Source organism: Kitasatospora sp. NBC_01300 (assembly GCF_041435235.1).
Taxonomy (GTDB): domain Bacteria; phylum Actinomycetota; class Actinomycetes; order Streptomycetales; family Streptomycetaceae; genus Kitasatospora.
In genome coordinates this window covers 2,323,149-2,378,580 of record NZ_CP108408.1, presented here as the reverse complement: position 1 = coordinate 2,378,580, position 55,432 = coordinate 2,323,149, and the positions used below count along the sequence as shown (strand labels likewise).

Below are 55,432 nucleotides of genomic sequence, written 5' to 3'. Positions count from 1 at the left end.
CCTGTTCTCGCGCCTCAAGGACGCGTTCAACGGCCGCTAGGCCCTAGGCCGGGGCCGCTCTACTGGGCCCTGGCCGTCCGCGCGGGGGTGCCGGGTTCCGCCCGGCGCCCCTTTCGCGTTCCCGATCCGCCCCACCCCCCGGAGGTTCCCCGCATGACCGCCCCCGTCTTCGTCGTCGAGACCGAGCGGATCGCCGCCGCCGCGCCCGGCTCGGTGGTGCGCCTCGACGGGCCGGAGGGGCGGCACGCGGCCGCGGTGAAGCGGCTGGCGGCGGGCGAGGCGGTGACCCTCGCCGACGGGCTGGGCCTCGGGGTGGACGGGACGGTCGCCGCGGTGCTCGGCAAGGACGCGATCGACGTCACGGTGGCCGCCGTCCGCCGGGAGCCCGAGCCGGCGCCGCGGATCGTCGTCGTCCAGGCGTTGCCCAAGGGCGACCGCGGCGAACTCGCGGTGGAGACCATGACCGAGGTCGGCGTGGACGTGATCGTCCCGTGGGCCGCCTCGCGCTGCATCACGCAGTGGAAGGGCGACCGGGGCGCCAAGGCGCTCGCCAAGTGGCGGGCCACCGCCCGGGAGGCCGGCAAGCAGTCCCGCCGGCTGCGCTTCCCCGAGGTGCGCGAGCCGGCGACCACCCGGCAGCTGGCGCCGCTGCTGGGCGGGGCGGCGTTCGCCGCCGTGCTGCACGAGGAGGGCGCCGAGCCGCTGGCGCTGGCCCCGCTGCCCGCGGCCGGGGACGTGGTGCTGGTGGTCGGCCCGGAGGGCGGGGTCTCCCCGGAGGAGCTGGCCGCGTTCGCCGAGGCGGGCGCCGGGCCGTACCGGCTGGGCCCCTCGGTGCTGCGCACCTCCACCGCCGGGGTGGCCGCCGGTGCCCTGCTGCTGGGGCGCACCGGCCGCTGGTCGTAGCCGGCCCGCCCGTGCGGGCGGAGTCCGCCCGATCGCGCACCTGGCCGACGGCACCCTCGTCACCCGGCCCACGTACGCGTACTGGCTGGAGAACTGCGGTTGGGGCGTGCAGAACCACGGCGTCGACCCGGACGTCGAGGTGCCGATGGCCCCGCCCCGCACGGCCCCGCCGATGCCCCGGGCGCAGGGCGCGCCCCCGCCGCCCCGGCGGGCGGGAGAGCGGCCGAACGGGAGGTCGGCCGGGCCGACTTCCCGCTAGGCTGCGCCCGTACGGCCCCAGACCAGACACGAACCGAGGAGAAGCCGATGGCCGGCGAGCCGCAGCCCGACTGCCTGTTCTGCAAGATCGTTGCGGGCGAGATCCCGGCGACCGTGGTGCGCAAGACCGAGCGCGTCCTCGCCTTCCGCGACATCGCCCCCAAGGCGCCGCTGCACGTCCTGGTCATCCCGCACGTCCACTACCCGAACGCCGCCGCGCTGGCCGCCGCCGAGCCGGAGATCGCCGGTGAACTCCTCGCCGAGGCGGGCGCGGTGGCCAGGGACGAGGGCGTCGAGGACTACCGGCTGATCTTCAACACCGGCGCCGGCGCCGGCCAGACGATCTTCCACGCCCACGTCCACGTGCTCGGCGGCAAGCCGATGACCGAGAACATGGTCTGACCTACGTGTCACAGCGCGAACTCGTCGTCCTCGGCACCGCCAGCCAGGTGCCCACCCGGCACCGCAACCACAACGGCTACCTGCTCCGCTGGGACGGCGAGGGCCTGCTGTTCGACCCCGGCGAGGGCACCCAGCGGCAGATGCTGCTGGCCGGCGTCTCGGCCACCCAGATCACCCGGATCGCCGTGACGCACTTCCACGGCGACCACTGCCTGGGCCTCGCCGGGGTGATCCAGCGGATCAACCTGGACCGCGTCCCCCACCCGGTGGACGTCTACTTCCCGGCCTCCGGCGAGGTCTACTTCGAGCGGCTGCGGCACGCCACCGCCTACCACGAGACGGCCGTCCTGCGGCCCCGGCCGATCGACGAGCCGGGCCCGCTGCCCGCGCCCGGCGCCCGCTTCGCGCTGGACGCCGTGCGGCTGTCCCACCCCGTGGAGTCCTTCGGCTACCGGCTGTCCGAGCCGGACGGCCGCCGCCTGGTGCCCGAACGCCTCGCCGCGCTGGGCGTCTTCGGCCCCGCGGTCGGCCGCCTCCAGCACGAGGGGGCGATCGAGGCGGACGGCCGGCGGGTCACCCTGGAGGAGGTCAGCGAGCCCCGGCCGGGCCAGCGCTTCGCCTTCGTGATGGACACCCGGCTCTGCGACGGCGTGTACGAACTCGCCGAGGGCGCCGACCTGTTGGTCGCCGAGTCGACCTTCACCGACGCCGACGCCCGGCTCGCCGAGGAGCACGGCCACCTCACCGCCGGGCAGGCCGCCAAGGCCGCCGCCGAGGCCGGCGTGCGCACCCTGGTGCTGACCCACTTCTCCCAGCGCTACCCGGACCTCGGCCAGCACCTGGCCGACGCCCGCAAGCACTTCGACGGCGAGCTGGTGGTCGCCGCCGACCTCACCCGGGTGCCCGTCCCCGTCCGGCGCCAGCCGTGAACCCGGCCCGCACCCCGTGAAAAGCGCTCGCGCCGCTCCCCGATCTGCCGCAGCATCGTCGGGTGCGGCCCCGCCGCCCGCCGCGACGGCCACGTGCGCGGCGTACCCTGGTGCCCCGGAGAGACCGATCGGCACACGACACCACGGATGGGATGAGGCAGGCCCAGCGCCGACCTATGAGTGACACATCGCAGACCCGTACGAACGGACAGTCGCGCCCCGAACCGGCCGAGGACGGTCGTGTCAGCGCCCGGATCGTCATCCCCGAGAAGCACCCGATGGTCACCCTGCTCGGCACGGCGGACTCGCTGCTGCGCGTGATCGAGCAGGGCTTCCCCGCCGCCGACATCCACGTCCGCGGCAACGAGGTGACCGCCACCGGAGCGCGCGCCGAGGTCGCCCTCGTGCAGCGGCTCTTCACCGAGATGATGCTGGTGCTGCGCACCGGCCAGCCCTTGACGGAGGATTCCGTGGAGCGCTCCATCGCCATGCTCCGCGGTGCCGCGGAGGACCCGGACAGCCCGGCGCCGTCCAAGGTGTTCACCGCGAACATCCTGTCCAACCGGGGCCGCACGATCCGCCCCAAGACCCTCAACCAGCAGCGCTACGTCGACGCGATCGACAAGCACACGATCGTCTTCGGCCTCGGCCCGGCCGGCACCGGCAAGACCTACCTCGCGATGGCCAAGGCCGTCCAGGCCCTCCAGGCCAAGGAGGTCAACCGGATCATCCTGACCCGCCCGGCCGTCGAGGCGGGGGAGCGGCTGGGCTTCCTGCCCGGCACCCTCTACGAGAAGATCGACCCGTACCTGCGCCCGCTGTACGACGCGCTGCACGACATGATGGACCCGGACTCCATCCCGCGCCTGATGGCGGCCGGCACCATCGAGGTCGCGCCGCTGGCGTACATGCGCGGCCGCACCCTCAACGACGCCTTCATCATCCTGGACGAGGCCCAGAACACCTCGCCCGAGCAGATGAAGATGTTCCTCACCCGCCTCGGTTTCAACTCCCGGGTGGTGGTCACCGGCGACACCAGCCAGATCGACCTCCCGGGCGGCACCCGTAGCGGCCTCAAGGTCGTCCAGGACATCCTGGTCGACGTGCCCGACATCCACTTCTCCGTCCTCACCAGCACCGACGTGGTCCGCCACAAGCTGGTCGGCCGGATCGTGGACGCCTACGAACGCTGGGACGCCAAGCAGGAGGCCGAGGAGAACCCCTCGCCCGCCCGCAAGCCGGCCCAGCGGCGCGGCTCCCGCGCACCCCGCCAGTCCCATCGCACCGAAAGCTGAGTACGCAGCCCGTCATGTCGATCGACATCGCCAACGAGTCCGGTTGGGACGCCGATGAGGAAGCCATCCTCGACGTCGCCCGCTTCGCCCTGGACAAGATGCGGATCCACCCGCAGTCCGAACTGTCCGTGATCCTGGTGGACGGAGCGGCGATGGAGGAGCTGCACATCCAGTGGATGGACCTCCCCGGCCCCACCGACGTGATGTCCTTCCCGATGGACGAGCTGCGCCCCGGCAAGGAGGGCGAGGAGCTGCCGCAGGGCCTGCTCGGCGACATCGTGCTCTGCCCGGAGGTCGCCGAGCAGCAGGGCAAGGCGGCCCCCTCCAAGCACTCGATGGACGAGGAGCTCCAACTGCTCACCGTCCACGGAGTGCTGCACGTCCTCGGGTACGACCACGAGGAGCCCGAGGAGGAGGAGGAGATGTTCGCCCTCCAGAAGCGCATCCTGGACGACTGGCGGGCGGGCCGGGGCCTCGGTGGTCTCTCCCCGGCCCCCACCACCCACTGAGCGCGGAGCCCGAACCCCTGTGAGTGGTGAAAGTACGAGCTTCATCCTGGGTGCCGTGCTCCTCGTCGTCCTCGGCTGGCTGGCCGCGTGCGCCGAGGCGGGCATCTCCCGGGTCTCCCGGTTCCGGGCGGAGGAGGCCGTGCGGGCCGGGCGGCGCGGCTCGGCCCGGCTGCTGACCGTCGCCTCCGACCCGATCCGCTACCTCAACCTGGCGACCCTGATCCGGGTGGCCAGCGAGATGGCGGCGGCCGTCCTGGTCACCGTGGTGTGCGTGCGCAACGTGGAGCCGATCTGGCAGGCCGTGCTGCTGGCGTTCGGCGTGATGGTGCTGGTGTCCTTCGTCGCGGTGGGGGTCTCGCCGCGCACGATCGGGCGCCAGCACCCGCTCACCACCGCGACCGCCGCCTCCTTCGTGCTGCTGCCGCTGGCCGCGGTGCTCGGCCCGATCCCGCGGCTGCTGATCCTGCTCGGCAACGCGCTGACCCCGGGCAAGGGCTACCGGGAGGGGCCGTTCGCCTCCGAGGCCGAACTGCGGGCGCTGGTCGACCTCGCCGAGAAGGACGACCTGATCGAGGACGAGGAGCGCCGGATGGTGCACTCCGTCTTCGAGCTGGGCGACACCATCGTCCGCGAGGTGATGGTGCCGCGCACCGACCTGGTGATGATCGAGCGGCACAAGACCGTCCGGCAGGCGCTCACCCTGGCGCTGCGCTCGGGCTTCTCGCGGATCCCCGTGGTCGGGGACAGCGAGGACGACGTGGTCGGCATCGTCTACCTGAAGGACCTGGTCCGGCGCACCCACATCAACCGGGAGGCGGAGTCCGAGGAGGTCGGCGCGGTGATGCGCCCGGCCGTCTTCGTCCCGGACTCCAAGCCGGCCGGCGACCTGCTGCGCGAGATGCAGCAGCGCCGCTCGCACGTGGCGATCGTGATCGACGAGTACGGCGGCACGGCCGGCCTGGTCACCATCGAGGACGTCCTGGAGGAGATCGTCGGCGAGATCACCGACGAGTACGACCGGGAGATCGCGCCGGTCGAGGACCTCGGCGACGGCTCGTACCGGATCACCGCCCGGCTGCTGGTGGAGGACCTGGGCGAGCTGTTCGGCATCGAGCTGGAGGACGAGGACGTCGAGACCGTCGGCGGCCTGCTGGCCAAGCACCTCGGCCGGGTACCGATCCCCGGCTCGGCCTGCGAGATCCCGCTGCCCGAGCCCGCCGGCACCGGGCTGACCGGCATCCTGCTGACCGCCGAGTCCTCGGCCGGGCGCCGCAACCGGATCGGCTCGATGGTCGCGACCCCGGTCCGCAAGGCCGCGGAGGCCGGGGTCGAACCCGGCGAGTAGCGGTCGCGCCCGGGCGGAGCGACCATGGACAGCATGACGCATCAACTTCGCGCGGAGTACGGCCCGCAGGGTGCGACCGGCGGGGTCAAGGTCTGGCACGTGGTGCGCGACGGAGACCCCGCGGTGGCGCTCTGCGGCCGCAGCCTGGCCGACGACGCCGAGACGCGGCCCGAGCAGGAGTGGGGCACCGGGCTGCGCTGCTGCCAGCAGTGCGGTTCGCTCTACATGCACGAGGTGCCGCACATGCAGGGGAGCCATCCCTACAGCTAGGCCGGCGTGGCCGGTAGGCCGGCCAGGCCATGGTGGAGGTCACCATGAAGCTGCAAGACGAACTGCCCGTGAACAGCCGGCTCGCCACGGTGTGGCGGATCGGGGCGGGGCTCGGGGGGATCTTCCTGATCGTGTTCGGGTGCCTGGGGCTGGCCGATCACCCGGGCTTCCTCGCCACCCACGGCGACCGGATCGCCGGGCTGTCGACCAACGGGGCGCTGAGCATCCTGTCCATCGTGGCGGGCGCGATCCTGGTGGCGGGGGCGGTGGTCGGCGGCAACTTCGCGTCCAACCTGAACATGGTGGTCGGCGTGCTGTTCGTGCTGTCCGGCTTCTACGGCCTGACGGTGCTCGGGCGGCCGGACGCCAACATCCTGAACTTCCGGATGTCGAACGTGCTGTTCGCCTTCATCTTCGGAGTGATCCTGACGACCTTCGGGATGTACGGCCGGGTGAGCAGTCACCTGCCGCACGACAACCCGTTCTGGCGCGAGCGCACGGAGCACGAGGCGGCGCGGCCGTCCGGCCCGAAGACCTTCGTCAAGGTCCTCAACCCGAACCCCGGTCCGACCCACCCGGTCGGCCACTGAGCGGCCGCGGGGGCCGCCTATGCTCGGCGGCATGAGTGACATCGTCGAGCTCGACCCCGAAGACAAGAAGATCATCACCCTGGCCCGCTCGGCCCGCGCCCGCAACGGCGTCGCCGAGGGGGCCGCGGTGCGTGACGAGACCGGCCGGACGTACGTGGCCGGGACGGTCGCGCTGGAGTCGCTCCGGCTGAGCGCGCTGCAGACGGCGGTGGCGATGGCGGTGGCCAGCGGCGCGAAGTCGCTGGAGGCGGCGGCCGTGGTGAGCGAGGCGGAGCAGCCGGCCGAGGCCGACCTGGCGGCCGTCCGGGACCTCGGCGGGGCCGGGACGCCCGTGCTGCTGGCCGGTGTGGACGGGACGCTGCGGGTGGCGGCCGAGGCCCGCTGAGGGCTGCTGGGGCCGCCGGGGGCCCGCCGGGGGCTTGCAGGGCCCGCTGCGGCGGGCGACGGCGGCGGCCTGGCGAACACCTGCCCGAACCGAGCCGATAGTCTCACCGGGGGAGTGAACTCGGTGAGGGGGCTGGGCACATGGGGGCGGTGGCGTTCTTCGCCGGGCTGCTGCTGTTCGTGATGGGGATGGGCAAGTGGCAGGAGACCGGCTCGCCGTACTGGCTCTGGGGTTCGGTCGCCTTCCTGGTGCTGCTGGTGGTGATGTCGGTGGTCTCGCGGGGCGGCCGCAAGGGCTGATCGGGCGGTGCGGGCGGGCCCGGACAGCGCGACTCCGGTGATCAGGGAGAATGGAGCACATGAGTGCCCCTTCCTCCTCGTACCGCTCCGGCTTCGCGTGCTTCGTCGGCCGACCCAACGCGGGCAAGTCGACCCTGACCAACGCTCTGGTGGGGACGAAGGTCGCGATCACCTCCGACCGCCCGCAGACCACCCGGCACACCGTGCGCGGCATCGTGCACCGCCCGGACTCCCAGCTCGTCCTGGTCGACACCCCCGGCCTGCACAAGCCGCGCACCCTGCTCGGCGAGCGCCTCAACGACCTGGTCCGCAGCACCTGGGCCGAGGTCGACGTGATCGGCTTCTGCCTGCCCGCCGACCAGAAGCTCGGCCCCGGCGACAAGTTCATCGCCAAGGAACTCGCCGAGGTCAAGAAGACCCCCAAGGTCGCCATCGTCACCAAGACCGACCTGGTCGACTCCAAGCGGCTCGCCGAGCAGCTGATCGCCATCCACCAGCTCGGTGAGGAACTGGGCATCGAGTGGGCCGAGATCATCCCGGTCTCGGCCGTCGGCGACAAGCAGGTGGAACTGGTCGGCGACCTGATCACCAAGCTGCTGCCGGAGGGCATGCCGCTCTACCCGGACGGCGACCTCACCGACGAGCCCGAGCAGATCATGGTCGCGGAGCTGATCCGCGAGGCCGCCCTGGAGGGCGTCCGGGACGAGCTGCCGCACTCGCTGGCCGTCGTGGTCGAGGAGATGCTCCCGCGCGAGGGCCGCCCGGCGGACCGCCCGCTGCTGGACATCCACGCCAACGTCTACATCGAGCGGCAGAGCCAGAAGGCGATCGTCATCGGCGCCAAGGGCGCGCGGCTCAAGCACGTCGGCACCACCGCCCGCAAGCACATCGAGGCGCTGCTCGGCACGCCGGTCTTCCTGGACCTGCACGTCAAGGTCGCCAAGGACTGGCAGCGCGACCCGAAGCAGCTGCGCAAGCTCGGCTTCTGAGCCCCGGCTCCCAGCGAAGGCCCGCCCCGGATCCGTCGACTTGGGTTCTAGGAGTCGTTGCAACACCCCAGTTCAGGGGATGCATTGGACTTCGAGATCCGCAAGGACCGGACGGCTCAGGGGCCCGTGAAGCTGAGCCGGGAGCGAGCGGCATACTCCCGGCTCATGCAGCAGGGCTACAGCAACACCGAGGCGTGCAGGATCGTCGGGATCACCCCCCGGACAGGCCGTAGGTGGCGCAACGGCCGCAGCGCCGACCGACGGCAGAAGGCGGCACCACCGATTCACGCGGTGGTGCCGCCTTCCGGTCCCTCCCGTTACCTGTGCGAGGACGAGCGCATCCACATCGCCGACAGGCTTCGAGAGCGGGCGGCGGTCCGTACGATCGCCGCCGAGCTGGGCCGCAGCCCCTCCACGGTCAGCCGCGAGATCAAGCGCAACCGGCACCCCGAGAGCGGCGCCTACCGCCCACACGCGGCCCAGGCCCGGGCCGACGCCCGCCGGCCACGTCCCAAACCCCGCAAGATCGGCCGGATACCCGGGCTGCGGGACTTCATCCAGCACCACCTCGACAGGAAATGGAGCCCGGAGCAGATCTGTCACGCTCTACGGGCACAGTTTCCCGAGCGGCCGGAGATGCACGTGGTCCACGAAACCGTCTACCAGGCCCTCTACGTCCAGGGCCGCGGCGAACTGCGCCGCGAACTGGCCGGTGCCCTGCGCAGTGGCCGGGCCCGCCGCAGACCCCAGCGGCAGGCCAACTGCCGCCAGCCCCGCTTCACCGACCCCATGGTCATGATCAGCGAGCGGCCGGCCGAAGCCGAGGACCGGGCCGTCCCCGGCCACTGGGAAGGCGACCTGATCCTCGGCAAGGACGGCAAGTCCGCCATAGGAACCCTGGTCGAACGCGCCACCCGCTACGTCATGCTCCTACACCTGCCGAACGGCCGCACCGCCGACCAGGTCCGCGACACCCTCGTGGAAACCGTCCAGACCCTGCCCGCGCACCTGGTGCGCTCGCTCACGTGGGACCAGGGCTCCGAGATGGCTGCCCACAAGAGCTTCACCATCGCCACCGACGTCCCGGTCTACTTCTGCGACCCCGCCAGTCCCTGGCAGCGCGGCTCGAACGAGAACACCAACGGCCTGCTGCGGCAGTACTTCCCCAAGGGCACAGACCTGTCCGTCCACGCTCCCGAACATCTGGCCTTCGTCGCCGCCGAACTCAACGGCCGCCCACGCAAAACGCTCGGCTGGGAAACCCCAGCCGAGCGCCTGCATAAACTAATCGCGGCTTGATCAACTCACCACGTGTTGCAACGACCCCTGGAAACCGCCCGATCGGGCGGGCCTTCGGCGTGTCCGGGAGCCGGTGGGGTCAAGCAGGATCAAGCGGGATCAGGCAGGATCAGGCGCCTTCGCGCAGGACCAGCGACACCAGTTCGCGCTGCGAGTCGGTGAGCTTCGGGTCGGCGCAGTAGACCGTCCGGCCGTCGACGGTGATCTCGTAGTGGAAGCCGTCCGGCACCCCGTACGAGGGCGCCCGCAGCCCGCCCGCGACGGCCTCGCGGGCGAGCGCGTGGACGTGCGGGGCGTCCGTGCGGTCGACGGTGTCGAGTTCCGCATGGCGGACGATCCCCGCGAAGCCGCCGGTCCGGGTCACCTGGATACGCATGGTGTCCATGGTGCTACCAGGGGAGGGAGTTTGCCGGTCTTTTCCCGGACCGTGACCTTAAGCGCGGCTCAACCCGGCCTCAACCGTCCTCGCTCGGGGCCGTCTGAGGGGTTCGGCCGAGGCCTGAGGGGTTCAGCCGGGGCCTGATGGGGTTCAGCCGGGGCTGACGCCGACCTGCGCCCAGGAGGCCGTCACGGTGTCCGCCACCGAGGACTGGTCGGGGTAGCGGGCCTTGGCGGCGGCCACGGTGGCCCGGGCGAAGGCGGTGAAGTCGGCGCCGGCGGTGAGCCGGCCGCCGGTCAGGGCGTCGTACCAGATCCGCCCGGCGCGGTCCCAGGCCTGGCCGCCGAGGGCGGTGGCCAGCAGGTAGAACGCGTGGTTGGGGATGCCGGAGTTGATGTGCACGCCGCCGTTGTCGTCGGTGGTGTCCACGTAGTCCCGCATGTGCGCGGGCTGCGGGTCCTTGCCGAGCCGGGGGTCGTCGTAGGCGGTGCCGGGGGCCTTCATCGAGCGCAGCGCCACGCCCTGGACGCCGGGGGCGAGCAGGCCGGCGCCGATCAGCCAGTCGGCGTGGGCGGCGTCCTGGCCCAGCGAGTACTGCTTGACCAGCGAGCCGAAGACGTCGGAGACCGACTCGTTGAGCGCGCCGGGCTGGTCCTGGTACTGCAGGCCGGCGGTGAACTGGGTGACGCCGTGGGTGAGTTCGTGGCCGATGACGTCGACGCAGGCGGTGAAGTCGCCGAAGATCTCGCCGTCGCCGTCGCCGAAGACCATCTGGTGGCCGTTCCAGAAGGCGTTGTCGTAGTCCTGGCCGTAGTGCACGGTGGCGTCCAGGCGCAGCCCCCGGTTGTCGATCGAGCGGCGGCCGAAGACGGTGGCGTACAGGGCGAAGGTGTCGCCGAGGCCGTCGTAGGCGTGGTTGACGGACTGGTCGGCGACCGGGGCCTGGCCCTCGGTGCGGACGGTCCGGCCGGGCAGCCGCTGGCTGTGGGCGGTGTCGGCGATCAGCCGGCTGGGGGTCGGGCCGGTGCTGACGGGCGGGGGAGGGGCGAGGCGGGCCGCGCGGTGCGCGGTGTCGAGCAGGAGGGAGCGGACGGCGGGCTCGTGACCGGCCTCGGCGAGGCGGTCCAGGACGTACGGCGGGACGATCGCGCAGATCGGAACTGCTGCAGTCATGTGGCCCAGGGTGAGGCCTCGATGACCGGTTGTCACCACTCTTGGCGCGACCGGTCGGTGTCTCAAGGGGTGGAACGGTGGCCCGGATCACTTCGGGGGCGCGCGGCCCTGGGTTACGCTGGGGCCATCATGCGCAACGGGCTGCTTCTTCTTAGCTGCCGCGTCGAGGGCCTGTAGTCCACAGGGCCGGCTCCCTCGCCGCGGGGATCGAGCTGTGCGCGTCATCCGGCGATCCAACGGAGGGTCGCGAGCGGCAGCTGCCGGCCAGTCGGTGTCGACCACCCCGACCCGCCCCCGCACCACGCATCACAGGAAGCCGAGAGTCATTCCATGACCGAGCAGAGCTCCGCCGCGCCCATCCCCGCCGGTCGCGCCTTCGTCGACCGCCCCACCCCGATCACCGCCGCGTCCGTGCGCCAGCTGCCCTCCGGCATGCGGTACGGGCGCTACCTGCCGTTCGACACCGTGGACCTGCCGGACCGCACCTGGCCGAGCAAGGTGATCACCAAGGCGCCGCGCTGGCTCTCCACCGACCTGCGGGACGGCAACCAGGCGCTGATCGACCCGATGTCCCCGGCCCGCAAGCGCAAGATGTTCGACCTGCTGGTCGCGATGGGCTACAAGGAGATCGAGGTCGGCTTCCCGTCCTCCGGCGCCACCGACCACGCCTTCGTGCGGTCGCTGATCGAGGAGGGGGCGATCCCCGAGGACGTCACCATCTCGGTGCTGACGCAGGCCCGCGAGGAGCTGATCGAGAAGACCGTCGAGTCGCTGGTCGGCGCCCCGCGCGCGACGGTCCACCTGTACAACGCGACGGCGCCGCTGTTCCGCCGGGTGGTGTTCCGCAACGACCGGGCCGCCACCAAGGCGATCGCCACCGACGGCACCCGGCTGGTGATGGAGTACGCGGAGAAGCTGCTGGGCGAGGAGACCGTCTTCGGCTACCAGTACTCGCCGGAGATCTTCGTGGACACCGAGCTGGACTTCGCGCTGGAGGTCTGCGAGGCGGTCATGGACGTCTGGCAGCCGGGCGAGGGCCGCGAGATCATCCTGAACCTGCCGGCCACCATCGAGCGGGCCACCCCGAACGTGCAGGCCGACCAGTTCGAGTGGATGTCGCGCAACCTGTCGCGCCGCGAGTTCGTCTGCCTGTCGGTGCACCCGCACAACGACCGCGGCACCGCCGTCGCCTCCGCCGAACTGGCCTACATGGCGGGCGCGGACCGCATCGAGGGCTGCCTGTTCGGCCAGGGCGAGCGGACCGGCAACGTCGACCTGGTGACCCTGGGCATGAACCTGTTCTCGCAGGGCATCGACCCGCAGATCGACTTCTCCGACATCGACGAGGTGCGCCGCACCGCCGAGTACTGCAACCAGATGGAGGTGCACCCGCGCCACCCGTACGCCGGCGACCTGGTGTACACCTCCTTCTCCGGCTCGCACCAGGACGCGATCAAGAAGGGCTTCGACGCCCTGGAGGCGGACGCCGCGGCGGCGGGCGTCCCGGTGGGGGAGCACACCTGGGGCGTGCCGTACCTGCCGATCGACCCGAAGGACGTCGGCCGCACCTACGAGGCGGTCATCCGGGTCAACAGCCAGTCCGGCAAGGGCGGTGTGGCGTACGTCCTGAAGAACGACCACAAGCTGGACCTGCCGCGCCGGATGCAGATCGAGTTCTCCCGGATCATCCAGGCCAAGACCGACGCCGAGGGCGGCGAGGTCACCCCGGCCGAGATCTGGCGGGTCTTCGAGGACGAGTACCTGCCGACCCCGGACAACCCGTGGGGCCGGATCTCGCTGAGCGGTTCGCGCACCCTGACCACCGAGGACGGCCGGGACGCGCTGATCGCCGGCGCGCTGGTGGACTCGGTACCGGTGACCCTGACCGGTGTCGGCAACGGCCCGGTCTCCGCCTTCACGGACGCGCTGGCCCGGATCGGCCTGGACGTCCGCGTCCTGGACTACGCCGAGCACGCGCTGAGCGAGGGCGGCGACGCCCAGGCCGCCGCGTACGTCGAGTGCGCGGTGGACGGCAAGGTGCTGTGGGGCGTCGGCATCGACGGCAACACCGTGCTGGCCTCGCTGAAGGCGATCATCAGCGCCGTCAACCGGGCACAGCGCGGGTAGTTCGTACGAGTGAGATGTGGCGGGGCCGTCCTCCGGGGCGGCCCTTCGCCGCGCCTGGGGCCAGTTGTGTCCTGCGCCACATTTTTTCGGGTCGGAAGCCGTTCGAGGTACTGACACGTGCCGGTAACCATGGCAACATCGATCCACCGGAAAGCCGGGTCGGTGGGACGGCCTCGGTGTCCGGTCGCGTGACCTGCCCATTGTTGTGCAGGCCGTCTGCCATGTCTGGGGAGTGGCGCCGTGACCAGGTTGTGGGGTGTTCGCCCGCGGTGGCGGACTGACGTTCTCGGTGACTTCTTCTGCCCGGGCTGTGGCGGGGACCGCAACTACCGCCGGCAGCACGGTCGGCGGTGGCTGCGGTTGCTGGGGACCCCGGTGGCCCCGCTCGGCCCGGTGATCGGCAGCGTGCAGTGCACCAGCTGCCACGGCCGCTACGGCGTCGAGAGCCTGGAACAGCCCACCTCCGTACGGCTCGGTGCGATGCTGCGGGACGCGCAGTACACCATCGCGCTCGCCCTGCTCGCGGCCGGCGGCACCGCGCACCGCGCGGCCCGCGAGGCGGCCTGCACGGCGGTGCGCGAGGCCGGGTTCGAGGACTGCGGCGAGGCCCAGGTGCTGGCCGCGCTCGCCGCGCTGTCCGGGCTCGGCGGCGAACTCTACGACGCCCACGGGATGGCCGGCGGCCTGGCCGTGGAACTGCACGCGGTGCTCGAACCGCTCGCCCCGCACCTGGCCCACCAGGGCCGGGAGCGGCTGCTGCTGCAGGGCGCGGCGATCGCCCTGTCCGACGGGCGCTACCTGCCGCAGGAGCGCGAGGCGCTGGCCGCGGTCGGGCGCTGTCTGGATCTACCGCAGTCGCGGGTCGGGGCGCTGCTGGAGGCGGCGACCCGGGCTCCGTACTAGACCTTCTCCGCAGCAACCCGGACCCTCTCCGCAGCAACCCGGACCTCCTCCGCAGGGCGGACGTCCTCCGCAGTACCGGGCCCGCTCCGCGGTGCCGGGCCTGCCGCGCAACCCCCGAGCCATCTCCGATCCCCCACAAAACGGGCCCGCAATCCCCCTCCGGGCCCGCCGTGACCCGCACCGCTCGGTCCTCCCCCACGGACTCGGTGCGGGCAACACGGCTGTCGGCGGCCGGGGCGCGCCGTGGGGGAGAATGGCTCCCATGAGTCTTTTCCGGGACGACGGCGTCGTGCTGCGGGCGCAGAAGCTCGGCGAGGCCGATCGGATCATCACCCTGCTGACCCGGCACCACGGCAAGGTGCGGGCGGTGGCGCGCGGGGTGCGCAAGACCAAGTCCAAGTTCGGCGCCCGGCTGGAGCCGTTCTCGCACGTGGACGTGCAGTTCTTCAGCCGGGGGAGTGAGCTGATCGGCCGCGGGTTGCCGCTGTGCACCCAGGTGGAGACGATCGCGCCGTACGGCGGTTCGATCGTCACCGACTACGGCCGCTACACCGCCGGGACGGCGATGCTGGAGACGGCCGAGCGGTTCGCCGAGAACGAGGGCGAACCGGCCGTCCAGCAGTACCTGTTGCTGGTGGGCGCCCTGCGCACGCTGGCGGCCGGGCTGCACGAGTCGCACCTGGTGATGGACGCCTTCCTGCTGCGCTCGCTCGCGGTGAACGGGTACGGCGCGAGCTTCACGGACTGCGCCAAATGCGGGCTGGAGGGGCCGAACCGTTTCTTCTCCCTGCCCGCGGGCGGGGTCCTCTGCCCGGACTGCCGAGTGCCCGGATGTGCCGTACCCTCCCCTGAGACACTGGTACTGCTCGGGGCGCTGCTGTCAGGGGACTGGCAGACGGCCGATTCCTGCGAGCCGAGGTACTGGCGGGAGGGCAGCGGCCTGGTCGCGGCCTATCTGCAGTGGCATTTGGAGCGGGGCATCCGCTCGATGAGATACGTGGAGAAGTGAGCACATGGCAGCGCGACGGCTCTTCGGCGGCGGCAAACAGAGGGAGTACCTCCCCCCGACCCCGCACCCCAGTGGCGCAAAGCCCCCGAAGATTCCCGGTGAGCTGGTCCCCGACCACGTCGCCATCGTGATGGACGGCAACGGCCGCTGGGCCAAGGAGCGCGGACTGCCCCGCACCGAGGGCCACAAGGTCGGCGAGTCGGTCGTGCTGGACGTCCTCAAGGGCGCGATCGAGCTCGGCGTGAAGAACATCTCGCTGTACGCGTTCTCCACCGAGAACTGGAAGCGCTCGCCCGACGAGGTGAAGTTCCTGATGAACTTCAACCGGGACGTCATCCACCGCCGGCGCGACGAGATGGACGCGATGGGCGTGCGGGTCCGCTGGGCGGGCCGGATGCCGAAGCTGTGGAAGAGCGTCGTCCAGGAGCTCCAGGTCGCCGAGGAGCAGACCAAGGACAACGACGCCGTCACGCTCTACATGTGCGTCAACTACGGTGGCCGGGCCGAGCTCGCGGACGCCGCGGCGGCCCTCGCGGCCGACGTCGCCGCCGGGAAGCTGGACCCGAAGAAGGTCAACGAGAAGACCCTCGCCAAGTACATGTACCACCCGGACATGCCGGACGTGGACCTGTTCCTGCGCCCCAGCGGCGAGCAGCGCACCTCCAACTTCCTGCTCTGGCAGTCCGCGTACGCCGAGTTCGTGTTCCAGGACGTGCTCTGGCCGGACTTCGACCGCCGCGACCTGTGGCGCGCCTGCGAGCAGTACGCGAGGCGCGACCGCCGCTTCGGCGGGGCGATCCCGAACGAGGTGCAGCCCGAGCCGCTGGACCTGCCCACCCAGCGCTGACGCGGTACGGCGGAGGTACGGCGAAGGGCCCGTGGGAATCGCTCCCACGGGCCCTTCGCCGTACCGGTGCTCCGCTGCTCAGGCCTTCTTGGCGCACTCCGCGCAGGTGCCGAAGATCTCCAGGGTGTGCGCGATGTCGCTGAACCCGTGCTCCGCGGCGACCGCGTTGGCCCAGCGCTCCACCGCCGGGCCCTCCACCTCGACGGTGGCGCCGCAGTGCCGGCACACCAGGTGGTGGTGGTGCCCGCTGCTGCACCGGCGGTAGACGGCCTCGCCGTCGGCGGTGCGCAGCACGTCCACCTCACCGGCGTCGGCGAGCGACTGGAGGGTGCGGTAGACCGTGGTCAGACCGACGGAGTCCCCGCGGTGCTTGAGCATGTCGTGGAGCTCCTGCGCGCTGCGGAAGTCCTCGATCTCGTCCAGGGCCGCCGAGACGGCGGCACGTTGCCGGGTCGAGCGGGCGCGCGGCGACGGGCCTGCGGTGGTCACCGTGGGTCCTCCTGGGGTGGTGGGCGTCTCGCACCTCATTGTGCCAGCCCTGCCCCCCGCTCCGGAGTGATCGCGTCGGAGGAACCGCGGCCCGGGAGTTGCCCCGGGATCTGCCCCGGGATCTAATCCGGGGATCGACCCGGGAATTGTTCCGGCAGGGCGACGTCGCAGACCTTCGGTCCGGGGTCCGTGACACCCCTGCGGTGGCGCCGTCGGGCGAGCGGCGCGGCGAGCAGGCTGAACACCGCGAAGACCGCGATGGCGAGCAGCACGATGGCCGGGCCGGAGGGCACGTTGAGGTGGTAGGAGCCGGTGACGCCGGCCAGCGAGACCACCACGCCGAGCGCGATCGAGGCCGCCTGGGTGGCGGCGAAGGACCGGGTGAGCTGCTGGGCGGCGACCACCGGGACCACCATCAGGGCGCTGACCAGCAGCAGCCCGACCACCCGCATCGCGACGGTGACGGTGACGGCGGCCATCACCGCGAGCAGCAGGTTGAGCGTGCGCACCGGCAGGCCGGTGACCCGGGCGAAGTCCTCGTCCTGGCAGATCGCGAAGAGCTGCCGGCGCAGGCCGACGGTGACCGCGACGACCACCGCGCCGAGCACCGCGATGGTGATCAGGTCGGTCGGGGCGACGGTGAGGATGGAGCCCCACAGGTAGCTCTCCAGCGAGCCGGCGCCGGCCTGGGCGGAGAGCGAGACGAGCAGCTTGCCGCAGGCCATGCCGCCGTAGAAGAGCATCGCCAGGGCGATGTCGCCGCGCTGGTTGCCGCGCGAGCGGACCAGTTCCATCGTGACGGCGCCGAGCACGCAGACCAGCACGGCCATCCAGACCGGGCTGGTCTGGAAGATGAAGCCGAGGCCGACGCCGGTCATCGCGACGTGCCCCATGCCGTCGCCCATCAGGGCCTGCCGGCGCTGCACCAGGTAGATGCCGACGGCCGGGGCGGTGATCCCGACCAGGACGGCGGCGAGCAGGGCGCGCTGCATGAAGTCGTAGGAGAGCATCTCGGTCATGCCAGCAGCCTCGGCGGGGTGTGGTCGGCGTGCGGGTGCACGTGGTCGTGGCCGGGCAGCGCGTGCAGGCCGGTGTTGGGCACGGGCGGGCCGTCGTGCGCGACGCAGCCGTCCCGCAGCACCACGGCGCGGTCGATCAGCGGTTCCAGCGGCCCGAGTTCGTGCAGCACGAGGAGGACGGCGGCGCCGCGGGAGACCTCGGCGCGCAGGGTGTCGGCGAGCACCTGCTGGCTGGCGGCGTCCACGCCGGCCATCGGCTCGTCCATGATCAGCAGGTCGGGGGTGCCGACCAGGGCGCGGGCGATCAGCACCCGCTGCTGCTGGCCGCCGGACAGGTCGGCGACGCCGTCCCCGGCGCGCTCCAGCATGCCGACGGCGGCGAGCGCGCGGTCCACCGCCGCGCGGTCCCGGCGGCGGAACGGCAGCAGCCGGTGCTGCGGCAGCCGCCCGGTGGAGACCACTTCGCGCACGGTGGCCGGCACGCCGGAGGCGGCGGTGGTGCGCTGCGGGACGTACCCGATCCGGTGCCAGGCGCGGAAGCCGGCGTACGGGATGCCGAACAGCTCCAGCGTGCCCTGCCCCAGCGGGACGGAGCCGATCACGGCCTTGACGGTGGTGGACTTGCCGGAGCCGTTGGCGCCGAGCAGGGCGACCACCTCGCCGGGCTGGACGGTGAGGTCGACGCCGCGCAGCACCGGCCGACCGCCGCGCGAGGCGACGGCGTCGCGGAGGCGGACGGCCGGGGGTATCGGGTGGGTCATGGTGCTGTCGTCCCGTCAGCTGGTGGGGGTGCCGGTCGCGGTGGGCGTGGTGCCGGTCGTGGCGGGGGTGGCGCCGAGGGCGGCCTGGAGGTTGGCCAGGTTCTGCTTCATGACCGAGAGGTAGTCCTCCTTGGCCGGGTCCTTGACGCCCTCCAGCGGGTCCAGGACGGCGGTCTTGAGTCCGAGGTCCTTGGCGACGGTGTCGGCGAGCTTGGGGCTGACCAGGGTCTCGAAGAAGATCGTGGTGACGCCGTTGTCCTTGGCGGCCTTCTGCACCTCGGCGAGGCGGGCCGGGGTGGGCTCGGACTCGGGGTCGACGCCGTTGATGGCGACCTGGGTGAGGCCGTAGTGGTCGGCGAGGTAGCCGAAGGCGGCGTGGCTGGTGACGAAGGTCTTGGACTTGGCGTCCTTCAGGCCGTCCCGGAACTCCTGGTCCAGCGCGGTCAGCCGGCCGACCAGGTCGTCGGTGTTCTTGCGGTAGTCGTCGGCGTGGGCCGGGTCGGCCTTGGCGAAGCCGTCGCCGACGCTCTTGGCGATCGCCGCGTAGCGGGTCGGGTCGAGCCAGATGTGCGGGTCGCCGGCCGGGCCGTCGTGCTGGTGGCCGTCGGCCTCGGTGGTGCCCTCGTCGAGGTGGTGGTCGACCAGCGGGCTGGCGGCGGTGGCGTCGATCTTGTACTTGGCCGAGGACTGGCCGACGGCCTGGTCGACGGTGGGCTGGAGGCCCTTGAGGTAGATGATCGCGTCGGACTTCTGGACGGTGGCGACCTGCTTGGCGGTGAGCTCCAGGTCGTGCGGCTCGACGCCGGCCGCGGTGAGGTCGGTGACCGCGACGTGCTCCTTGCCGATCTGCTGGGCCAGGTACTCCATCGGGTAGAAGGAGGCGACGACCTTCAGCTTGCCGTCGGCGCTCTGGGCGCTGCTGCTGCCACCGCAGGCGGTCAGGACGAGGGAGGCGGTGAGGGCGGTGGCGGCGATGGCTATGGAGCTGCGGGTACGTCGTCCGATCATCATGACAATCATTCTCATCTTATCTGGAAATGATTGTCAACTCACTCGGACGGGTGAACGGCAGGTGGCCGTGGCTGGGAGGGGCCGGACGATACCGATTTGAACCCCGTACCCATATGGCCGGTAACCTGAGGTATTCGGGTACGCGCAACCAGCCGTGCCCTGACCGTGCCGTACGTACTGAAGAGAGCACTGTGGCCGCCGACAAGATCGACACGATCGTCAGCCTGAGCAAGCGCCGTGGCTTCGTCTACCCCTGCAGCGAGATCTACGGCGGCACGCGTGCCGCCTGGGACTACGGGCCGCTGGGTGTCGAGCTGAAGGAGAACATCAAGCGCCAGTGGTGGCGCACGATGGTCCAGGCCCGTGAGGATGTCGTCGGACTCGACTCGTCGGTCATCCTGGCCCGCGAGGTCTGGGAGGCCTCCGGCCACGTCCAGACCTTCAACGACCCGCTGACCGAGTGCCTCTCCTGCCACAAGCGCCACCGGGCCGACCACCTGGAGGAGAAGTACGAGGCCAAGCACGGCTTCCCGCCGCCGAACGGCCTCAAGGACGTCAACTGCCCCGACTGCGGCACCAAGGGCCAGTTCACCGAGCCCAAGGACTTCTCGGGCATGCTGAAGACCCACCTCGGTGTCACCGAGGAGGCCAGCGGCCTGGCCTTCCTGCGGCCCGAGACCGCCCAGGGCATCTTCACCAACTTCAAGGCCGTCCAGACCACGTCGCGCAAGAAGCCGCCGTTCGGCATCGCCCAGACCGGCAAGAGCTTCCGCAACGAGATCACCCCCGGCAACTTCATCTTCCGCACCCGCGAGTTCGAGCAGATGGAGATGGAGTTCTTCGTCAAGCCGGGCGAGGACGAGCAGTGGCACGAGTACTGGCTCCAGCAGCGCTGGGACTGGTACGTCGGCCTGGGCCTGCGCACCGAGAACATGCGCTTCTTCGAGCACCCGAAGGAGAAGCTCTCCCACTACGCCAAGCGCACGGTGGACATCGAGTACCGCTTCAACTTCGGTGGTAGCGAGTTCTCCGAGCTGGAGGGCGTGGCCAACCGCACCGACTACGACCTGCGGGTGCACAGCGAGGCGTCCGGCCAGGACCTCAAGTACTTCGACCAGGAGAGCGGCGAGCGGTACTTCCCGTACGTCATCGAGCCGGCGGCCGGCCTCAACCGCGCCATGCTGGCCTTCCTGATCGACGCCTACTTCGAGGACGAGGCGCCCAACGCCAAGGGCGTCATGGAGAAGCGCGTCGGCATGCGGCTCGACCCGCGCCTGGCCCCGGTCAAGGTCGCCGTCCTGCCGCTGTCGCGCAACGCCGACCTCTCCCCGAAGGCCCGCGGCCTCGCCGCCGACCTGCGCACCGCGTGGAACGTCGAGTTCGACGACGCCGGCGCCATCGGCAAGCGCTACCGCCGCCAGGACGAGATCGGCACGCCGTTCTGCGTCACCGTCGACTTCGACACCCTTGAGGACAACGCGGTGACCGTCCGCGACCGCGACACCATGTCGCAGGAGCGCGTCTCGCTCGACCAGGTCAAGGCGTACCTGGGTGCGCGGCTGATCGGCTGCTGAGCCCGCTCCGCCCGTCTGGAGCCCTCGTTCGCCCCGGTCCGTCCGGGGCGGGCGGGGGCTCCCGCGTGTTCCCGCCGTTTCCGCCCCTGCTCACCGTCTGCGCTCACCGTCTGCCCCAGCGGGAACGGGGGGCCGCGGCCGGTTCGGTCGGCAGGCCGGCGCCGCGCAGGGCGGCCAGCGTCGTCCGGTGCCGGGCGCCGTCGGCGAGCAGCGCGGCGAGCAACCGCCCGTACAGCTCCGGGCTGGTGTCCAGCGCGGCCGCCAGCTTGACCAGTTCCACCGGCGGGCGCAGCGCCGCCAGCTCGTGCAGCAGGACGGTCGCGAGCTCGGCCGGCAGCTCCGTCGCCAGCGCGGCCAGCTCCGCCGTCGGCCGGCCGGCCGCCTGGCGCAGCAGCGTCCGCACGTCGGCGTGCCGGCCCGTGCGGCGCAGGCCGGTCGCCAGCGCCGTGAGCTCCGGCGTCGGCGCCGAACCCCACTCCCACAGCAGGGTCGCGCCGTCCGCGCCCTGCCCGGCCCGCTCCAGCGCGGCCAGCAGGGCGGGCAGGGCCGACGCCGGGTAGCCCCAGAACGCGTGGAACAGTTCCGCCGCCTCCTCCGCCAGCCCCAGCTCGCGAAACTCCGCCAGCATCGTCACCGCCTGCTCGGGGGCGCACTGCGCGGCGCTCCTGGCCAGGTGCAGGGACGCGCCCGTCGGGCCGCGCCGGGAGAGCATGCCGGCCAGCAGCGCGGCGTCCGCCGGATCGAGGCCGGTGGCCGCCCGGGACAGCAGCTCCGTCGCCTCGGCGAAGGCGCCGGCGCGGTGCAGGGCCGCCACCCGCTCGGCGAGGGCGCCGATGTCGGGTCGGGCGGGCCGGTCGGATCGCTCGGGTCGGTCGGGTCGGTCCTGGGGCGGCGGGGCCTGGGCCGGTTGCGGCTCCGGCTGCCGGCTCCGCAGCCGGTTCTCCAACGCCTCCAGCCGGTCGCTCAGTTGGAGGCAGCGGGCGCCCAGGCCCTCGCGCAGGGTGCGCGCCTGGGCCAGCTGCCGCAGCAGGTCCCCGTCCGGCCGCTGGCGGCCCGGCGACGCCCGGATCGCCTCGTTCAACCGCCGCTCCCGCTGGCTCGCGTAGCGGCTCGCGCGCAGTAACTCGTCCAGCTCTGCCCGGAGTTCGTACGCCTGTTGCTCGCCCTCCGGGTCCTGGCCCGCAGGTTGTGCCGTCGGCCGCATGCGCATGATCGCCCCACCCCGTCCATCTCTCCCCTGACTGCGGGACATCCTGGCGTCGCTATGTGGCGGGGGAGTTAAGGGAGCACGTCCAGTCGTGCGCGACTGGTGTCAAGGAGCGCGCAGACGGCGGTCGTTGCGAGAAGTGCGCCGGTCGCGCTCCGCAGCAGGGTCGCCTCGTAGTACGAGCCGGGTGCGACCGCGGCGACGGCGTACCCGACGGCCGCCCCGACCAAGGCGGCGGGGACCAGGCGGACCGTCCGCACCGCCGGCAGGAGCACCACGAGCCCTGCGGCGGCGGCCAGTTCGGGGGTGCCGAAGGAGACGCCGTAGCGGACGGCCAGCGCGGGGACGAAGAGCAGGACGAGGGCCCGCCCGAGCGTGCCGGTCAGTGCGGTGGTGTGCGGGCCGGCCGGACCGCCGCTCCACGGCACGAACCGGGTGGCGGTCAGGACCGCCAACGCGACCAGCGCACCGGCGAGATGGTCGCCGAGCCGGGCCAGGTCGTACAGCAGCGCGGTGTCGTACAGCGTCAGCATCAGCGTGCCGAACGCCCACAGGTCGAGCGTGAACAGCACCGGGCCACGGGGTGGCCGGGCCCGTTCGCGCGAGGCCAGCCAGACGAGCAGCGGCGGTGTGACGAGCGCCGAGGCCGTCCGCAGCACGATGTCGTCCACCGTGTACGGATTCCGCAGGTCCCACTCCACGGCGCAGAACGCCACCGTGTACGAGGCGGCCGCGAGCCCGGTCAGCGGCGAGCGCACCGCCCGGACGTAGAGGCCGTGGTCCAGGCGTCGCAGCACGGCGGCGAACGCCAGCAGCACCAGCGGGAGTTCGAGGAACGCCTGGACGCGGAGCACGGTGGGCGCGAGCAGTTCGGGCGCGGGGAAGTGCGCCGCCAGCCAGTCGACCGCCGGGTTGCCGCGCGGCACGTCGAACCACCCGGGCGGCAGGTAGCGGGCGATGAACGCCGTACTCCCGCCCCGCACCCGCTGCACGTACACGGCGAACAGCACCTGGTTCAGGTAGACGAGCGCCACGACCAGCGCCAGCGCCCCCTCCGGGCCGAAGCGCCCCCCGCGCCCCGGCCGGGCCTCCCGCCGCCACACCCCGGGCGCCAGGGCCAGCGCGGCGGCGGCCGACACCACCACCGTGCCGTCCAGCACCGGGCCGACCGCCCTCATGCGGCCAGCCGTGCCCGGGCCTCCATCAGGGCGAAGCCGAGCAGGTTCAACCCCCGCCACTCGTCGGGCCGTTCCGCGCGGATGTCGTCGGCCGCGAGCCCGATGCCCCAGATCCGGTCCACCGGGCTGGCCTCGACCAGGACGCGGTCGCCGGTGCCCAGCAGGTAGGCGCGCAGCGCCTCGTCCTGGCCGAACTTCGCGACGTTCCCCTCGACGACCAGCTCGAACCGGCCGGCCGTCCAGGCCGCGTCGTCGAACCCCTCGACCAGCCGCCCCAGCTTCTTCGCCTCGGCCGGCGTGCGGGCCGCCAGCACCTGCTGCTCGATGGCCTCGTCCCCGAACATCCGGGCCTTCCCCGCCATCATCCAGTGCTCGGCGGACGCGTACGCCACCCCGTCGACGGTGAACTCCCCGGGCCACCACTGGCTCAGGCACTCCCGCCGCGTCCCCCCGCCCTTCCGCTCGGTGTGCCCCCAGAACATCAGCCACTTCGGCCGCACCCCGGCGGCCGTCAGCGCCGCCAGCTCCGCCCGGCTACGGACGTCGGCGGGGCTCCCCACGCGCATCTCGCTCATATCGTCATTCTGACGCAAAGGGGGCTGTCGGGCCAGCGGGTTTTCGGTGGCCGGTCGGGTCAGCCGGCGGGCAGGGCGTTCGCCATGTCCCGGAAGCGGGGCGACACCCGCATCATGCCGTCCGAGCCGACGTTGAGGTTCTCGATCCAGCCGTCCCGGTACCAGAAGAGCGACGGGGTCAGCGGGGCCGGATCGCCGGCCGCGAGCTCCTTCGACAGGTCGATCAGGAAGCGGATGGCGTTCAGCGACAGGCTGGTGCGGATCGGCACCGCGCAGAGCGTGTTGTTCGTCGGCAGGGCGACCAGGGCCCCGTTGGGCAGCTCGATGCCCCCTCCCAGGGCGTTCTCCAGGCGCAGCGCGTGGGCGGCTCCGGGCCAGGCCCCCATGCCGTTGACGGTGTGGATGGTGTCGCCGTTGGACGCGTCGAAGACCTGCCGGTTCAGTTGCTCGCCGGCCAGGTTCGCGAAGGCCCGCTCCCACAGCTCGGCCCGGCTGATGCTCCACTGGTCGGCGGCGTGTTCGGCTATCGACAGGGCCTCGGTCCTGCCGGCCCGCTTGCCGGCGTCCACGCAGAGGACGACCGACAGCTCGTCGTCGATCTGCCGCGCCATCGGATCGGGCCCCAGGCCGCGGCTCCTGGTGATCAGGAGCCGCAGCCGGTCCCGGACCTCGAAGACCGAGATCTTCGCCAGCTCCTGGCACGGGCCGTGCTCGTCGCACAGCGGCCTCGGAAGGTTCTTGCGGCTGCCGAACAGCGGCATGGGTGACTCCCCGGGTGGTTGCGGTGGTCGGACCGAGCCACAGCATTCCATCGGTCGGCCCCGCCGTCCCGCGATCACCCGATTTCCGGAGGTGTTCTGCCGGAGGTGTTCTGTCGGTGGGTCAGATGGCGGCGTGCTCCCAGCGGAGGGCGGGGTGGCCGTCGATCCAGTAGCGGGTCGCCCGGTCGGTGATCCGCAGGCGGACGGCGGTGAGGTCGGGGCGGCCCGCCTCCTGCCAGGCGGTGAGGATGCGCTCGACCTCGTCCCACAGGGCGACCGGTCCGCTCTGGTGGACCGTCCAGCCGTAGGTGTCGTCGGCGACCTCGGCGACGGATCCGGGGGTGGCCAGGCAGTAGATCGACTCCAGGTCCGCCCCGACCGATACGGTGAACCGGGAGTCGGGGAAGGCGAGTTGGGCGAGGAGGGCCGGTGTCGGTTCGTTGAGGAGGGTGGGGGAGACGTGCGCCGGCCGCTTCGGCGCGGCCGCCCCCGTCCGGGCCGCGAGGCCCCCGGCCCGGGCCGCCGGGGGCTCGGGCCGGACGGGCGGGAGGGTGGAACGGCCGATGAACCGGCCGTCGGCGGTGCCGTCGGCGGCGACGGAGACCCTGGCCAGGCCGGCGCCCTCGGGCCAGGTGCCGACCGTGGCCAGGATCGCGCCTCCCGGCCTGGTCTGCCGGACCCAGGCGTAGGGGATGCGGCGTACCGCGTGGGTGGCGATCACCCGGTCGTGGGTGACCTCGGGATCGCCCTCGGCGGTGCTGACGTTGCGCTCGCCGAGGAGGTGGCGGAGCAGGGCCGTCGAGTAGCCCGTGCCGGTGCCGATCTCCAACGCGGTGTGCCCGTCCTCGGCGCCCAGGGCGTCGATCACGCGGACGGTGGCGGCGGGGGCGGTGGTGGAGGCGGTGGGGAAGCCCCGGACGGGTGTGGAGACCTGGTCGGCGGTCAGATGGCCGTTGAGCTGGGTGACCAACGACCGGTTGCTGTGGGCGAGTTCGACCCACTCGGCAGGGTCGGCATTGAGCTCGGTCACCGGACGCCAGCGGCGCCCGCCGGTGGACACGAACACCCCGGGGCGCAGGAACGGCTCCCGGGGTACGGCCTCCACGGCCGCCCGCAGCGCCGGGCCGGTCAGGGCGCCGTCCGCCTCCAGCCGGTCGGCGAGCGCGCGGCGGGCGGCGGCGGTGTCCGGGGTCATGGTTCTCCTCCCTGGGGCGGCTGTGTGCACCTTCGCAAGCGCCTCACCGGCCGTGCCCCCTCGTGGTGCGCCGAGGCCTAGGAGTAGTGCTTGTGCAGGTCGTCGCTGATCAGCCCGGTGCCGTGGTGGACGGCCTGGCTGGAGTACGTCCCGCGCAGTTGGGCGGCTTGCGCGGTTCGCTGGTGTTCGATCAGCAGCCCCTCGGTGTCGTCCGAGTGGCCGCTGCGGGCGCGCTCTCGGCGACCCAGGAAGACGGTCGTGCCGATGATGGTGGCCACGAGTGCGACCAGGAACGCGATGACGAAGGTCATGAGGTCTCACCTTTCCCCCGGGCCTGGATCGTCCCATGACGAACCATCTCCACGGAAGGGCCAATTCCACCCGACCCGCCGCACGAGAAGTCGACCGGGCCGACTTCTCGTGCGGCGCGCCACGGGTTTCGGGGCCCGTTTCATCGAGCAGATCGGGGAGGGGGCATGACAACTCCCCCTTCCAGAGGTCGATGTGAGGAGTCCGCATGAGCCCCACCCGTCGTGACGTCCTGCGCTGGGGAGCCGGTGCCGGCGGCGCCCTCCTGGCCGCCGCCGCGTTCAGCCCGGACGCGGCAGCAGCAGCGGCGGCACCCGCAGCCGTACCCGCAGTCGCAGCCGTCGGCCCGTCCGCCTGGATGAGCGCCCTGGACGACGCCACGCCGCTGACCGCCCTGACGATCCCCGGCACCCACGACTCCTGCTGCACCGACCCGCTGCACGGCACCGAGTGGTCCCACACCCAGAACTGGGGCCTGCCCGAACAACTCCAGCGCGGCATCCGCTTCCTCGACATCCGCTGCAACGGGCTCGCCGGGACGGCCGACGAACTCGGCATCTACCACAGCGACAACTACCAGTACGTCCGTCTCCAGGACGTCCTCGACCAGTGCCGCGCCTTCCTCGCCGCCAACCCGGGCGAGGGCCTGGTCATGCGCGTCAGGAACGAGTACGCGGGCGGGAACCGGCTCGACGACACCGAGTTCCAGCACCGGATCAACCACTACCTGGACGACCTCGGCTACCGGAGCCTGTTCTGGACCAACCCCTGGTGGCCCACCCTCGGCCAGGCCCGCGGTCGCGTCGTCCTCGCCGCCGACTTCGCCAACCCCTGGTCCGTCATCCAGTGGTCGAGCGCCACCAACACCTGGTTCGCCACCCAGGACACCTTCCAGGGCATCAGCCTCGCCGCCAAGTCCAAGGCCGTCACCGACTGGTTCGACCGCGCCTTCCTCGACCAGGGCTCCCCGCGGATGTACGTGAACTTCACCAGCTACGCCAACGGCGGCTGGCCCAAGGTCAACGCGGCCGCCATCATGCCTCCCGTCCGCGACTACCTGGACGCCCGCCGCCAGCAGCCCGCCCACTTCGGCATCGTCCCGATGGACTTCCCCGACTTCCACACCGACGTCCTGCAACTGCTCATCGACAAGAACTTCATCGGCCGCTGACCAGCCCCCGAACCGGCCCGCCGACTCGCCGTTGCAGGCTCCCCACCGCTGGGTAGCCTGCCGGCATGCCTGATCCCTCCCCCCTCGCGCTCCCCACCCGTTTCGACGGCGACCCCGACCGTGTCGCACTCGTCATTCCCGGGGTCGGTTACTCGCCCGCCAGGCCGCTGCTCCACTTCGCCCGGGCCGTACTCGTCCACCACGGCTGGACGGTGCAGGAGTTGTGGTGGCAGGTCCCGCACGACTTTCCCCAGCTGACCGTGGACGACCGGATCGCGTGGGTCGAGCGGCAGGTCGGCGGGGCCGTCGCCGCCGAGGGGGAGGCCTGCCGTCTTCTGGTCGGCAAGTCCTTGGGCTCGCTCGCCTGTGGCATCGCAGCCGATCGGAGGATGGCGGCGGCCTGGCTGACGCCCGTCCTGACGCTCGACCAGGTGGCCCGCTCCCTGCGCCGATCCGAAGCGCCGACGCTCCTGGTCGGCGGGAGCGCCGACAAGCTGTGGGATCGGCAGGTCGCCGGGTCGGTGGGGCACGAGGTCCTGGAAGTGCCCTCGGCGGACCACTCCCTTGAGCTGGCGGATGATCCCGTGGGGTCGGTCGGGGTGCTGCGGCAGGTCGTCTCGCGGCTGGACCGCTTCGTCGGCTCGCTCGAAATCTAGAAGGCGGTCGGCCACTTCCTCCGGGGCGCCGACGGGTTCACGCCTCCCGGGTGGCGGACTGCGCAGGTGCGGCCGACTCGGTGCCGGTGATGCCCCGCGGCGTGGCGGCGGCCCCGCGATCGGGTGTCGATCGCGGGGCCGTTGCCGTCGCCGTGGCCCGTGGGGCCGGTGGGCTCAGCCGATGGAGCGGGGGAGGCGGGTGGTCAGGTACAGGATGACGAAGGAGCCGATGAGTTGGAGGCCCAGGCAGAGGGCGAGGGCGCGGTCCATGCCGAGGCCGGGGGAGAGCGACAGGTAGAGGGTGCCGAGGGTGGCGACGCCGAGGGCGAGGCTGGACTGCTGGCCGGTGGCCAGGACGCCGCTGCCGACGCCGGCCCGGGCGGCGGGCACCTTGGCGAGGACGACGCGGAACAGCGGGGTGCCGATCAGGCCCTGTCCGATGCCGGCGAGGGCGACGCCGGGCGCCATCCGCAGCGGGGAGAAGTGCGACCAGTCGGCGAGGACGGTGACGGCGAGGGTGGCCAGGCCGGCGGCCTGGATGACGGCGCCCGCGCTCAGCACCCGGCTGCCGTAGCGGCCGATCAGGCGGGGGCCGGAGAGCGAGGCGGTGAAGTAGCCGACGGCCATCGGCACGAGTGCCCAGCCGGCCGCGACCGGACCGAGGTGCAGGCCCTGCTGGAGGGCGACGGCGATGACGAACATGAAGCCGCCGAAGCCGGCGAAGTAGGGCAGGGCGATGCCGAGGCCGCGCCGCATCTCGGGGATGCGCAGCAGGGACGGCGGCACCAGCGGGGTGGCGCCGCGCTGCTCCGCCCGGCGTTCGACCAGCACGAAGGCGGCGGCGAGGACGGGGAACAGCCCGAGCAGCACCCAGGACCAGAGCGGCCAGCCCGCGGCGCGGCCCTCCATCAGCGGGACGAGCAGGGCGAGCAGCGAGGCGGTGAGCAGGACGGTGCCGGGCACGTCGACCCGGGCGGCCCGGGCAGCCCGGCTCTCCGGGACGTAGCGGACGGCGAGGACCAGGGCGAGCAGCGCGAACGGCACGTTGAGCAGGAAGACGGAGCGCCAGCCGGTGCCGAACAGGTCGGCGGCGACGAGCATGCCGCCGAGCACCTGGCCGATCACGACAGAGATGCCGCCGACGGCGCCGTAGATGCTGAGGGCGCGGCCGCGCCGGGCGCCGTCGGTGGCGGCGGTGATGGTACCGAGGACCTGCGGGATCAGCAGTGCGGCCGAGGCGCCCTGGGCGGCGCGGGCGGCGACCAGCGTCCAGGCGCCGGGGGCGAGGCCGCAGGCGAGCGAGGTGAGGGCGAAGGCGGCGGCGCCGACGACGAAGAGCCGGCGGCGGCCGAAGATGTCGCCGAGGCGCCCGCCGAGGACGAGCAGGACGGCGAAGGCGATGCCGTAGCCGGCGGCGACGAGTTCGAGGACGGCGGGCCCGGCGGCCAGGTCGTGGTCGATGGTGGGCAGCGCGACGTTGACGATGAAGAAGTCGAGCATCGGCAGGAAGGCCCCGAGCAGGACGGTGACCAGCCCGGCGGTGCCGAGGGAGGGGGCGGCGGTGCGGGCGGCGGTCGCGGTCGCGGTGCCGGGGGTGGTGGCGGTGCGGACCGGGTCGGGGGCGACGGCGAGTTGTTGGGTCACGGGTCCTACGATCCGCCTGGCCGTACCCTGGTACCAGAGTGTGGTTATCCAGGTATAAGAAGTACCTGGCAACAGGCTCCGGGCTGGCGCATGCTAGGAACCATGAGCCTCACCAGCCCGGCCGCGCAAGCCCGGTCCGCCTCGGTCGCGCAAGCCCGGACCACCCCGACGACGCATGCCCGGACCACCCCCGACGACGCCCGCCGGCACGACCTGGCGGCCTTCCTGCGCAGCCGCCGCGAGCGGATCGCACCCGACCAGGTGGGCCTGCCCCCGACCGGCCGCCGCCGCACGCCGGGGCTGCGCCGCGAGGAGGTCGCGCAGCTCGCCGCCGTCGGGGTGACCTGGTACACGTGGTTGGAGCAGGGGCGCGACATCCAGGTGTCCACCCAGGTGCTGGACGCGGTCTCCCGCGCCCTGCTGCTGGACCCGAGCGAGCGCGCGCACCTGTTCACCCTGGCCGGCGCGGAGGATCCGGCGCCGGTGAGGGAGTGCCCCTCGGTCACCCCGAGCGTGCGGCTGGTGCTGGAGCAGATGGCGCCGTACCCGGCCGTGGCCGTCAACACCCGCTACGACGTGCTCGCGTACAACGCCCAGTACACCGCGATCGTCGGCGATCTCAGCGAACTGCCGCCCGAGGACCGCAACTTGATGTGGCTGGCGTTCGCCCCCTCGCGGTTCCGCGAGGTGCTGATCGACTACCGGACCGAACGCGTCGGCATGGTGGCCCGGTTCCGTGCCGCGATGGCCGACCACAGCGCGGAGCCCGCCTGGAAGGCACTGCTGGCCCGGCTCAAGGCCTCGCCGGACTTCGCGGAGGTCTGGCAGCGGCACGAGGTGATGGGGCCGAGCAACGGGATCAAGCGGTTCCAGGTGCCGGGTGTCGGGCTGCTGCGCTGCGAGTACACCAGCTTCTGGCTGGGCCCCCGACTCGGGACGCGGATGATCACGTACACCCCGCTGGACGAGGAGACCCGCGCGCTGATGAACGAGCTGCCCGGCAGCTTCTAGCCCCGCCGACGGCTTCTAGCGGGTGGCGAGGACGGCACGCCCGAGCAGCACGCACACCACCGCGAGCGGCAGTTCGACGCCGAGTGCCATCACCAGGGCGGCGAGCACCGCGTGGCCCGGGCCGGCGCAGGCGATGTCGGCCAGCGCGTCCCCCGCGAGCAGCAGGGCCACCGCACCGCCGGCCCAGCCGGCGGCGGCGTTGCGCCGGCGCAGCAGGGCGTCGAGCGAGAGCAGCGCGGAGAACTCCAGCAGGTCGAGCACCACCCACGGGGTCTCGTGGCAGGCGGCGAGGACCGCGAGCCAGGGCAGCAGCGCGACGGCGGCCACGACCGGCACCCGCTCGAAGCGGGCGGGCAGGACGAGGGCGGCGGCCGGGCGGCCGGCGAGGACGGCGGTGCTCATGCGGCCCCTCCGGCGACCGAGGCCCCTCCGGCGACCGCGGCCTCGCCCCGGCGCCGCACCCGCTCCAGCGGCTGCCGCTCGGTGGTGTCCCCGCCGGGGTGCCGGACCAGCACCCCGGTGTACGGGCCCTCGGCCCAGGCGAGCCAGAACCGCCCGGCGACCGTGACCACCTCGGCGCCGACGGCCGGCCGCTCGAACCGGAACGGCCCGGCCGACCAGAGCGACCGCACGGACCGGAGCGACCGCACGGACGGGAACGGCCGCACGGATCCAAGCGACCGCCCGGCCCGGAACGGCCCGGCCAGCCTCCCGGCGGTGAACGCCACCGAAGGCGCACCGCCGTCGGCCGCCAGCCGGCCCCAGGCGAGCACGTGCTGCGCCCGCCCGCCGGCCGGGCTGCGCCGAGCCCCGCGCAGCAGCTGCGGGGTGAGCCGGGCGGCGACCAGGACATCGGCCAACTCGCCGTCCTGGTACACCTCCAGCGCGGCCCGGCCGCGGCGGCCGACCAGGCTGCGGACCGACCAGGGCCCGGCCCCGACCGGCAGCGTCCCCTCCGGCCCCGCCGTCCGGCGGTGCGCGTCCCCGGGAACACCCCCGTGGCTCCCGGGGACGGGCCGCCGGTGCGGCGGGGTGGCGGAGTGCGATGCGGTGCTCGTCATGCCGTCCAGCTTCCCGTCGATCATGGGCCGCTGTCGGTGGTGCCGTGCTCCGAATCCGGGGTGTACCTAGATACACCCCGACCGTGAGCCCCCCTTCATGGCGGCCGTTGATCATGGCGCCCTACGCTGTCGGTCATGCCCTCCACCACGTTGCGCCGAGCGCTCGTCAGGAGCCTTCGGCGCCCCCCGTGGTCGCCCGAGGCCTGGCGGGACACCCGCTTCATAGCCGCCGGCCTCCCGATGGCCCTGCCGGTCTGGCTGGCCGCCACCGAGTCCAAGCTGCTCTTCCCGATGACGGTCCTGGTCCTCATCTGCACGCGCCCGCTCACCGCCGCCCAGCGCGGCCGGCTGCGCGCCCTGCGCGGGGTGGAGGTGTCGCCGCCGCGCCCGGGCGAGCCGTGGGCCTGGCTGCCGGGCCGGCTGCTGCTGGGGCTGACCTGGCGCCAGAGCGTCCACCACCTGCTGGCCGGCCCGCTGTTGGCGGTGGGCGCGCTGGTGGTGCTGTACGCCTGGGGCGCCGGCGTGGTGATGGCCAGCGTGTACGGCTGGGTCTGGCTGATGCCCGTCGGCAGCCCGCTGCGTTCGGAGCTGGCCGGGCTGGACGTGGTGATCACGGTCGCCGGGGTGCTGCTGCTGGCCGTGATGCCCTGGCTGGCGGCGTTGGCGGCCTGGCTGGAGGTGCGCACGGCCCAGCTGCTGCTCGGCCCCAACCGGGCGGAGGCGCTGGAGCGGCGGGTCGAGGAGATCGCCGAGAGCCGGGCCGGGCTGGTCGACGTGGTGGACGCCGAGCGCCGCCGGATCGAGCGGGACCTGCACGACGGCGCCCAGCAGCGCCTGACCTCCCTCGCGATGAACCTGGGCCTGGCCCGGCGCACCCTCAAGGACGTCCCGCCCGAGGTCATGCAGGTGATCGTGGACGCGCACGAGGAGGCGCAGGCGGCCATCGACGAGCTGCGCGACCTCGTCCGCGGCCTGCACCCGGCGGTCCTGGAGGACCGCGGCCTGGACGCGGCGCTGTCCGGCATCGCGGCCCGCGCCCCGCTGCCGGTGCGCCTGGACGTGCACCTCGCCGAGCCGGTCGCCCCGACCGTCGAGGCGGTCGCCTACTTCACCGTCTCCGAGGCCCTGACCAACGTGGCCAAGCACGCCCGCGCCCAGCGGGTCGACCTCTCGGTGCGGACGGTCGGAGGCCGGCTGCGCCTGGTCATCAGCGACGACGGCGTGGGCGGCGCGGACGCCTCCCGCGGCACCGGGTTGACCGGCCTGCGCAAGCGCGCCGCCTCGGTCGACGGCACACTGTCCGTTCTCAGCCCCCTCGGGGGCCCCACCACCATCACCGTGGAGTTGCCGTGCGCGCTGTGATCGCCGAGGACTCGGTCCTGCTGAGGGTCGGCCTGGTCAAGGTCCTGGAGGCGGTGGGCTTCGAGGTCGCCGCCGCCGTCGGGGACGCCACCGAGCTGCTGGCGGCCGTCGAGGAGCACCGCCCGAAGGTGGTGGTGGCGGACGTCCGGATGCCTCCGGGCTTCCACGACGAGGGCGTGAAGGCCGCCATGGTGATCCGCCAGCAGTGGCCGGACGTCGCCGTGCTGCTGCTCTCCCAGTTCGTGGAGGAGCGCTACGCCGCCGACCTGCTGGCCACCAACACCAGCGGCGTCGGCTACCTGCTCAAGCAGCGGGTGGCCAACGTGGACGACTTCGTGGAGGCGCTGCAGCGGGTCGCCGCGGGCGGCACCGCGCTGGACCCGGAGGTGGTGGCCCAGCTGCTGGTGCGCCGCCACCGGGACCCGCTGGAGAAGCTGACCCCGCGCGAGCGGGACGTGCTCGGCCTGATGGCGGAGGGCCGCTCCAACGCCGCGATCGCGGCCGCCCTGGTGGTCAGCGACAGCGCGGTGGCCAAGCACATCAACTCGATCTTCACCAAGCTCGACCTGCCGCCGGCCGACGACAGCCACCGCCGGGTGCTGGCGGTGCTGCGGTTCCTGGAGGTCGGGTAGTCGTGGGCGGACCGAGGAAGGCGTGGGGGCGGAAGGCCTGGCGGACCACCGGGACGCTCGCGATCGCGGTCGTCATGATCGCCGCCGGGATGCAGACCTGGGCGATGGTGGTGCAGGAGCAGACGACCTCGACGCAGCCGTACAACGTCGTCATCCACAAGCTCCGGCTGGACACCGGCAGCGCCTCGGTGCGGATCAGGGCGGGCCGCGAGGGCCGGGTGGTGGTCCGGCAGAACCTGGACTGGATGGTGCGCAAGCCGTCGGTGTCGACCACCTTCGACGGTGACGTGCTCACGGTCGGCATGGAGTGCCGGAAGTTCCTGCCGTTCGCCGACTTCGGCTGCGGTGCCCAGATCGAGCTGGAGGTGCCGGCCGGTACCGACGTGTCGGGGCAGGTGAGCTCGGGCAGCGTCGAGGTGGACGGCCTGAGCGGCGGCGTCCGGATCGACCTCACCTCGGGCGAGCTGAAACTGACCGGCACGTCCGGGCAGGTGTACGCGCACGCCACCTCCGGGATGGTGCAGGGCACCGACCTGAGCTCGGAGCAGGTGTACGCGGAGACCACCTCGGGGGCGGTCGACCTGGCCTTCTCCAGGGCGCCGCGGTCGGTGGACACCAGGAGCGGGTCCGGCTCGGTGAAGCTGGCCCTGCCGCAGGACTCCCACTACGCCTTCAGCGGCGAGGTCGGCAGCGGCAGCCGCCACATCGACCCGAGCCTGGCGGACCCGGCCAGCCCGAACCGGATCCACGGCTCGGTCACCTCGGGCTCGATCACGATCGACCCGGCCTAGCGAGGCCGTGGGAGACCCGGAGCGGCCCGGAAACCGGGGCTGACCCGAGTGGGGGACAATGGAGAGTCCCGTTCCCCTGCCCCGAGGTCAGCCGCGCATGACAGCCACGCCCGCACCCACCGCGCCCGACGCCGAGTTCGCGCCGCTGGACATCGGCCCGATCCGGGTGTGGCCGCCCGTCGTGCTGGCGCCGATGGCCGGCATCACCAACGCGCCGTTCCGCACCCTCTGCCGCGAGCAGAGCGGCGGCAAGGGCCTGTACGTCTCCGAGATGATCACCACCCGGGCCCTGGTCGAGCGCAACGCCAAGACCATGCAGCTGATCAAGTTCGACGCCAGCGAGAAGCCGCGCTCGATCCAGCTGTACGGCGTGGACCCGGTGACGGTCGGCAAGGCCGCCCGGATGATCGCGGACGAGGGCCTGGCCGACCACATCGACCTCAACTTCGGCTGCCCCGTCCCCAAGGTGACCCGCAAGGGCGGCGGCTCGGCGCTGCCGTACAAGCGCAACCTGCTGCGCGAGATCCTGCGCGAGGCCGTGGCCAACGCGGGCGACCTGCCGGTCACCATGAAGATGCGCAAGGGCATCGACGACGACCACCTCACCTACCTGGACGCCGGCCGGATCGGCGCCGAGGAGGGCGTGTCCGCGATCGCCCTGCACGGGCGCACCGCCGCCCAGCACTACGGCGGGACGGCCGACTGGTCGGCGATCGCCCGGCTGCGCGAGTCCGTTCCGGCGCACGTCCCGGTGCTGGGCAACGGGGACATCTGGTCGGCGGACGACGCGCTGCGGATGATGCGGGAGACCGGCTGCGACGGCGTCGTGGTGGGCCGCGGCTGCCTGGGCCGGCCGTGGCTGTTCCGGGACCTGGTCTCGATCTTCGAAGGCGAGGTCGACTATGCCCGTCCGGACTTCGGCTACGTGGCGCGGGCCATGGTGCGGCACGCGCAGCTGCTCGGCGAGTGGATCGGGGACGAGGCGCGCGGCGTGATCGACTTCCGCAAGCACGTCGCCTGGTACACCAAGGGCTTCTCGGTCGGCTCGGAGCTGCGGGTGAAGCTGGCCAACTCCTCCTCCCTGGTCGAGCTGGCCGAAACCCTGGCCCTGGTGGAGCAGTCCCAGGCCTGGCCGGCCGGTGCGGACGGGCCGCGCGGGCGTACCGCCAGCAACAACCGGGTGGTGCTGCCCGAGGGCTGGTTGGACGATCCGTACGACTGCGCCCGACCGGGGGCGGACGCCGAATCGGACACCTCTGGCGGATGATCTGTCCGTAGTGGCGAAATCGGCCCTCCCGGGGCCATTGCCACTCGGTCCCAGCCCTCTTGTCCAATCTGGACAGGAGGGCTCCTTTTCGGCGGTCCGATGTCACGGAACGGGCACGTTTCTGGACGGAGTGCGACGATCGGCGGAGGCGGACTACGTTCGACCGGTGAGATGCACTGGTGACGCTTGCCACATGCGGTGGCGCCTGACGGCGGGTCAGTGGACGAAATGGACAGGTCGACTGTGAATCGCTTCCCGAAGCCGGTGGGCCGGTGATCGGCCGATCCGGGTGCAGGAAATCAAGCCGGGGCAACGCGGGCGACCCGCGACCGCTACCCAGCGTCCGAATCGTGCGATCTTCGTGTTTCCATTCGTTCAAGACTTGAAGGCGGGCTAGCGTCATCCGGACGATTTCACCAACAGAGGTGAACGCCTTTATGTGCATTCGATCTATCGGGTTACCCCCGGGTACCGGCCTCGTACGGCCTATTCGGGGCAGAGAAGAACCTTCGAAATGGGTATGTTCTCCGGCGTCAGGGCAACCGCGTACGAGGAGACCGACCCGTGCCGTCCCAGCAGAAGTTTGTTTACTCCTTCACTGAAGGAAACAAGGACCTCAAGGACCTTCTCGGCGGCAAGGGCGCGAACCTGGCCGAGATGACCAACCTTGGCCTCCCCGTCCCTCCGGGGTTCACCATCACCACCGAGGCCTGCAAGGTCTTCCTGGAGACCGGCAGCGAGCCGGCCTCGCTGCACCAGGAGATCAGCGCCCACCTGGACGCGCTCGAGCAGGAGATGGGCAAGAAGCTCGGCCAGCCCGACAACCCGCTGCTGGTGTCGGTGCGCTCGGGCGCGAAGTTCTCCATGCCCGGCATGATGGACACCGTCCTGAACATCGGCCTCTCGGACGCCTCGGTGGTCGGTCTCGTCGCCCAGTCCGGCAACGAGCGCTTCGCCTGGGACTCCTACCGCCGCCTGGTCCAGATGTTCGGCAAGACCGTGCTGGGCGTCGACGGCGAGCTGTTCGAGGAGGCCCTGGACGAGGCCAAGCACGCCAAGGGCACCGCCAACGACCTGGACCTGGACGCCGCCGACCTCCGGGCACTCGTCGAGGTGTTCAAGGGCATCGTCGAGCGCGAGACCGGCCGGGCCTTCCCGCAGGACCCGCGCGAGCAGATGGACCTCGCCATCCACGCCGTCTTCCACTCCTGGAACGGCGACCGCGCCCGCCTGTACCGCCGGCAGGAGCGCATCCCGAACGACCTCGGCACCGCGGTCAACGTCTGCAGCATGGTCTTCGGCAACCTCGGCGAGGACTCCGGCACCGGTGTCGCCTTCACCCGCGACCCCTCCACCGGTGCCCAGGGCGTCTACGGCGACTACCTGTCCAACGCCCAGGGCGAGGACGTCGTCGCCGGCATCCGCAACACCCTGCCGCTGGCCGAGCTGGAGAGGCTCGACAAGAAGTCGTACGACGAGCTGATGACGATCATGCAGACGCTCGAGAACCACTACCGCGACCTCTGCGACATCGAGTTCACCATCGAGCGCGGCAAGCTCTGGATGCTGCAGACCCGCGTCGGCAAGCGCACCGCCGCCGCGGCCTTCCGGATCGCCGTCCAGCTGGTCGACCAGGGCCTGATCGACCTGGACGAGGCCCTCATGCGGGTCACCGGCGGCCAGCTCTCGCAGCTGATGTTCCCGCGCTTCGCCCCGAACTCCGAGTCCCAGCAGATCGCCTGGGGCCTCGCCGCCTCGCCCGGCGCCGCCATCGGCAAGATCGTGTTCGACTCCTACACCGCCGTCAAGTGGTCCCGTTCCGGCGAGAAGGTCATCCTGGTCCGCCGCGAGACCAACCCGGACGACCTGGACGGCATGATCGCCGCCGAGGGCATCCTCACCTCGCGCGGCGGCAAGACCTCGCACGCCGCCGTCGTCGCCCGCGGCATGGGCAAGACCTGTGTCTGCGGCGCCGAGGAGCTGGAGGTCGACACCAAGCGCCGCCGGATGACCACCGCCGACGGCATGGTGCTGGAGGAGGGCGACGTCGTCTCCATCGACGGCGCCACCGGCAAGGTCTACCTCGGCGAGGTCCCCGTCCTGCCGTCCCCCGTCGTCGAGTACTTCGAGGGCACCCTGCACGCCGGCGCCGACGTCCAGGGCGGGCTCGTCCAGGCCGTCCACCGGCTGATGGCGCACGCCGACGTCCGCCGCCGGCTCGCCGTGCGCGCCAACGCCGACAACGCCGAGGACGGCGGGCGCGCCCGCCGCTACGGCGCCCAGGGCATCGGCCTGTGCCGCACCGAGCACATGTTCCTCGGCGAGGAGCGCCGCAAGGAGGTCGAGCACCTGATCCTGGCGGACAACGACAAGGACCGCGAGCTCGCCCTCTCCACCCTGCTGCCGCTGCAGAAGGGTGACTTCCTGGAGCTCTTCCAGGCCATGGACGGCCTGCCGGTCACCGTCCGCCTGCTGGACCCGCCGCTGCACGAGTTCCTGCCGGACATCACCGAGCTGTCGGTGCGCGTCGCCCTCGCCGAGGCCCGCAAGGACCCGAACGAGAACGACCTGCGCCTGCTCCAGGCGGTGCACAAGCTGCACGAGCAGAACCCGATGCTGGGCCTGCGCGGCGTCCGCCTCGGCCTGGTCATCCCCGGCCTGTTCGGCATGCAGGTCCGCGCCATCGCCGAGGCCGCCGCCGAGCGCCGGCTGGCCGGCGGGGACCCGCGCCCCGAGGTGATGATCCCGCTGGTCGGCACCGTCCAGGAGCTGGAGCTGGTCCGCGACGAGTGCGAGCGCGTGCTCGCCGAGGTCGCCCAGTCCACCGGCGTGCAGCTGGACATCAAGCTCGGCACCATGATCGAGCTGCCGCGCGCCGCGGTCACCGCCGGTCAGATCGCCGAGGCCGCCGAGTTCTTCTCCTTCGGCACCAACGACCTCACCCAGACCGTGTGGGGCTTCTCCCGGGACGACGTGGAGGCCTCGTTCTTCACCGCGTACCTGGAGAAGGGCATCTTCGGGGTCTCCCCGTTCGAGACCATCGACCGCGACGGCGTCGGCGCGCTCGTCAAGCACGCCGTCGAGGCCGGCCGGGCCACCCGCCCCGACCTCAAGCTCGGCGTCTGCGGCGAGCACGGCGGCGACCCGGACTCGGTCCACTTCTTCCACGAGGTGGGGCTGGACTACGTCTCCTGCTCCCCCTTCCGGATCCCGGTGGCGCGCCTGGAGGCAGGCCGCGCCGCCATCGAGACGGCGGGCAGCGACCCGCGCTGAGAGAGGGTAGGCATCCCCTCCTCGGCCGCGGGCCGGACTGACCGCTTCCCTCCCCGTCGGGAGGGCGTACACCGGAGCTCGGCGCAGGAGAACCGGCGTACGTAACAACGGCCGGGCGGGAACGGACAATGGCGTCCGTCCCCGCCCGGCCGTCCGTCTGTGCCCGGCCGCCCGTCCCGGCCGGCCTTCCCTAGTAAGCCGGATGTGGCGGCGGCCACGTGTGTAGCTGGCCGGGCGGCGCCCGCGGGCCTGCCAAGCTGGGGCGCATGACCAGACGTAAAAGCCCGCTCGTCGTCGTGGCCGTCCTGATCCTGGCCCTCGTCGCCGGCATCGGGTACCTGCTCGCCGGCAAGGGCGGCAGCAGCCACCCCAAGGCCGCCGCGAGTGCCACCGCCGCCTCGGCGGGCTCCTCGGCCTCCAAGTCCTCGGCCCCCAAGCCGTCCCCGCCCGCCGGCGGCACCCCCGCCCCGAGCGGCACCTGGGTGCCCGCCGACCCGGCGCTCGCCGACGTCTGCCGCAGCAAGCTCCCCAGCCAGGCCCAGGACACCCTCGGCCTGATCGCCAAGAACGGCCCGTACCCGTACAACCGCGACGGCATCGTCTTCGAGAACCGCGAGAGCCGCCTGCCGAAGAAGTCCGGCGGCTACTACCACGAGTTCACCGTGGTCACCCCGGGCTCCAACGACCGCGGCACCCGTCGCGTGGTCACCGGCGGCTCCGGCGAGCAGTACTGGTCGCCGGACCACTACGCGACCTTCCAGGAGATCGACCCGCGCTGCTGACACCCCGAACCGCGTGACACCCCGCGCCCGCACCCCTCACCGGGCCCGGCGCCAGCTGATCCGGCGGTGGGGGCCGTGCGGGCCGGTGGTGAGGAGGGCGGTCAGCTCGTGGAACACCGGGACGGGGTCGCGCCGGAGCTGGACCGGGGTGGTGCGGACCACGGGGAGCCCGACGGCGGTCAGCCGGTTGGCGCGGGCCAGGCCGCGTTCGTGGTCGGCGGGGCGCAGGTGCCAGGCGCGGGAGTCGATCTCCAACGCCACGCAGGCGTGCGGCCAGTAGGCGTCCGGGACGGCGAGGAAGCGGCCGTCCAGGAAGAGCACCGGGTTCCACAGCGGCTCGGACAGGCCCGCGTACGCGAGGAGTTCGCGGGCCTCGCCCTCCACCGCCGACCGCACTCCGGCGGTGAGGTCCTCCACCACCCGGGCCACCTGCGGCAGTGCGAGCGCGCCCGGCCGGGCCAGCAAGTGGTCCAGCAGCTCGCCGAGTTCGCAGTGCCGCCGCTGGACGGCCTCCGCGCACAGCGCCCGGAACCGGCGCTGCCCGGTCTCGCCCGGCGCGAGGTCGGCCAGCGCCCGGGCGACGGTGGTGCTCCACAGCCCGTCGTCCCGCTCGAAGCCGCCCGGCAGCGGCCCGGCCGACCGGTGGATCCGGACGAACTCGCGGTCGCCGACCCGGCGTTGGGCGGGGATCAGGACGTCGATCCGGGCCAGGTCGGCCGGGTGCCCGGCGCTCGGCAGCCCCGCGTCGGCCAGCACCGCGTCCCCGGTCAGCAGCACCTCCCCGGCCTGCGGTGCCCGCCCCTTGGGGCTCGCGTACGCCAGCGCGGCGCGCAGTCGCTGATGCGCCGTCAACCGGCCGGACTGCAGGCAGATCACCCGGGGCAGCACCTGTTGCCAGGGCCCGTCGGGGCGCAGCCGGTGGGCGATGGTGCCGGACGGCACGCCGATCCGGCGCAGTTGCGCCCGGGTGACGATGTGCTGCTGGTCGGCGCCGAGCAGCACGACGGGGTCGAGCGGGTTCACGCGGGTCATGCCCGGGGTGCTGCCCACCAGGGTCGGATGTATGCGAAACATCGCCCGTCGGGGGAGCCTACGAGAATGAGGTTGACGCGGCACCGGTCGAACCGCTGAGCTGAGCGCCATATGACGACTCCACCCAGCGGCCCCGCGCTCGACGCGCTCAACGGCCTTTCGGTAGGCGATGCCTACGGTGCACAGCTCTTCGTCCCGGCCACCGCCGCCGCCCATGTCGCCGCCCGCACCGACCCGCCCGGCCCCTGGCCGTGGACCGACGACACCGAGATGGCCTGCTCGCGGCCGGCGGCGACATGGACACGGTGGCCGCGATCACCGGGGGAGTGGTCGCCGCGCGCACCGGGACCGAGGGCGTTCCGGCCGCGTGGCTGGCCGCCCGCGAACCGCTGCCCGGCTGGGCGTTCCCCGAGCCGGGCGGCGTCCGGCCCGCCCCGGAGTGCGAGGGCCGTCTGAAGCCCATGCTGCTGCCCCGCGCCTGCCCGGTGCCGGACGTGGTCTGGACGGACGAACAGTGGCAGCGGATCCGGGCCGGGCTGCGCCCCCGGGAGATGGAGGACACGTGGGTGTCCCACACCGCCGAGGGCGTGCTGCACCTGCACCGCAGCTGGACCGGCTTCGAGATCTGGAGCGTCCGGGTCGCCCCGGTGCGCGGCGGCTGGCGGCCCGGGTCGGCGCTGGCCGAGGCGCACCCCGACCGTTTCCGGGGAGCTGCCGATCCGGAGCTCCTCGCCCGGGTCCTCGACTTGGCCGCCAGGGGCTACGGGTGGCGGCCGTAGCCCCCTTCGGGCCGTGATCGGGCGTCCGCTTCAGGCCGTGATCAGGTGCCCGGGGCCGCCGCCGTGTCTAAGGCACTCCTGGTTGATCGCCGGATCCGGGGCGCTGGGAGAGGTGGCGGCGGCGATCCGCAGCTCGATGATGTCCCGCACCGCGGGCCACTCGTCGTCGAGGATCGAGTAGAACGCGGTCGAGCGCACCACCCCGTCGAGCCCGCGCGAGTGGGCCCGGCGGACGCCCTCGGAGGTGGCGCCGAGCCGCTCGATGGCGGTGCGCGAGCGCTGGTTGCGGGCGTCGGCGCGCAGCGAGATCCGTTGCACCCCCCAGGTCTCGAAGGCGTGGCGCAGCATCAGCAGCTTGGCCTCGGTGTTGATGCCGGTGCCCTGGGCGCGCGGCGAGAGCCAGGTGTTGCCGATCTCGGCGGCGTCCGGGACGGCCGTGGCCGGGTCGCCGAACGGCACCCCGGGCGCCGGCGGCCAGACCATCGGCCCCTGCCAGTAGTCGAGTTCCAGGAAACGGGTGGAGCCGACGACCCGGCCGGTTGCCACGTTCACCGTCGCGAACGGCAGCGACCGGCCCGCGGCCTGGTCGGCGAGGGCGCGCGCGATGTAGTCGCGGGCCGCTTCGAGGCCGTGCGGGACGGGCGTGAAGGCGTAGGTCGTACGGTCTTCGGCGCCGGCCTCGGCGATGGCCGAGGCATGGTGCGCGGCGAGGGGCTCCAGCCGCACGGTGCGGCCGGTGAGGATGACAGGTACGGGCACGGAACCTTCGGTCCTTCATCGGTCGGAGGGTGCCCACCGTGCCGGGGTACGGCTCGGGAGGCAGGGACAGTCGCCCCGGCCCCGGAGCACGCCCGCCGGTACCCGCGCACGCCGGAGAGCCGGTCGGGCGGGGCGGGGGCGGCGGCCCGGAGGCGGGCAGCGCGGTGCCGGAACGGACTCGGGTCCACGGACCGGTCCGGCGGGGATGAGCGAGGGGACAGTGTGCGTCCGCGAGATGGCCGATGAGGAAACGGGAGCGCGAAGGAAACAGGCGGCCAGATGAAGGCAAGATGCGTCGTGTGGGCTGGCCGAGCACCGGTCCGGGACGTGGCCGACGGCGTTACGGGACGACGTGACGACGACGCGACGATGCGAGGCAGCGAGAGGACGATACCCGTCAGAAGGCGGTGCGTCACTTCGCGGCACGCGAATGGCGGTGCGGGCTGCTGCGACCCGCCCCCGGACGGGCCGTTGAACACCCGTGACCAGGGGCTTTCCACCCGGGTGCGATCATGGTCCGGAGCGGTCCGGAGAGGCCGTCGGACCCGCCGCCGGGCGGGTCGGGAATTCCGGCGGTGCCCGGCACGCTGGAGAGGACGAGAAGCCGGTACGTCGTGACGAGTAGAGAACGGGGTTGGGTGCGCGGTGCGTGACTTCCAGGCGCTGTACGAGCTGGATCAGCAGGGCGTGGCCGCGGTGGCCGCGGCCACCGCGGAGCTGCGCGACACCGGTGCGGGCCTCGTGCTGCTCCAGCACTTCGAGGGCTTCATGGACGCCGGCGAGGCCGGCGGCCAGGTGGTGGCCCACCTGCTGGAGACGGGATCGCCGCAGGTGGTGGCCCGTTTCGACCACGACCGCCTGGTCGACTACCGGGCGCGCCGCCCCGCGATGGTCTTCGACCGGGACCAGTGGTCGTCCTACGAGCCGCCGGAGATCCTGCTCCAGCTCGTCCGCGACGGCGCGGGCGCGCCGTTCCTGCTGCTCACCGGCCCCGAGCCGGACGTCGAGTGGGAGCGCTTCGCCGGCGCCGTCCGCGAGCTGGTGGAGCGCTTCGAGGTCCGGCTGGCGGTGGACTTCCACGGCATCCCGATGGGCGTGCCGCACACCCGCCCGGTCGGCCTGACCCCGCACGGCAACCGGCTCGACCTGGCGGCCGGCTACCCGCAGTGGTTCGAGCAGGCGCAGGTCCCGGGCAGCGCCCAGGCGCTGCTGGAGTACCGCCTGGCCGAGGCCGGGCACGACGTGCTGGGCTTCGCCGTGCACGTCCCGCACTACGTGGCGCGCTCGGAGTACCCGGCGGCCGCCGTGCTGATCCTGGAGGCGGTGCAGTCCGCCACCGGCCTGGTGCTGCCGGGCACCCGGCTGCGCGAGCGGGTCGGCGAGGTGTACGCCGACATCGAGGAGCAGCTGGCGCACGGGGACGGCGAGTTGCGCTCGGCGATCCGCGGCATGGAGGGCCAGTACGACGCGGTGGCGGGGGCGGAGGGCCGGGAGAGCCTGCTGGCCGAGCCGGTGGACCTGCCGTCGGCGGACGAGCTGGGGCGGCGCTTCGAGCAGTTCCTGGCCGAGCACGAGCGCGGCGCGGAGTAGGCCCGGAGTGGGCCGGGGCGGGGGGTAGACCCGGGCGGGGAGTAGGTCCGGCACGGAATCGGCCTCGCAGGGGCGGGAACCGGCCGGGTCGGCGACGGCGCCGGGAGTCACGGGAGTCATTCGCGGGCCCCGTTCGTTGGTGGTGGCGGCGTCGGGGGACGCGCCGCCGTACGGAGCTGCCCGTGACGCCTATCCCCCGGGGGGATGCCATGCCCACGACCATGTCCAGGACCATCCGCCCGGCCGTCGCCCTGACGGCCGGGCTCGCCGCGCTGCTGCTCGCCGGGTGCACCCCCGCGGACGGCGGGGCGGACGGCTTCGCGGGCGCGCTGCCCGCCAAGAACGCCAAGACCACGCCCCCGCCGAACGGCCCGTACGTGGCCCTCGGCGACTCGTACACCGCCGGCCTGAAGCTCGCCCCGCAGGTGGGCGAGCCGAAGGGCTGCTCCCGCTCGGGGGCCAACTACCCGTCCCTGGTGGCGAAGGGGCTCGGGCTGCCGGCCGGCCAGTTCCAGGACGTCAGTTGCAGCGGCGCCCGCACCGGGGACCTGACCGGCGCCCAGGAGACCGACCACGGCACCAACCCGCCCCAGCTGGACGCGCTGAACGCGGCCACCCGCCTGGTGACGGTCGGCATCGGCGGCAACGACGCGGGCTTCATGGAGGTCGTCAAGGAGTGCGCCAAGGAGAACCTGGTGGACGCGGTGAAGGGCATCGTGGGCGCCACCCGCGCCTCCTCGCCCTGCCGCGAGCACTACGCCTCCGGCGGGACGGACGAGGTGCAGCGCAAGGTCGACGCGGCCGGTGAGCAACTCGGCCGGATCCTGCAGGACATCAAGCACCGCTCCCCGCAGGCCCGGGTGTACGTGATCGGGTACCCGACGCTGCTCCCGTCCGACCCGGCGAGCTGCCGGCCGGTGCTGGGCAAGGCGGTCGCGGCGGGGGACCTGGGCTTCCTCTCGGAGAAGGAGCAGCAGCTCAACGGCATGCTCAAGCGGCGGGCGGAGGGCGCCGGCGCGGTGTTCGTGGACGCGGCCGCCCCCTCGGCCGGGCACGACATGTGCGCGGGCCAGGCCACCCGCTGGGTCGAACCGCCCTTCCCGGCCCCGGGCCTGGCGGCGATCCACCCCAACGCCAAGGGGCAGGAGGCGGTGGCCGCCGTCGTCCTCAAGGCCGTCCGCGGCTGAGGCCGTACGGCAGGCAGCGGGCCGGGGCGGACACCAGCGCGTACCGCAGGATTCACGCTCCGGCCCACGCCCCTTCGTGCGCGGCACACCCCGGCTGTCGGGGGCGCGGCGTACCGTGAAGGGCATATGGATGACACCGCGCACCGCCTCGCCGCCGCCCCGCTCCCGTACGACCACGCCGCCGAGGCCCGCTGGGTCCCCGAACCGGACAAGCGCCCCGGCCGCACGGCGTTCCAGCGCGACCGCGCCCGGGTGCTGCACTCGGCGGCGCTGCGGCGGCTGGCCGGCACCACCCAGGTGGTCGCCCCGATGCGCAGCGACTTCCCCCGCACCAGGCTCACCCACTCCCTCGAATGCGCCCAGGTGGGGCGGGAGTTGGGCGCCGCCCTGGGCTGCGACCCGGACCTCGTGGAGGCCGGCTGCCTGGCCCACGACATCGGCCACCCGCCGTTCGGCCACACCGGCGAGGAGGCGCTCGACCAGGCCGCCGAGGCCTGCGGCGGCTTCGAGGGCAACGCGCAGTCGCTGCGCATCCTCACCCGGCTCGAACCCAAGCGCTTCGCCCCGGAGGGTGAGCACCCCGCCGCCCGGCTCGCCCCCTGGCCCGGCCGCAGCGTCGGCCTCAACCTGACCCGCGCCGCCCTCGACGCCGCCACCAAGTACCCGTGGACGCGCGGCGCCCACCCCGCCGACCCGGCCTCGCCCAAGTACGGCGTCTACGCCGACGACCTGCCGGTGTTCCGCTGGCTGCGGGCCGGCTCCCCGGCCGGGCGCAAGTGCTTCGAGGCCACCGTCATGGACTGGTCCGACGACGTCGCGTACTCGACCCACGACGTCGAGGACGGCCTCCAGGCCGGCCACATCGACCCGGCCGCGCTGCGGGCGCCGAGCGAGCGGGCCGAACTCTTCAAGGTCGCCGAGCGCTACGCCCCGGACGCCGAGCCGGAGGAGCTGGCCGCCGCCCTCGACCGGCTGCTCGCCCAGGACCGGTGGCCCCAGGAGTACGACGGCACGGCCCGTGCCCGGGCCGGGCTGAAGGACCTCACCAGCCAGCTGATCGGCCGTTTCTGCCTGGCCGCCGAGCAGGCCACCCGGGCCCGCTACGGCCCCGGCCGGCTCACCCGGTACACGGCCGAGCTGGTGGTGCCGCGGGGCGTCCGGCTGGAGGTCGCGGTGCTCAAGGCGGTCGCCGTCCGCTACGTGATGCAGCGCGACGAGCAGGCCCAGCTGCGGGCCCGCCAGCGGATCGTGATCGCCGAGCTGGCGTACGTGCTGACCCAGCGCGCCCCCGAGGGCCTGGACCCGGTGTTCGGCGCGCTCTACCGCGAGGCCGAGGACGACCGGGCCGCGCTGCGCGCGGTCATCGACCAGATCGCCACCCTCACCGACGCCTCCGCCCTCGCCCTGCACGCCAGGCTCGTCGGCGCCTCCTGGGCCTGACCGCCCGCGGGCCCCGGCGCCCGGCGTCCGGCCGCTCGGGCGCAACCGCCCGGCGCCCGACCGCGCGCGGTGCAACGGTCCCGGCGCGACCGGACCGCCGGGAAACCCCGGCCACCCCAGTAGACTTCCGGGGTGGCCGGGCGGATCAGGGACGAAGACGTACAAGCGGTGCGCAGCGCACTGCCGATCGACGCCGTGGTCGGCGACTACGTTCAGCTCACCAACGGTGGCGGCGGCGAGTACAAGGGCGTCTGCCCCTTCCACGACGAGAAGTCCGCCTCGTTCTACGTGAACCCCGCCAAGGGCGTCTTCCACTGCTTCGGCTGCCAGGAGAACGGCGACACCATCGCCTTCCTGATGAAGATCGAGCACTTCACCTTCGCCGAGGCCGTCGAGCGGATGGCCGCCCAGGCCGGCATCACCCTGCGCTACGAGGAGGGCGGCTACAGCCCCCGCCACCAGCAGGGCGAGCGGACCCGCCTGGTCGAGGCGCACAAGGTGGCCGCCGCCTACTACCGGGAGCAGCTGGCCTCGGCGGAGGCGGAGATCGGCCGCCGCTTCCTGGCCGAGCGCGGCTTCGACGAGGAGGCCGCGAAGACCTTCGGCGTCGGCTACGCCCCGGTGGGCTGGGAGCACCTCGTCCGCTACCTGCGCGGCAAGGGCTTCACGGACAAGGAGATCCTGCTCGGCGGCCTGGCCTCGCAGGGCCAGCGCGGCGGCCTGATCGACCGCTTCCGGGGCCGGCTGGTCTGGCCGATCCGGGACATTGCGGGCGAGGTGGTCGGCTTCGGCGCCCGCCGCCTGCGCGAGGACGACAACGGCCCGAAGTACCTGAACACCCCCGAGACGCCGATCTACAAGAAGTCGCACGTGCTGTACGGCATCGACCTGGCGAAGAAGGAGATCGCCAAGTCGGGCCGCGCGGTCGTGGTCGAGGGCTACACCGACGTGATGGCCTGCCACCTGGCGGGGGTCACCTCGGCGGTGGCCACCTGCGGTACGGCCTTCGCCGAGGACCACATCAAGATCATCCGTCGGCTGCTGATGGACACCTCGCAGTACCGCGGCGAGACGGTCTTCACCTTCGACGGCGACGCGGCCGGCCAGAAGGCCGCCCTGCGGGCCTTCGAGGACGACCAGAAGTTCGCCGCGAAGACCTCCATCGCGGTCAGCCCGGGCGGCATGGACCCGTGCGAGCTGCGCCTGGCCCAGGGCGACGAGGCCGTCAAGCAGCTGATCGACAACCCCGTCCCGCTGTTCGAGTTCGCGCTGGTCTCGGCGGTGTCCAAGCACCGGGTGGAGACGCCGGAGGGGCGGTCGGCGGCCCTGGAGGAGGCGGCCCCGATCGTCGCCAAGATCAAGGACCGCTCGATCCAGCACGAGTACGCCGTCCGCCTGGCCGGCATGCTCGGCATCCTGGACGAGCCCTTCGTCGTCCGCCGGGTCTCCCAGCTGGCCCGCTGGGACCGCGAGCGCCAGCAGAACCCCCGGGGCGCCGACCGCGGCCGCCGCGTCGAGCCCGCGCCGGTGCGCCCGGCGCAGCCCGCCTTCCGGCTCAACCCGCGCGACCCGGCCCAGTTCGTCGAGCGGGAGCTGCTCAAGCTGGCGCTCCAGCACCCGGACCTGGTCAGCCCGGCCTTCGACCACTACGGCGAGGACGAGTTCCCCACCCTGCCGTACACCGCCGTCCGGCAGGCCATCGCCAAGGCCGGCGGCGCCGCGTACGGGGCGACGCTGCCCGACTTCACCAGCGCGGTGCGCGAGGCGGCCCCGGACGACCAGGTGCGCTCGCTGGTCACCGAGCTGACCGTCGAGCCGGTGCGCTCCCGCCGGAAGGTGGACGCGGTCTACGCGGGGGAGTTCCTGGTCAAGCTGCGCCTGCTGGCGGTGGACCGGCGGATCGCCGAGGTCCGCGGCTACCTGCAGCGGCTCGGCCACCGGGCCGACGCCGAGCAGCAGCACGCGGTGCAGACCGAGCTGTGGCAGCTCCAGCAGTACGGCCAGCAGCTCCGCAGCCAGGGCGCGGCGGGGCTGTAGGAGCGCGGCGGGGCCGGGGGAGCGGCCCAGAAAGTCGGCGCACGAGTCTCGGCCACGGAGTGTGGCGTACCGCACACTGGAGGGCGTCCCACCTCCGTTCAGCGCGGGTCCGCCAGAGTCGCGCCCGCCCCGAGGGATGCCCGTGGACCGAGGCTTCGCCGCGACCTCCAGCCCGACCGCCGCACCGACCGCCGCACCGACCTCCAGCCCGACCGCCGCACCGGCCGGCGCGCTGAGCGCCGCACCGCCCGGGGAACGGGAGGCGGACCACGGCCGGGCCGGGGCCGCGCCCCCGGACGGCGCCCGAGGCGCGCCGGAGGGCCACCCCGAGGCCCCGGAGACGGACCCCGACGCCGACGACCCGGAGCCCGAGGCGGAGGACCCGGAGCCCGACGACGGGGACGAGGAGGAGCCCCGCCCGCCGGCCGAGGGCGACGCCGGCCCGGCACCGGACCTGCTCCGCCAGTACCTGCGCGAGATCGGCCGGGTCCGCCTGCTCACCGCCGCCGAGGAGGTGGAGCTGGCCCGCCGGGTCGAGGCAGGACTGTTCGCCGAGGAGCGGTTGAACGGCGACCCCCCGCCGCCCGACCCGCTGGCCCGTGAACTGGACACCTTGGTGGTGCGCGGCCGGATCGCCAAACGCCGGCTGATCGAGGCGAACCTGCGGCTGGTGGTGTCCGTCGCCAAACGCTACGTCGGCCGCGGACTGACCCTGTTGGACCTGGTCCAGGAGGGCAACCTGGGCCTGATCCGGGCGGTGGAGAAGTTCGACTACGCCCGCGGCTACAAGTTCTCCACGTACGCGACCTGGTGGATCCGGCAGGCGATGAGCCGGGCGCTGGCCGACCAGGCCCGGACGATCCGGGTGCCGGTGCACGTGGTCGAGCTGATCAACCGGGTGATCCGGGTGCAGCGAGCCCTGCTGCAGGAGCGCGGGCTGGAACCGACCCCGGCCGGGATCGCCGCCGTCCTGGAGCTGACCGAGGAACGGGTGCGCGAACTGCTCCGGCTGGCCCAGGAGCCGATCTCGCTGCACACCCCGGTCGGCGAGGAGGACGACGTCGCGCTCGGCGACCTGATCGAGGACGCCGACGCCGCCTCACCCGCGGAGTCCGCCACCTTCCTGCTGCTGCGCCAGCACCTGGACGCCGTCCTGGCCACCCTGGGCGAGCGGGAGCGCCAGGTCGTCCAGCTCCGCTACGGGCTGGACGACGGCCGCCCGCGCACGCTGGAGGAGATCGGCACGGTGTTCGGCGTGACCAGGGAGCGGATCCGCCAGATCGAGTCGAAGACGCTGATCAAGCTCCGCGACCACGCCTTCGCGGCGCAACTGCGCGGGTACCTCGACTGAGCGGCCCGCCGGGGGCGGGCGGGACCGGCCTAGGACTGGCCTAGGACCGGCCCGGGGAGGGCTGTGCACTGGCGGGCTGCGCGCCGGCGGGCTGCGCGTCGGTCGGCTGTGCCGGGGAGGGCGGGTCGGTGGCCGCCGCGTCCGGGCCGGTGCCCGGGGGCGGTGAGGCGGGGCCGATCGGGATCGGGGTGGAGGCCACCACGGCGGCCAGGCCGGAGACGGGCGAGGTGCAGACGTGCCCGGCCGGCTGGTACCCGCAGACCTGGAAGGTGACGGCCGGGTCGGCCGCGTCCAGCATCGACGAGTAGTTGTCGTAGCCCCAGTGGATGAGCGCCGTCTCGCTCTGGCCGGAGTCGTCGCTGATGGTCGCGTAGTCGTTCGGCTCGCCCTCGGTGATCGCCGCCCAGGCCGCCTGGCAGGTCTGGCTGTACCGGAGGTAGACGACGACCTTGCCGATGACGTCGGTCTGCAGGGTCCGGGCGTCCTTGCCGCAGCCGGTGGCCTTGGGGTCCTTGTGCGCGCAGCCGACGGCCTGGCAGACGGGAGCGCCCGGGGCGGGCTTGGCCGTGGTGGCGGTCGGGACGGGCTCGGCGACGGTCTGCGGCTGCTCCTGGTGCCGGGTGGCCCGCAGGCCGACCAGCACCAGCAGGGCCGCCAGCAGGGCGGCGCCCGCCAGCAGCGTCGCCGGGCGCCGCCACCACGGCACGGGTGCCGGCCCGGCGCCGCCGGGCTCGCCGGGTGCGGCGGTCAGGTCGAGCAGGTCGGTCACGTCGGTCACGTCGGAGGCGGCAGGTGGGGCGGAGGCCGCGGGTGTGGCGGGCGCGCCGGTCCGGTCCGTCGGGGGCTGTGCCGTCGGGGTCTGCGCCGCCGGGGCCTGCTCGGGCGCCGTCGGCGCGGCGGGTTCCTCCGGGGCGGCGGGCTCGCCGTCCTCCTCGGGCCCCGCCACGGCCCGCTCCCACAGCGCCCGCAGGGCCGGGCCGTCGCAGTCCACCGCCCTGGTCAGCGCTTCCAGCGCCTGCCCGGTGATGACCCGCTTGCCGTTCAGCCAGCGCTCCCAGGAGGCCCGGCTGTAGTGCGTCCGGGCGGCCAGCTCGGACAGCGAGAGTCCGGCGGCGTCCTTGATGACCCGGAGCTCCTCGGCCAGGAGCCGGGCGGGTCCGGACAGCTCTTCGGGCAGGTTCTTCCAGGCGGAACCCATGGGGCCTTCCAACGGTGCGAGACGGGAACGGGGGACGGGGGGAGCGGAACGGGCTCCGGCCGGGGCCGTCCGGGTGTCTCCGCTTCTCCAAACCCATCGGTCCGGCGTCCCAAACCCCAGGTCATGGCGCTGAGACGGACGGAAGTGTCTCACAACCCCCGGGAACGCTCGCATGTGCACGTGTCCGTCGTGCACAGTTCTCTGGTCGGCGCGGTTCGCCGCCCGACGGCGTCGTTCGGACGCGGACCGGTCACCGGTCCCCGCTCCGGCAGCACGTCCCGATTCCCCCACCGACCGGGGCAGCCTCGCGGGGGGAGGCTGCCCCGGCTCGTCCGGGACGCACGGCGGGGAGGACGCTACGAAGCGCCCTCCCCGCCGTGATCACGCCCCACCGCGTTCACTCCCCACCGCGTTCACGCGCCGGCGGACACCCGCCCTAGTGGTGGAAGCCCGACCGGGCCGGCACCCCGAGCTCCTTGAGCGGGCCGGGCTGGCGCCGCAGCTCCGGCAGCAGCCGGGAGAGGTCGGCCAGCAGCAGGTCGGCGAGGTCCAGCGAGAAGCCGTTGCGGCAGACCACCCGGAGCACCGACAGGTCCGTCCGGTTCGCGGGGAAGGTGTACGCGGGCACCTGCCAGCCGCGCTCGCGCAGCCGCCGCGAGACGTCGAACACGTCGAACGGCTCGTCGTCGGCGGTGGTGAGGGCGAAGACCGGCAACTGGTCGCCGCGGGTCAGCAGCCGGAAGCCGCCCAACTGCCCGATCGCTTCGGACAGGTGGATGGCGACCTCGCGGCAGGCGCCCTGGACGGCCCGGAAGCCGTCCCGGCCGAGCCGCAGGAAGACGTAGTACTGCGCGACGACCTCGGCGCCGGGGCGGGAGAAGTTGAGCGCGAAGGTCGGCATCTCGCCGCCGAGGTAGTTGACCCGGAAGACCAGTTCCTCCGGCAGCGCCTCCTGGTCGCGCCACAGGGCCCAGCCGACGCCGGGGTAGACCAGGCCGTACTTGTGCCCGGAGCTGTTGATCGAGGCGACCCGGGGCAGCCGGAAGTCCCAGACCACCTGGGGGTCGAGGAAGGGCGCCACCATGCCGCCGGAGGCGCCGTCCACGTGCACCGGGACGTCGAGGCCGGTGCGTTGCTGGAGGTCGTCCAGGGCCGCGCAGATCTCCGCGATCGGCTCGTAGGAGCCGTCGAAGGTGGAACCGAGGATGCCGACCACGCCGATGGTGTCCTCGTCGCACAGGGCGACCGCGTGCTCGGCGTCGAGGTGGAAGCGCTCGCCCTCCATGGGCGCGGTGCGGGCCTCGACCTCCCAGAAGGTGCAGAACTTCTCCCAGCACACCTGCACGTTGACGCCCATCACCAGGTTGGGCCGGGCCCCGGCCGCGTAGCGCTCGGCGTTGCGGTGCATCCAGCGGCGCTTGAGCGCCATGCCGGCCAGCATGCAGGCCTCGCTGGAGCCGGTGGTGGAGCAGCCGACCGCGGCGTCCGGGTCGGGGGCGTGCCAGAGGTCGGCGAGGATCGCCACGCAGCGCCGCTCCAGTTCGGCGGTCTGCGGGTACTCGTCCTTGTCGATCATGTTCTTGTCCAGGCACTCGGTCATCAGCCGGGTGGCCTGCGCCTCCATCGAGGTGGTGACGAAGGTCGCCAGGTTGAGCCGGGCGTTGCCGTCCAGCATCAGCTCGTCGTGGATCAGCTGGTACGCGGTGTCGGCCGTGACGGGCCCCTCGCCGAGCCGGTGCAGCGGCGGTGCCAGCTTCATCGAGCCCAGTGGGTCGGCGGCGCCCACCAGCGGACCGATGCTCAGCCGGCGGTCGTTGCCGGCCCCCTTGTGCAGCGCCATGGCGTCCTGCCGCCCTTCGAGCCGGTGGCCGTGTCCCGTCCCACGCTGCCACCGGCCGCCGGGTGACGCATCTTCACCGGCCGGTGAGGCCGCCGCAGCCGAGGTCGGGCCGCCGCAGCAGGGGTCAGGCCGCCGTCTCCGGGTGGATCTGTTCGCGGGCGGCGCGGTACTGCTGGCGCACCGCCGAGCCGATCGCCAGGTCCTGCTCCCCGTCCGGCTCGACGGTCTCGGCGTCCGGCAGCTCCCACTCCGGCGGCTCCGGGGTGCCGGCCAGCGCCCAGGCGGCCTGCCGGGCGGCCCCGCGGGCGGCGTGGGCGCCCGGCGGCGGCACCACGACCGGGACGCCGAACAGCGGCGGGGCGATGTGCCGGACGGCGGGCAGCCGCCCGGCCGCGCCGAGCAGGAACACCCGCCGCACCGCGACGCCCTGGGCGCGCAGCACGTCGAGGGCGTCCGCGATGTTGCACAGCATGCCCTCGACGGCGGCCCGGGCCAGGTGCTGCGGCGTCATCGAGTCGGCCCGCAGGCCGGTCAGGGTGCCGGCCGCGTGCGGGAGGGCCGGCGTCCGCTCGCCGTCCAGGTAGGGGAGGAGCACCAGCCCGTACGCGCCGGGGGAGGAGTGCAGGGCGAGGTCGCTCAGGCCGTCCAGGTCCCGGCCGAGCATGGCGGCGGTGGCGCGGAGCACCTGGGCGGCGTTGAGGGTGGCGACCATCGGGAGGTGGCGGCCGGCGGCGTCGGCGAAGGAGGAGATCAGCCCGGTGGCGTCCACCACGGCCCGGTCGTGCACGGCGAAGATCGTTCCGGCGCTGCCGAGCGAGACCACCGCGTCGCCGGGGCGCAGCCCGAGGCCGAGCGCGGCGGCCATGTTGTCGCCGGTGCCGGCCGAGATCAGCAGGCCCTCGGGGGTGTGCCCGGCGGGTTCGGCGGGGTCGAGCACCTCCGGCAGCCGCAGCTCGTGGCCGAGCGCCAGCTCGACCAGGTCCTGCCGGTACTCGCCGGTGATCGGGGACCAGTAGCCGGTGCCGGAGGCGTCGCCCCGGTCGGTGGTGCGGCGCCTGGGGTGGCCGAGGAGCTGCCAGACCAGCCAGTCGTGCGGGAGCAGCACCTCGGCCACCCGGCGGGCGTTGGCGGGCTCGAACTCGGCCAGCCAGCGCAGCTTGGCGATGGTGTAGGTCGGGCTGGGGACGGCGCCGATCGCGGCGGTCCAGGCGGCCGGGCCGCCGAGCGCGTCCAGCAGCTTGGCGGCGGCGCCGCTGGAACGCGGGTCGTTCCAGAGGATCGCCGGCCGGACCAGCACCCCGCCCGCGTCCAGCCCGATCATGCCGTGCTGCTGCGCGCTGACGCCGATGGCCCGGACGCCCTCCAGCAGGCCGCCGGCGGCGGCGTCGCCGAGCGAGTGCAGCCACAGCTGCGGGTCGGCCTCGCCGGGGCGGGTGTCCGGGTCCTCGGGGACGGGGTGCGGCGCCTTGCCGGAGCGCAGGACGGCGCCGGTGTCGGCGTCGCACGCGACGATCCGGGTGCGGTTGGTCGAGCTGTCTATCCCCGCGACGATGGCCATGTCGAGATCATGCCTCAGCCCGGCCCGGGACGCGTCCGGGCCGGGTGAGGTGTTGCCCGTTCGGGACGGGACGCAGGGCCCCGGTACACCCTGGCGTCACCGTCCCGTCACGGGCGGAAGGTACCCCAGCCGTCGTCCTCGGCCCGGGAACGGTTGAAGTACGGCACCCGGTCGGTGACGGCGTTCGGCAGCCGGTCGCCGACCTTGTCCGCGACGGCGCCGGCGGCCTTCCCGGCGACCGCGCCGGCCTGCTGCCTGGCTCGGTCTGCGGCGCCCTGCACCGTGGGGTTCTGGGCGATCTGCCGGGTGACCTTCGTGATCTGGTCGTAGCGCCGGCGCCCGGCCCTGGAGCCCAGGACGTAGCCGGCCGCGAACCCCGCGGCCAACGACAGCTTCCACATGATCGGATCCACCCTCTCCTGGCGGCCTTCTGCCGCATTGCCCTACCCGTCCGTCGGGACGGCGAACCGTCCGTGCCCCCCAGCATCCCCGGGGGCCGTGCCGGGCGCGCGCCGGGCACGCCGCGCGGGAGGCCGCGCGGGAGCCCCGGGGGCGGTCCGGCGAAAGCGATTGGCGGACCACCCCCCCGAGTGCGCTAATGTATGTCCCGCAGCGAGCGCCGAGGAGCCCGGGGAACCGGGGGCCGAGGCGGAAGCCGATCCCCCATAGCTCAATTGGCAGAGCAGCCGACTGTTAATCGGCAGGTTATTGGTTCGAGTCCAATTGGGGGAGCTCGGGAGAGGTCTTGCAAGAGCCCTCCTCCCGTCCGTGGTACGGAAGTTCGGTACCGCGATCCCGCATAGCTCAATTGGCAGAGCAGCCGGCTGTTAACCGGCAGGTTTTTGGTTCGAGTCCAAATGCGGGAGCTTCATCGGGTCCGCCCGGTGACTGCTCAGAGCGAAGGCCCCTCGGATGACCGGGGGGCCTTCGTGTTGCCTTCGTCACCTCGCGACGGCCGGGCGGCTCGGGCGGCCGCCTCCGGAGCCCGGGCGGCCGCCTCCCGGGGCTGGGCGGTTGCCCC

The 55,432-nt window shown here is 73.0% G+C and carries 55 protein-coding genes, 2 tRNA genes and 1 pseudogene (1 of these 58 running past the window's edge); 37 read left to right on the top strand and 21 right to left on the bottom strand.

The genetic code is table 11. The annotated features are described in order from the left end of the window. From dnaJ to OG556_RS10585, 14 genes are all read left to right on the top strand, one after another. Positions 1-40, top strand: the 3' portion of a protein-coding gene (gene dnaJ, locus OG556_RS10650; protein WP_350878218.1) for a molecular chaperone DnaJ. The gene continues 1,100 nt to the left of window position 1, outside the view; the window shows 40 of its 1,140 coding nt (coding positions 1,101-1,140); the start codon falls outside the window, past its left edge; it ends in the stop codon at positions 38-40. Between the two features lie 113 nt (positions 41-153). Beyond that, positions 154-903: a 16S rRNA (uracil(1498)-N(3))-methyltransferase gene (locus OG556_RS10645; protein WP_371516898.1), complete on the top strand. Its 750-nt coding sequence runs from the start codon at positions 154-156 to the stop codon at positions 901-903. Beyond that, positions 866-1,162, top strand: coding sequence for a hypothetical protein (locus OG556_RS10640; RefSeq protein WP_371523018.1), 297 nt, complete (start codon positions 866-868; stop codon positions 1,160-1,162). Before OG556_RS10645 ends, OG556_RS10640 begins: the two co-directional genes overlap by 38 nt. Positions 1,163-1,209: 47 nt before the next feature. After that, positions 1,210-1,563 (top strand): histidine triad nucleotide-binding protein, encoded by a 354-nt coding sequence (locus OG556_RS10635; RefSeq protein ID WP_350878214.1) that lies wholly within the window; start codon positions 1,210-1,212, stop codon positions 1,561-1,563. 5 nt (positions 1,564-1,568) lie between these two features. Continuing rightward, positions 1,569-2,492, top strand: a complete 924-nt coding sequence (locus OG556_RS10630) for a ribonuclease Z (RefSeq protein WP_371516897.1) — start codon at positions 1,569-1,571, stop codon at positions 2,490-2,492. Positions 2,493-2,668: 176 nt separating this feature from the next. Further along, positions 2,669-3,787 (top strand): PhoH family protein, encoded by a 1,119-nt coding sequence (locus OG556_RS10625; RefSeq protein WP_371516896.1) that lies wholly within the window; start codon positions 2,669-2,671, stop codon positions 3,785-3,787. Between the two features lie 14 nt (positions 3,788-3,801). Continuing rightward, positions 3,802-4,296, top strand: coding sequence for an rRNA maturation RNase YbeY (gene ybeY / locus OG556_RS10620; RefSeq protein ID WP_063347517.1), 495 nt, complete (start codon positions 3,802-3,804; stop codon positions 4,294-4,296). Between the two features lie 19 nt (positions 4,297-4,315). Further along, positions 4,316-5,641, top strand: coding sequence for a hemolysin family protein (locus OG556_RS10615; RefSeq protein ID WP_371516895.1), 1,326 nt, complete (start codon positions 4,316-4,318; stop codon positions 5,639-5,641). Positions 5,642-5,674: 33 nt separating this feature from the next. Then, entirely contained in the window at positions 5,675-5,911 is a 237-nt protein-coding gene (locus tag OG556_RS10610) for a hypothetical protein (protein WP_371516894.1), read from the top strand. A gap of 44 nt (positions 5,912-5,955) precedes the next feature. Continuing rightward, complete coding sequence (locus OG556_RS10605; protein ID WP_371516893.1) at positions 5,956-6,501, top strand: DUF4383 domain-containing protein; 546 nt, start codon at positions 5,956-5,958, stop codon at positions 6,499-6,501. Between the two features lie 31 nt (positions 6,502-6,532). After that, a complete protein-coding gene (locus OG556_RS10600) occupies positions 6,533-6,886 on the top strand; it encodes a hypothetical protein (RefSeq protein WP_063351091.1) in 354 nt (117 codons plus the stop codon). A 140-nt stretch (positions 6,887-7,026) separates the two neighbouring features. Beyond that, positions 7,027-7,185, top strand: a complete 159-nt coding sequence (locus tag OG556_RS10595; protein WP_159398424.1) for a hypothetical protein — start codon at positions 7,027-7,029, stop codon at positions 7,183-7,185. 59 nt (positions 7,186-7,244) lie between these two features. Next, positions 7,245-8,174, top strand: coding sequence for a GTPase Era (gene era / locus OG556_RS10590; RefSeq protein WP_063347514.1), 930 nt, complete (start codon positions 7,245-7,247; stop codon positions 8,172-8,174). Positions 8,175-8,339: 165 nt separating this feature from the next. Continuing rightward, entirely contained in the window at positions 8,340-9,473 is a 1,134-nt protein-coding gene (locus OG556_RS10585; RefSeq protein ID WP_371522649.1) for an IS30 family transposase, read from the top strand. Between the two features lie 109 nt (positions 9,474-9,582). Here the strand turns inward: OG556_RS10585 and OG556_RS10580 are convergent, their stop codons facing one another. Beyond that, complete coding sequence (locus tag OG556_RS10580; RefSeq protein ID WP_063351090.1) at positions 9,583-9,849, bottom strand: protealysin inhibitor emfourin; 267 nt, start codon at positions 9,847-9,849, stop codon at positions 9,583-9,585. Positions 9,850-10,002: 153 nt separating this feature from the next. Continuing rightward, positions 10,003-11,025: a M4 family metallopeptidase gene (locus tag OG556_RS10575; RefSeq protein WP_371516892.1), complete on the bottom strand. Its 1,023-nt coding sequence runs from the start codon at positions 11,023-11,025 to the stop codon at positions 10,003-10,005. 330 nt (positions 11,026-11,355) lie between these two features. Between OG556_RS10575 and leuA the strand changes: the two genes are divergently transcribed. From leuA to OG556_RS10555, 4 genes are all read left to right on the top strand, one after another. Then, positions 11,356-13,152: a 2-isopropylmalate synthase gene (leuA, locus tag OG556_RS10570; RefSeq protein ID WP_350878208.1), complete on the top strand. Its 1,797-nt coding sequence runs from the start codon at positions 11,356-11,358 to the stop codon at positions 13,150-13,152. A 360-nt stretch (positions 13,153-13,512) separates the two neighbouring features. After that, a complete protein-coding gene (locus OG556_RS10565) occupies positions 13,513-14,055 on the top strand; it encodes a TerB family tellurite resistance protein (RefSeq protein ID WP_350878207.1) in 543 nt (180 codons plus the stop codon). Between the two features lie 262 nt (positions 14,056-14,317). Beyond that, complete coding sequence (recO, locus tag OG556_RS10560; protein WP_063347510.1) at positions 14,318-15,064, top strand: DNA repair protein RecO; 747 nt, start codon at positions 14,318-14,320, stop codon at positions 15,062-15,064. Positions 15,065-15,068: 4 nt separating this feature from the next. After that, positions 15,069-15,911 carry an isoprenyl transferase gene (locus OG556_RS10555; protein WP_371516891.1) on the top strand — a complete coding sequence of 281 codons (843 nt, stop codon included), beginning with the start codon at positions 15,069-15,071 and terminating at the stop codon, positions 15,909-15,911. Between the two features lie 78 nt (positions 15,912-15,989). Here the strand turns inward: OG556_RS10555 and OG556_RS10550 are convergent, their stop codons facing one another. The 4 genes from OG556_RS10550 to OG556_RS10535 all read right to left on the bottom strand — a co-directional run bounded on the left by OG556_RS10550 (position 15,990) and on the right by OG556_RS10535 (position 19,191). After that, a complete protein-coding gene (locus tag OG556_RS10550) occupies positions 15,990-16,400 on the bottom strand; it encodes a Fur family transcriptional regulator (RefSeq protein ID WP_350878206.1) in 411 nt (136 codons plus the stop codon). Positions 16,401-16,522: 122 nt separating this feature from the next. Beyond that, entirely contained in the window at positions 16,523-17,419 is an 897-nt protein-coding gene (locus OG556_RS10545; protein WP_371516890.1) for a metal ABC transporter permease, read from the bottom strand. Beyond that, positions 17,416-18,180, bottom strand: a complete 765-nt coding sequence (locus tag OG556_RS10540) for a metal ABC transporter ATP-binding protein (RefSeq protein WP_063347507.1) — start codon at positions 18,178-18,180, stop codon at positions 17,416-17,418. The genes OG556_RS10545 and OG556_RS10540 overlap by 4 nt, the downstream gene beginning before the upstream one ends. Before the next feature lie 15 nt (positions 18,181-18,195). Then, positions 18,196-19,191 carry a metal ABC transporter substrate-binding protein gene (locus OG556_RS10535; protein ID WP_371516889.1) on the bottom strand — a complete coding sequence of 332 codons (996 nt, stop codon included), beginning with the start codon at positions 19,189-19,191 and terminating at the stop codon, positions 18,196-18,198. 191 nt (positions 19,192-19,382) lie between these two features. On the opposite strand from OG556_RS10535, the gene OG556_RS10530 reads away from it, so the two are divergent. Beyond that, a complete protein-coding gene (locus OG556_RS10530; RefSeq protein ID WP_371516888.1) occupies positions 19,383-20,765 on the top strand; it encodes a glycine--tRNA ligase in 1,383 nt (460 codons plus the stop codon). 103 nt (positions 20,766-20,868) lie between these two features. On the opposite strand, the gene OG556_RS10525 is transcribed toward OG556_RS10530, so the two are convergent. The 6 genes from OG556_RS10525 to OG556_RS10500 all read right to left on the bottom strand — a co-directional run bounded on the left by OG556_RS10525 (position 20,869) and on the right by OG556_RS10500 (position 25,992). Next, complete coding sequence (locus tag OG556_RS10525; protein ID WP_371516887.1) at positions 20,869-21,975, bottom strand: hypothetical protein; 1,107 nt, start codon at positions 21,973-21,975, stop codon at positions 20,869-20,871. Between the two features lie 68 nt (positions 21,976-22,043). Further along, a complete protein-coding gene (locus tag OG556_RS10520) occupies positions 22,044-23,150 on the bottom strand; it encodes a hypothetical protein (RefSeq protein WP_371516886.1) in 1,107 nt (368 codons plus the stop codon). Next, positions 23,147-23,725 carry an NADAR family protein gene (locus OG556_RS10515; RefSeq protein WP_371516885.1) on the bottom strand — a complete coding sequence of 193 codons (579 nt, stop codon included), beginning with the start codon at positions 23,723-23,725 and terminating at the stop codon, positions 23,147-23,149. The genes OG556_RS10520 and OG556_RS10515 overlap by 4 nt, the downstream gene beginning before the upstream one ends. Before the next feature lie 59 nt (positions 23,726-23,784). Then, positions 23,785-24,486, bottom strand: coding sequence for a hypothetical protein (locus tag OG556_RS10510; RefSeq protein WP_371516884.1), 702 nt, complete (start codon positions 24,484-24,486; stop codon positions 23,785-23,787). Positions 24,487-24,607: 121 nt separating this feature from the next. Next, complete coding sequence (locus OG556_RS10505) at positions 24,608-25,681, bottom strand: methyltransferase (RefSeq protein ID WP_371516883.1); 1,074 nt, start codon at positions 25,679-25,681, stop codon at positions 24,608-24,610. Between the two features lie 77 nt (positions 25,682-25,758). Next, positions 25,759-25,992: a hypothetical protein gene (locus OG556_RS10500; protein WP_371516882.1), complete on the bottom strand. Its 234-nt coding sequence runs from the start codon at positions 25,990-25,992 to the stop codon at positions 25,759-25,761. Between the two features lie 206 nt (positions 25,993-26,198). Between OG556_RS10500 and OG556_RS10495 the strand changes: the two genes are divergently transcribed. Together OG556_RS10495 and OG556_RS10490 are read left to right on the top strand one after the other, a co-directional pair. Next, entirely contained in the window at positions 26,199-27,161 is a 963-nt protein-coding gene (locus OG556_RS10495; RefSeq protein WP_371516881.1) for a phosphatidylinositol-specific phospholipase C, read from the top strand. A 65-nt stretch (positions 27,162-27,226) separates the two neighbouring features. Then, complete coding sequence (locus OG556_RS10490) at positions 27,227-27,817, top strand: alpha/beta hydrolase (RefSeq protein WP_371516880.1); 591 nt, start codon at positions 27,227-27,229, stop codon at positions 27,815-27,817. Positions 27,818-27,991: 174 nt separating this feature from the next. Here OG556_RS10490 and OG556_RS10485 read toward each other — a convergent pair whose 3' ends face one another. Next, complete coding sequence (locus OG556_RS10485) at positions 27,992-29,461, bottom strand: MFS transporter (protein WP_371516879.1); 1,470 nt, start codon at positions 29,459-29,461, stop codon at positions 27,992-27,994. Between the two features lie 102 nt (positions 29,462-29,563). On the opposite strand from OG556_RS10485, the gene OG556_RS10480 reads away from it, so the two are divergent. Further along, the gene (locus OG556_RS10480; protein WP_371516878.1) at positions 29,564-30,472 is read left to right on the top strand and encodes a helix-turn-helix transcriptional regulator; all 909 of its coding nucleotides are present in this window, start codon (positions 29,564-29,566) and stop codon (positions 30,470-30,472) included. Between the two features lie 15 nt (positions 30,473-30,487). Here the strand turns inward: OG556_RS10480 and OG556_RS10475 are convergent, their stop codons facing one another. After that, positions 30,488-30,874: a hypothetical protein gene (locus OG556_RS10475; RefSeq protein ID WP_371516877.1), complete on the bottom strand. Its 387-nt coding sequence runs from the start codon at positions 30,872-30,874 to the stop codon at positions 30,488-30,490. Next, complete coding sequence (locus OG556_RS10470; protein WP_371516876.1) at positions 30,871-31,533, bottom strand: hypothetical protein; 663 nt, start codon at positions 31,531-31,533, stop codon at positions 30,871-30,873. Before OG556_RS10470 ends, OG556_RS10475 begins: the two co-directional genes overlap by 4 nt. Positions 31,534-31,668: 135 nt before the next feature. Here OG556_RS10470 and OG556_RS10465 point away from each other — a divergent pair, with 135 nt between their 5' ends. From OG556_RS10465 to OG556_RS10440, 6 genes are all read left to right on the top strand, one after another. Further along, positions 31,669-32,895, top strand: coding sequence for a histidine kinase (locus OG556_RS10465; RefSeq protein WP_371516875.1), 1,227 nt, complete (start codon positions 31,669-31,671; stop codon positions 32,893-32,895). Next, complete coding sequence (locus OG556_RS10460) at positions 32,883-33,527, top strand: response regulator (RefSeq protein WP_371516874.1); 645 nt, start codon at positions 32,883-32,885, stop codon at positions 33,525-33,527. The genes OG556_RS10465 and OG556_RS10460 overlap by 13 nt, the downstream gene beginning before the upstream one ends. Positions 33,528-33,529: 2 nt before the next feature. After that, positions 33,530-34,318 (top strand): DUF4097 family beta strand repeat-containing protein, encoded by a 789-nt coding sequence (locus OG556_RS10455; protein WP_371516873.1) that lies wholly within the window; start codon positions 33,530-33,532, stop codon positions 34,316-34,318. 97 nt (positions 34,319-34,415) lie between these two features. Next, on the top strand, positions 34,416-35,585 hold the full coding sequence (gene dusB / locus OG556_RS10450) for a tRNA dihydrouridine synthase DusB (RefSeq protein WP_371516872.1): 1,170 nt from the start codon (positions 34,416-34,418) through the stop codon (positions 35,583-35,585). Between the two features lie 564 nt (positions 35,586-36,149). Next, positions 36,150-38,858, top strand: coding sequence for a pyruvate, phosphate dikinase (gene ppdK, locus OG556_RS10445; protein ID WP_371516871.1), 2,709 nt, complete (start codon positions 36,150-36,152; stop codon positions 38,856-38,858). Positions 38,859-39,124: 266 nt separating this feature from the next. Then, positions 39,125-39,640: a ribonuclease gene (locus OG556_RS10440; protein ID WP_371516870.1), complete on the top strand. Its 516-nt coding sequence runs from the start codon at positions 39,125-39,127 to the stop codon at positions 39,638-39,640. A gap of 36 nt (positions 39,641-39,676) precedes the next feature. On the opposite strand, the gene OG556_RS10435 is transcribed toward OG556_RS10440, so the two are convergent. Continuing rightward, a complete protein-coding gene (locus OG556_RS10435; RefSeq protein WP_371516869.1) occupies positions 39,677-40,672 on the bottom strand; it encodes a hypothetical protein in 996 nt (331 codons plus the stop codon). Positions 40,673-40,783: 111 nt separating this feature from the next. On the opposite strand from OG556_RS10435, the pseudogene OG556_RS10430 reads away from it, so the two are divergent. Both OG556_RS10430 and OG556_RS10425 read left to right on the top strand, forming a co-directional pair. Further along, positions 40,784-40,954: pseudogene (locus OG556_RS10430) on the top strand (ADP-ribosylglycohydrolase family protein); the annotation flags it as partial. Continuing rightward, the gene (locus OG556_RS10425) at positions 40,924-41,451 is read left to right on the top strand and encodes a hypothetical protein (RefSeq protein ID WP_371523016.1); all 528 of its coding nucleotides are present in this window, start codon (positions 40,924-40,926) and stop codon (positions 41,449-41,451) included. The pseudogene OG556_RS10430 and the gene OG556_RS10425, both read left to right, overlap by 31 nt. 30 nt (positions 41,452-41,481) lie before the next feature. On the opposite strand, the gene OG556_RS10420 is transcribed toward OG556_RS10425, so the two are convergent. Continuing rightward, positions 41,482-42,210, bottom strand: a complete 729-nt coding sequence (locus OG556_RS10420) for a GNAT family N-acetyltransferase (RefSeq protein WP_371516868.1) — start codon at positions 42,208-42,210, stop codon at positions 41,482-41,484. Positions 42,211-42,855: 645 nt separating this feature from the next. Here OG556_RS10420 and OG556_RS10415 point away from each other — a divergent pair. The 5 genes from OG556_RS10415 to OG556_RS10395 all read left to right on the top strand — a co-directional run bounded on the left by OG556_RS10415 (position 42,856) and on the right by OG556_RS10395 (position 49,815). Beyond that, entirely contained in the window at positions 42,856-43,800 is a 945-nt protein-coding gene (locus OG556_RS10415; protein ID WP_371516867.1) for a PAC2 family protein, read from the top strand. 221 nt (positions 43,801-44,021) lie between these two features. Next, positions 44,022-44,987: an SGNH/GDSL hydrolase family protein gene (locus OG556_RS10410; RefSeq protein WP_371516866.1), complete on the top strand. Its 966-nt coding sequence runs from the start codon at positions 44,022-44,024 to the stop codon at positions 44,985-44,987. A gap of 126 nt (positions 44,988-45,113) precedes the next feature. Then, positions 45,114-46,427, top strand: coding sequence for a deoxyguanosinetriphosphate triphosphohydrolase (locus tag OG556_RS10405; protein WP_371516865.1), 1,314 nt, complete (start codon positions 45,114-45,116; stop codon positions 46,425-46,427). A 132-nt stretch (positions 46,428-46,559) separates the two neighbouring features. Then, positions 46,560-48,464 (top strand): DNA primase, encoded by a 1,905-nt coding sequence (dnaG, locus tag OG556_RS10400; RefSeq protein ID WP_350878164.1) that lies wholly within the window; start codon positions 46,560-46,562, stop codon positions 48,462-48,464. A gap of 136 nt (positions 48,465-48,600) precedes the next feature. Continuing rightward, complete coding sequence (locus tag OG556_RS10395) at positions 48,601-49,815, top strand: RNA polymerase sigma factor (protein ID WP_371516864.1); 1,215 nt, start codon at positions 48,601-48,603, stop codon at positions 49,813-49,815. 40 nt (positions 49,816-49,855) lie between these two features. Here OG556_RS10395 and OG556_RS10390 read toward each other — a convergent pair whose 3' ends face one another. From OG556_RS10390 to OG556_RS10375, 4 genes are all read right to left on the bottom strand, one after another. Beyond that, positions 49,856-51,013, bottom strand: coding sequence for a DUF2690 domain-containing protein (locus OG556_RS10390; protein ID WP_371516863.1), 1,158 nt, complete (start codon positions 51,011-51,013; stop codon positions 49,856-49,858). A gap of 436 nt (positions 51,014-51,449) precedes the next feature. Further along, positions 51,450-52,853, bottom strand: coding sequence for a glutamate decarboxylase (locus OG556_RS10385; protein ID WP_371516862.1), 1,404 nt, complete (start codon positions 52,851-52,853; stop codon positions 51,450-51,452). Positions 52,854-52,977: 124 nt separating this feature from the next. Next, positions 52,978-54,411 (bottom strand): FGGY family carbohydrate kinase, encoded by a 1,434-nt coding sequence (locus OG556_RS10380; RefSeq protein ID WP_371516861.1) that lies wholly within the window; start codon positions 54,409-54,411, stop codon positions 52,978-52,980. 107 nt (positions 54,412-54,518) lie between these two features. Next, positions 54,519-54,824 carry a hypothetical protein gene (locus OG556_RS10375; RefSeq protein WP_350878155.1) on the bottom strand — a complete coding sequence of 102 codons (306 nt, stop codon included), beginning with the start codon at positions 54,822-54,824 and terminating at the stop codon, positions 54,519-54,521. Between the two features lie 246 nt (positions 54,825-55,070). Here OG556_RS10375 and OG556_RS10370 point away from each other — a divergent pair. Together OG556_RS10370 and OG556_RS10365 are read left to right on the top strand one after the other, a co-directional pair. Continuing rightward, positions 55,071-55,143: transfer RNA gene (locus OG556_RS10370), tRNA-Asn, on the top strand. A 61-nt stretch (positions 55,144-55,204) separates the two neighbouring features. Continuing rightward, positions 55,205-55,277 (top strand) — tRNA-Asn (locus OG556_RS10365). Positions 55,278-55,432: the final 155 nt, after the last annotated feature.

Coding starts and splice junctions, on each gene's coding strand:
- OG556_RS10515 (WP_371516885.1), bottom strand. CDS start 23,725: ATGAGCGAGATGCGCGTGGGGAGCCCCGCCGACGTCCGTAGCCGGGCG.
- OG556_RS10480 (WP_371516878.1), top strand. CDS start 29,564: ATGAGCCTCACCAGCCCGGCCGCGCAAGCCCGGTCCGCCTCGGTCGCG.
- OG556_RS10555 (WP_371516891.1), top strand. CDS start 15,069: ATGGCAGCGCGACGGCTCTTCGGCGGCGGCAAACAGAGGGAGTACCTC.
- OG556_RS10500 (WP_371516882.1), bottom strand. CDS start 25,992: ATGACCTTCGTCATCGCGTTCCTGGTCGCACTCGTGGCCACCATCATC.
- OG556_RS10520 (WP_371516886.1), bottom strand. CDS start 23,150: ATGAGGGCGGTCGGCCCGGTGCTGGACGGCACGGTGGTGGTGTCGGCC.
- OG556_RS10540 (WP_063347507.1), bottom strand. CDS start 18,180: ATGACCCACCCGATACCCCCGGCCGTCCGCCTCCGCGACGCCGTCGCC.
- OG556_RS10635 (WP_350878214.1), top strand. CDS start 1,210: ATGGCCGGCGAGCCGCAGCCCGACTGCCTGTTCTGCAAGATCGTTGCG.
- OG556_RS10490 (WP_371516880.1), top strand. CDS start 27,227: ATGCCTGATCCCTCCCCCCTCGCGCTCCCCACCCGTTTCGACGGCGAC.
- OG556_RS10475 (WP_371516877.1), bottom strand. CDS start 30,874: ATGAGCACCGCCGTCCTCGCCGGCCGCCCGGCCGCCGCCCTCGTCCTG.
- OG556_RS10575 (WP_371516892.1), bottom strand. CDS start 11,025: ATGACTGCAGCAGTTCCGATCTGCGCGATCGTCCCGCCGTACGTCCTG.
- OG556_RS10410 (WP_371516866.1), top strand. CDS start 44,022: ATGTCCAGGACCATCCGCCCGGCCGTCGCCCTGACGGCCGGGCTCGCC.
- OG556_RS10495 (WP_371516881.1), top strand. CDS start 26,199: ATGAGCCCCACCCGTCGTGACGTCCTGCGCTGGGGAGCCGGTGCCGGC.
- OG556_RS10470 (WP_371516876.1), bottom strand. CDS start 31,533: ATGACGAGCACCGCATCGCACTCCGCCACCCCGCCGCACCGGCGGCCC.
- leuA (WP_350878208.1), top strand. CDS start 11,356: ATGACCGAGCAGAGCTCCGCCGCGCCCATCCCCGCCGGTCGCGCCTTC.
- OG556_RS10395 (WP_371516864.1), top strand. CDS start 48,601: ATGCCCGTGGACCGAGGCTTCGCCGCGACCTCCAGCCCGACCGCCGCA.
- ybeY (WP_063347517.1), top strand. CDS start 3,802: ATGTCGATCGACATCGCCAACGAGTCCGGTTGGGACGCCGATGAGGAA.
- OG556_RS10595 (WP_159398424.1), top strand. CDS start 7,027: ATGGGGGCGGTGGCGTTCTTCGCCGGGCTGCTGCTGTTCGTGATGGGG.
- OG556_RS10465 (WP_371516875.1), top strand. CDS start 31,669: ATGCCCTCCACCACGTTGCGCCGAGCGCTCGTCAGGAGCCTTCGGCGC.
- dusB (WP_371516872.1), top strand. CDS start 34,416: ATGACAGCCACGCCCGCACCCACCGCGCCCGACGCCGAGTTCGCGCCG.
- OG556_RS10505 (WP_371516883.1), bottom strand. CDS start 25,681: ATGACCCCGGACACCGCCGCCGCCCGCCGCGCGCTCGCCGACCGGCTG.
- OG556_RS10510 (WP_371516884.1), bottom strand. CDS start 24,486: ATGCCGCTGTTCGGCAGCCGCAAGAACCTTCCGAGGCCGCTGTGCGAC.
- OG556_RS10435 (WP_371516869.1), bottom strand. CDS start 40,672: ATGACCCGCGTGAACCCGCTCGACCCCGTCGTGCTGCTCGGCGCCGAC.
- OG556_RS10525 (WP_371516887.1), bottom strand. CDS start 21,975: ATGCGCATGCGGCCGACGGCACAACCTGCGGGCCAGGACCCGGAGGGC.
- OG556_RS10385 (WP_371516862.1), bottom strand. CDS start 52,853: ATGGCGCTGCACAAGGGGGCCGGCAACGACCGCCGGCTGAGCATCGGT.
- OG556_RS10605 (WP_371516893.1), top strand. CDS start 5,956: ATGAAGCTGCAAGACGAACTGCCCGTGAACAGCCGGCTCGCCACGGTG.
- OG556_RS10440 (WP_371516870.1), top strand. CDS start 39,125: ATGACCAGACGTAAAAGCCCGCTCGTCGTCGTGGCCGTCCTGATCCTG.
- OG556_RS10380 (WP_371516861.1), bottom strand. CDS start 54,411: ATGGCCATCGTCGCGGGGATAGACAGCTCGACCAACCGCACCCGGATC.
- OG556_RS10405 (WP_371516865.1), top strand. CDS start 45,114: ATGGATGACACCGCGCACCGCCTCGCCGCCGCCCCGCTCCCGTACGAC.
- OG556_RS10580 (WP_063351090.1), bottom strand. CDS start 9,849: ATGCGTATCCAGGTGACCCGGACCGGCGGCTTCGCGGGGATCGTCCGC.
- OG556_RS10545 (WP_371516890.1), bottom strand. CDS start 17,419: ATGACCGAGATGCTCTCCTACGACTTCATGCAGCGCGCCCTGCTCGCC.
- OG556_RS10390 (WP_371516863.1), bottom strand. CDS start 51,013: ATGGGTTCCGCCTGGAAGAACCTGCCCGAAGAGCTGTCCGGACCCGCC.
- OG556_RS10625 (WP_371516896.1), top strand. CDS start 2,669: ATGAGTGACACATCGCAGACCCGTACGAACGGACAGTCGCGCCCCGAA.
- OG556_RS10610 (WP_371516894.1), top strand. CDS start 5,675: ATGACGCATCAACTTCGCGCGGAGTACGGCCCGCAGGGTGCGACCGGC.
- recO (WP_063347510.1), top strand. CDS start 14,318: ATGAGTCTTTTCCGGGACGACGGCGTCGTGCTGCGGGCGCAGAAGCTC.
- OG556_RS10600 (WP_063351091.1), top strand. CDS start 6,533: ATGAGTGACATCGTCGAGCTCGACCCCGAAGACAAGAAGATCATCACC.
- era (WP_063347514.1), top strand. CDS start 7,245: ATGAGTGCCCCTTCCTCCTCGTACCGCTCCGGCTTCGCGTGCTTCGTC.
- OG556_RS10535 (WP_371516889.1), bottom strand. CDS start 19,191: ATGATGATCGGACGACGTACCCGCAGCTCCATAGCCATCGCCGCCACC.
- OG556_RS10585 (WP_371522649.1), top strand. CDS start 8,340: ATGCAGCAGGGCTACAGCAACACCGAGGCGTGCAGGATCGTCGGGATC.
- OG556_RS10645 (WP_371516898.1), top strand. CDS start 154: ATGACCGCCCCCGTCTTCGTCGTCGAGACCGAGCGGATCGCCGCCGCC.